The sequence below is a fragment of the Longimicrobium sp. genome (genome assembly GCA_036389795.1).
In the GTDB taxonomy this organism is placed as follows: Bacteria; Gemmatimonadota; Gemmatimonadetes; order Longimicrobiales; family Longimicrobiaceae; genus Longimicrobium.
Window position 1 is genome coordinate 1 of the sequence record DASVWD010000264.1, and the last position, 57,671, is coordinate 57,671.

Sequence of the window (57,671 nt, forward strand, 5' to 3'; positions counted from 1 at the left end):
ACGGAGGATGAAACGGGGTTGTAGTTCTCCCTCCCACCGCGCAGCGGGGGGAGGGCCGGGGAGGGGGGCTACCCGCGGCGAGCACCGAAGCCCGTCACAGCGCACGAGCCAGGTAGTTTCTATTCAGGGAGCCGCTGCGCCCAACCTGTTCCAGCACCGATGTTTGGCGGACGCTCCCCCGGGACGACCCTTTCGTCTCCAGTGGAATGCACGGTCGGTTCGGAAGATGAATGACTTTGCTGGTTCTGCGATGAGAAAAGCCCTTTGCCGGACTCGACATCAGCCCTGCCTGAGCGCGACGGCCGGGTCCACCCCCGTCGCCCGCCTGGCCGGAAGGTAGCAGGCCGCCAGCGCCGTCGCGGCCAGCAGCAGCGAGACGCCCGCGAACACCGGCGGATCGCCGGGGCCCACGCCGTAGAGCAGGCCCGCCATGACCCGGGTCGCGGCCAGCGCCCCCGCCAGTCCCAGGGCGATCCCGGCGAGGGCGGGCGCCATCCCCCGCCCCACCACCAGCCGCAGCACGTCGCCCCTGCGCGCGCCGAGCGCCACGCGGATGCCGATCTCGTGCGTGCGCTGCGTGACCGTGTACGCCGTCACGCCGTAGATGCCCAGGGTGGCCAGCACCAGCGCCGTGAGCGCGAAGCTCCCCAGCAGCAGCGTGTGGAAGCGGCGCCGGGCCACCGAGCGGCCCAGCAGCGCGTCCATCGTCCTGGTCTCGTGCACGAGCGCGTCCGGAGCGACCTCCCGGACCGCGCGGCGCACGGCGGGCGCCAGCCTGGCCGGATCCGCCGCGGCGGCGCGCACCACCAGGTGGAGCTCGGGCCGGGGAGCCTGGAGGTACGGCACGTAGAACTCGGGCTGCGCTTCCTCGTCCAGCCCCCGGTGCCGCACGTCCCCCACCACGCCGACGATCTCGCGCGGCGGCTGGTCTCCGATGGCGACGCGCCTGCCCAGCGGGTCCTCGCCCGGCAGGTGGCGGCGCGCGAACGCCTGGTTCACGACCAGGACCGGCGGCGAGCCTTCCGCGTCCCCGTCGGTGAACGGCCTCCCCCGGAGCAGGGGAATGCCCATGGCGCGGAAGTAGCCGGGGCTCGCGACCTGGTAGCGGACGACGGGCTCCGCGCCGGGAGCGAAGGGCGCCCGCCCCACGACGCGGAAGACGTCGTAGCTGTCCCTGCCGCCGAGCGGCAGGAACCTCGCCGCGCCCACCGCCTCCACGCCCGGCACCGCCTCGACCCGCCGCAGCACCTGCCGGAAGACCGCCGCCTGCCGGGCGGGCTCCGGGTGGCGGGCCTCCGACAGCGAGACGCGGCTGGTGAGGACCCGCCCGGTCTCGTACCCCGGCTCGGTCTGGAGCAGGCGCGCGAAGCTCTTGGCCAGCAGCCCCGCGCCGGCCAGGAGCATCAGCGACAGCGCGGCCTCCGAGGCCACCAGCACCCCGCGCAGGCGGGTGCGGCGCACCCCGTCCGTGGCGCCCCTGCCACCTTCCTTCAGCGAGCCGCCCGGGCTCCCCCGCGACCCCTGCAGCGCCGGGGCGAGCCCGAAGACGATTCCCGTGACGACGGACAGCGCCAGCGCGAAGCCGAGCACGGGAGCGTTCAGCCCGGCGTCGGCCAGGCGCGGGACGTCGGCGGGGCCCGCCCGGGCGATGGCGCGCACCAGCCAGCCGGCGAGCAGCAGCCCCAGGGCCCCGCCCGCGAGCGAGAGCAGCAGGCTCTCGGTGAGCAGCTGCCGCACGATGCGCGCGCGGCTCGCGCCGAGCGCGCGGCGGACGGCGATCTCGTCGGCGCGCGCGGCGGCCCGGGCGAGCAGCAGGTTGGCCACGTTGGCACAGGAGATCAGGAGCACCAGGCCGACCGCGCCGAGCAGGACGAGCAGCGCCGGCCGCGCGCCGCCCACCACGTCTTCCCGCAGCGGGACGAGGCGGAAGCGCCACCCCGTGTTCGCGTCCGGGTACTGCGCTTCGAGCCGGCGGCCGATGGTCTCGATCTCCGCCCGGGCCCGCTCGAGCCCGACGCCCGGCCCGAGGCGCGCGATCACCAGCAGGTACTTGCCGCGGCGGTTCGGCAGGCGCTCGGCGGAGCCCGGGTCGCTCGCCACCGGCACCCAGTACTCGGACCTCTCCCCTTCCACGGGGAAGCGGAACCCCGGCGGCATCACCCCCACCACCGTGACGCTCCGGTCGTCCAGCGTGACCTGCCGCCCGACGACGCCCGGGTCGGAGGCGAAGCGGCGCCGCCACAGCTCGTGGCCCAGGACCACCACCGGGGGGCCGTCCGGCCGGTCTTCTTCCGGCGAGTAGGCGCGCCCCAGCTCCGGGCGCACGCCCAGCAGCGGGAACAGGTCCGCCGACGCGCGCGCGCCCCATACGCTCTCCGGCTCGCCCCCCGGCGCTCTCAGCACCGCGCTGGTCGGGGAGTAGGCGGCGACGTTCCGGAGGGTGCGGGCCTGGCTGCGGTAGTCGGCGAAGTTGGGGTACGAGACCGGGATCCGCTCGGCGGTCCCGTCCGCGAGCCCGCCCCACAGCCTCGCCAGCCGCCCGGGGTCCTCGAACGGCAGCGGCCGGAGCAGCACGGCGTCGACCACGCTGAAGATCGCCGTGTTCGCGCCGATCGCGAGGGCCGAGGTGAGCACCACGGTGAGGGCGAAGGCCGGGGCCCTGCGCAGGGTGCGGGCGCCGTAGCGCAGGTCCTGCAGCAGCGTCTCCGGCAGCCCGCCTCCGCGCACGTCGCGGGCGGCGTCCTTGATGCGGGCCAGGTTGCCGAAGCTCCGCTCCGCCGCGCGGCGCGCCTCCTCCGGCGCCATGCCGCGCCGGACGTTCTCCTCCGCGCGCATCCGGATGTGGAAGCGCATCTCCTCGTCCATCTCGCGCTCGATCCGGCCCTTGCGGAGCAGGCCGTACAGGCGCGCGCGGACCACCCTCGCCCAGGCCGTCATCCGGCCTCCTGCGCGGTTCGCATCACCTTGATGACCGCCCCGGCGAGCCGCTCCCAGTTCGCCGCCTCGACCTGGAGCTGCCTGCGGCCGGCCGGGGTCAGCCGGTAGAAGCGCGCCCGCTGGTTGTTCTCCGACGTGCCCCACTCCGACTCGATCCAGCCCTGCTGCTCGATGCGGTAGAGGGCCGGGTAGAGCGAGCCTTCCTCGACCCTGAGCACCTCGTCGGACATCTGCATGATGCGCTGCCCGACGCCGTAGCCGTGCAGCGGCCCCAGGGAGAGCGCCTTGAGCACCAGCATGTCGAGCGTCCCCTGCAGCAGCTTGGTGTTCGTCCTGGTCACCGCGCCTCCCGGGAAGCCATAGATGGTCTAGGACATAGTGCGGCGCTGGCCCTAGACTGTCAAGGGCCTCGGCCAGCGGGTGCCGGAGCGGCCTGATCCCTGCTGTCTTCACCCGCAGCCGATCCTGTTCTCCACACCGTCAGCCACGGGAGGGATGACATGGAAACCCGCCGTGGAATGCCTCCCGCCACTTTCATCTCCCGGCCGGTCCCCGTTTTCCTCGCCACCGGCGCGCTGGCCGCCGCCGCCACCGCGTGGCTGGTCTGGAGCTGGTTCCCCTACGAGCGGCTGGAACGCTACTCTCTCGAGGACAAGCTCCTGGCGTGGGAAGACATCGTCTGGCTGCTCGCGCTCGCGCTCGGGTACCTTGGAGTCGCGTGCGTTCTCCAGGTGGCGGGCCTGCGTATTCGCGAGGGGGCCGCGGAGCTGAGGCGGCGCCTGCGCAACGCGCGCACTCCCGAGGGCCGGCTGTTCGCCGTCGCGGGCGCGGTGCCGTGGTGGATGATCGGGTATGCGGTCTTCCTCGTCGTCATCGCATCGGCGGTGCGCGCGCTGGCCGCACCCTGACCCGCCCTCCTCACCGGCTTCGGGCTAGCATCGGCCGGAACAATGTCGAGCAGCGGATCGATGCCATCATGAGGTGGAGCCACTCCCACCTCTTGTCGACCCACCTCATTTCATCATCTCGGGATAACGCAGACAGGCAATAATCACCTACGATAGGGACCCTTTTCGCACCAGAAGCGTGTGAGGATCCCCGGCTGTTGTTGAAGGAGCTCCCGCGCGTGCTCGCAGTTTTCGCGGTTGTATGCCTCGGTCTCATTCGCATCGAAGGTGGCCACATGAATGCGTGCGCCGTCGTCCATCGCGCTGTTGCGATACAAAGTGTATGTCTGGTCTGTACCTGGCTGGCAGCCGCCAAGTACAAGGGCGACAGAGGTACTGATGAGCAGAACGAGAGACCAAGATATGTGTCGGGGTTTCACGAGGTGGTCCAATTTCAGCCCAGAGGATATCACCAGTTGAACACGCTCAGCAGGCTGGAGTAGTCGTCCGTCCAGGGGCGCACGTCCGCTCGCGTGGCGGGGGGCTTCCAGCGCGGGTCGCGGGCCAGCACGCCCAGGTCCGCCTCGGTGCGCGCGGCCACCAGGAAGGTGGCGTACTGCTCGTAGCGGCCGCTGCGGCGGTCGGGGCCGCTGCCCACGCGCGCGGCCAGGCCGCGCTCCTTCACCAGCGCCCCCACCACCGGCTCCAGGTCGTAGTAGCGGTTGCTCAGGTGGAAGACGATCACGCCGCCGGGGGCCAGCCGCCGCAGGTACACGTCCAGCGCCTCGCGCGTGAGCAGGTGCGTGGGAATGGCGTCGGAGCTGAACGCGTCCAGCCAGAGGAGGTGGTACCGGGGCTCCGTCTCCCGCGCCAGCGACAGCCGAGCGTCGCCCAGCACCACGCGGATCGGCGCCCGGGCATCGGCGAGGTAGGTGAAGTACGCGGGGTTGCGGGCGATCTTCTCGATGCCGGGGTCGATCTCGTAGTACGTCCACTCCTCGCCCTCGGCGGCGTACGCGGCCGTGGTCCCCGTGCCGAGCCCGACGATGGCGATGCGGCGCGTGCCGGTGACGATCGGCGTGCCGTTGAAGATCCGCCCCACCGGCCCGTGGCGCAGGTAGTAGGTGATGGGGTCGCGGCGGCGCGCGGGGTCCAGGCTCTGCGCGCCGTGCAGCGTGGAGCCGTGCGTCAGCACGTGGTAGCGGTCGCGGACGCCGATCTCGTACACGCGGTAGCTGCCGAAGAACGAGCGCGCGGCCAGGAGCGTCCCGTCGTCCTGCACCGACGTCCAGATCCGCACCAGCAGCATCCCCCCGATGCAGAGCGCCAGGTAGAGCGGCGCCCGCTGCAGCACCACGGCCACCAGGTTGATCACCAGGCCGATCACCACGATCCCCACCACCGACATCTGCTCCGCGTCGGGCTGCACGGCGGCGATCAGGACGCCCGCGAACACGAACGCGGCCAGCGCCGTCCCCGCGTGCCAGCCGACGGGCCTCTTCTCCTCCGGCCAGGGCCGCGCCAGGCACGCCAGCGCCAACACCAGCGGGTACTCCCACACGCGCGGGAAGACGACCGGCGCCACCAGCACGTTGAAGATCCCGCCCAGCACGCCGCCCACCGAGATCCACAGGTAGAACTCGGTGAGGTGCCGCACCGCGGGCCGCCGCCGCGCCAGCTCGCCGTGGCAGACCATGGCGGTGACGAAGAGCCCCAGCAGGTGCAGGGGGATGAAGAGCATCGGCTCGCTGACGTAGCGGAAGAGCAGGAGGATGGCCGTGAGCGTGAGGATCGACGGCTGCACCGCCACCATCCACCGGTGCGGGATCACCTGCCGCGGCGCGAACACCAGCGTGAAGCTGAGCAGGTACAGCGCGAGCGGCACCACCCACAGCAGCGCCATCGCCGACAGGTCGGTGGAGATGTACGACGTCACCCCCAGCAGCAGGGAGGAGGGGACGAAGGCCAGCATCACCCAGACGGCGCGCTGCCATCCGCCTACGGCGGAGTGCGCGAGTGCGGGAGTGCGGGAGTGCGGGAGTGCGTCGGCCGCGGTCGGATCGTCGGCGGCGGGCCGGGCCGGCGGCGCCTGGGCGCGCCAGACGGCCGCCGCGCACCCGGCGACCAGGAGCGCGAGCAGCGCGTAGCCGAGGGTCCACACGCCGCTCTGCTCCGCCAGGCGCAGGCGCGGCTCCAGGAGGAACGGGTAGCCGAGCAGCCCCAGCATGCTCCCCAGGTTGCTGCCGGCGTAGAGCCAGTACGGGTTCGCGGCGCCGGGGTGGCCGGACGCGGCGAACCAGCGCTGCAGCATCGGCCCGGTGCCGGAGAGCACGAAGAAGGGCAGCCCCACCGTGGTCGTCATCAGCAGCAGGAGCCACGGGATCGGCGCGCGGCCGCCCTCCGGCGCCGCGCCCGCCACCCCGATCGGCAGCGCCAGCGCGGCGGCGAGGAGGAGGGCGAGATGGAGCGCCGCCTGCCCGCGCACCCCCAGCCGCTCGCTGGAGAGGTGGGCGTAGAGGTAGCCGCCCAGCAGCGCCGCCTGGAAGAAGAGCATGCAGGTGTTCCACACCGCCGGCGAGCCGCCCAGCAGCGGGAGCACCATCTTCCCGAACATCGGCTGCACCAGGAAGAGCAGGAAGGCGCTGGTGAAGACGGCGGTGGCGAAGACGACCAGGACCGCGGCCGGGGCGCGGGTCCGGGCGGCCGCGGCGGGTCGGGATTCGACAGGCGCGTCGGTGGTGACGGCGGGGTCGGCGATGAGAGGGACTTCCGAGCTCAAGCGCAGCTCTTCAGAGGGTGACGGGGTGCGGGGCGGGAGTTGAACCCGGCGCGCGGCGGCGCGTTCCCGACGAAAGGGGACGCGCCGGCAAACAACAGGCTAGGCGATGGGACACCGCCGGCGCAACCGGCGGGGGGCCCTCTCCCTGGCGCCTGAGGCGCCTGTCCCTCCCCCACAAACAGCGTGGGGGAGGGACCTCCTCGCTGCGCTCGTAACGGGCAGGACCAGCATCGGCGCGGGAAGGCAAGGCGGTTCGCCGGCTGTACCCTGTCCCCTGCCGTTCCGCGTGAGGGATGCGCGCCCGACAGGGCCGGGACCGTGGCGGCCGGGCAGTTTCGGCCGACGCGGACCCGGCGCCGTTGGGCACAGCCGTACCGTGCCCTACGGCGCGCGCAGCCCGGCCCGGAGCGCAGCGGAGGGACACGCCCACGTCCGCGGCCGGTTTTCCGGGGCGCCCGGCCGCTTCGCACCGATTGTCGTTAATCGATGCGGCGCAAAGGGGTTGCGTGGCCTGCCGCGCCGACGCATTCTTCAGGACCGCTTCGAGCCCGTTCCCAGCCGGCCCTCGCGTGCGCGCGCGGGCCCCGGCAGGCTTTCCCACGGAGGCCGTTTGATCCGTCTGCTCGGCGACCTCGCCGTCGCCGCCGCCCTGGCGCTGGCGCTCGGGGGCGTGCTGTCCGCCTTCCGGCGCGGCCCCGCCGGCCCGCGCGCCGCGCTGGCCGAGGTGAAGACCTTCGCCGGCCTGGTCTTCGCCTGCCTCACCGTGGCCGCCCTGGCGATGGTCGTGGCGCTGGTGACGCACGACTTCAGCGTGGGGTACGTGGCCCAGGTGGGGAGCCGCTCCACCCCGCTCTTCTACACGGTGATCTCCCTGTGGGGGGCGCTGGAGGGCTCGATCCTCTTCTGGGGATGGGTGCTGGCGCTGTACACCGCCGTGGTCGCCTTCCGCGCGTCCGACTCGCTGGGCGAGCTCAAGCGCTACGCGCTGGGGACGCTGCTGGCGATCGGGTGCTTCTTCTTCCTCCTCCTGGCGGGCCCGGCCTCGCCGTTCACCCTGGTGAGCCCGGCGCCGCCCGACGGCCCCGGGCCCAACCCGCTGCTGCAGAACCACGTGCTGATGGGGGTGCACCCGCCGCTCCTGTACCTGGGCTACGTGGGGATGAGCGTGCCCTTCGCCTTCGCGGTGGGCTCGCTCCTGGCGCGGCGCGACGACCTGGCGTGGATCCGCGTCACCCGCCGCTGGACGCTCACGGCGTGGCTCTTCCTGTCGCTGGCGATCGTGGCCGGGATGTGGTGGAGCTACGAGGTGCTGGGGTGGGGCGGCTACTGGGCGTGGGACCCGGTCGAGAACGCCTCCTTCATGCCCTGGCTCACGGCGACGGCGTTCCTGCACTCGGTGCTGGTGCAGGAGCGGCGGGGGATGCTGAAGCTGTGGAACGTGTCGCTGATCGTCTCCACCTTCCTGCTGACGATCCTGGGGACGTTCCTCACCCGGAGCGGCGTGCTCTCCTCGGTGCACGCCTTCGCCAACGGGCCGATCGGCTACTACTTCCTGGGCTTCATCGCGCTCACGCTCGTCCTCTCCCTGGCGCTGGTCGCCGGGCGGAGCGACGCGCTGAAAAGCGAGGGGCACCTGGACAGCGCGGCGTCGCGGGAGACGGTGTTCCTCTTCAACAACCTGCTGCTGACGGCCTTCACCTTCACGGTGCTGCTGGGGACGCTCTTCCCGCTGGTGGCCGAGGCGGTGCGGGGGGTGAAGCTCAGCGTGGGCGGCCCCTTCTTCAACCGGATGACGCTGCCGCTCTGCGTGGCGCTCCTCTTCCTGGCCGGCGTGGGCCCCGCGCTCCCCTGGCGGGCGGCGCGCCGCGAGGTGCTGCGCGAGAAGCTGCTCTGGCCCACGGCGGCGTTCGCGCTCGTGGTCGTCCTTTCCCTCGTCTTCCGCGTCCCGAACGCCTACGCGGTGCTGGCGTTCGGCTTCGGCGCGTTCTGCCTGACGAGCAACGCGCAGGAGTTCGCGCGGGGAACGGCCAGCCGGGTGCGCGCGAACGGCGAGAACCCGCTGGCCGCGCTGGGTCGCCTGGTGGCGGCCAACCGGCACCGCTACGGGGGGTACGTGGCGCACCTGGGGGTGGTGACGCTGGCGGTGGGCGTGGCCGCCTCGTCCACCTACCGCGCGGAGTACGAGCGGACGCTCCGGATGGGCGAGACGATGCGCGCCGGCGGCTACGAGCTGCAGCTGGTGCGGCTGTGGGCGGCGGACGAGCCGCAGCGCTTCGTCGTCGGCGCCGACGTGAAGGTGTCGCGGGAGGGGCGCGAGCTGGGCGTGCTGGACCCGCGCACCAACTTCTACCGCACCCGCGCCGAGCCCGTCCCCACGCCGGCGGTGCGCAGCCGGCTGACGGACCTGTACCTGAACCTGATGGCGTTCGAGCGCGACGGCTCCTCGGCCACGATCTCGGCGGTGGTCGAGCCGCTGGTGGCGGCGATCTGGATCGGCGGGGCGATCGTGGCGCTGGGCGCGCTGATCGCGCTCTGGCCGGAGCGCAGGAGGCCCGCGCCGCGCCGCGTCCCCGCGCCGCCCGGGCCGGCGCGGGAGGCGCTCCCGGAGCGCGAGGCCGTGGGCGCCGGAGACTGACCGATGAACTGGAAGCGCGTGGCGATCGTGCTGGCGGCGCTGGTGCCGCTGATCGGGCTGCTGGCCTTCGGGCTCACCCGCGACCCGCGGGAGCTGGACTCGCCGCTCCCCGGGCGGGCGGCGCCGCGGTTCGCGCTCCCGGTCTTCACCGACCCCACCGGCCAGCCGCTGGGGCGCACGGTGAGCCTGGACCAGCACCGGGGGCAGGTGGTGGTGCTGAACTTCTGGGCGAGCTGGTGCCTGGCCTGCCGCGACGAGCACCGCACCCTCTCCGCGGTGGCCGAGCGCTACCGGGGGAGGGGGGTGCAGTTCTACGGCGTGCTCTACAACGACTCGCCCGAGAACGGCGAGCGCTGGATCGAGGAGATGGGCGGGCAGGTGTACCCCGGCCTGCGGGACGCCGGCGCGCGCACGGCCATCGACTACGGCCTCTACGGCGTGCCGGAGACGTTCTTCATCGCCCCCGACGGCCGCGTCGCCTACAAGCACGTGGGCCCGGTGACCGAGGCCGTGCTGGTGCAGTGGATCGAAAAGCTGCGCGCCCCCGGGCAGGACGGCGCGTCGTGAGGATCCGCCTCCCGCTCTTCCCCCTCGTGGTTTTCGTCGTACTCGGGACGACGGCCGCCGGCGCGCAGGAGCCGGCCGCGTCCGCTCCCTCGGCCGGCGCGCAGGCGGTGGACCCCGACGCCCCGCACGCGGCGCCGCCGGAGCAGACGGCGCCCGCGCCGGACGCCGCGCGGGCCGCGGCCGCGACTCAGGCGTACCCGCCGGAAGTCGAGGAACAGACCCGCCGGCTCGCCGCGGAGCTGCGCTGCCCCGTGTGCCAGGGGCTCTCGATCGAGGACTCCCCCACGGAGCTCTCGCACCAGATGAAGGACGTGATCCGCCGGCAGCTGGCGGCGGGGAAGACGCCCGAGGAGGTGAAGGCGTACTTCGTCGCCCGCTACGGCGAGTGGATCCTGCTGAAGCCGAAGGCCGCGGGGTTCAACCTGCTGATCTACCTCCTCCCCCTGCTGGCCGTGCTCGCCGGCGCCGCGGTGATCGCGCTCGCCGTCCGCCGCTGGACCCGCGCGCCCTCCCCCGCCCCGGCGGGAGACGCCGCCGCCGCGGAGGCGGCCGCCGAGGACGCGGAGGCCGACGACCCCGTGCTGTCCGCGTGACGCCGGCCAGGGCATGCCTTCCCCCTCCCTGATGGCCGAGGCCGCGCCCGCCGCCGCGCCGCCCGCGGCCGGTCCCGCCGCGACGCCCGCGCTGCAGCTGGAGCGCGTCGCCCAGCGCTTCGGGAAGAGCTGGGTGCTGCGCGGCTGCTCGCTCGCGGTGGCCCCGGGCGAGGCGGTGGCGCTGCTGGGGAGCAACGGCGCGGGGAAGACCACGCTGCTGCGCATCGCCGCCACGCTGCTCTCCCCCACGCGCGGCGGGGGGCGCGTGCTGGGGCGCGACCTGCGGCGCGAGGCGGCCGCCGTCCGCGAGGAGGTGGGCCTGCTGGGCTCGTCCGCCGCGCTCTACGAGGACCTGACCGCCGCCGAGAACCTGCGCTTCGCCTGCCGGATGCGCGGCGCGCCCGCCGACGAGGCCCGGATCGCCCACGTGCTGGAGGAGGTCGGGCTCGCGGGCCGGGCCGACGTGCGGGTACGCGAGTTCTCGTCCGGCATGCGGCGCCGCGTGGGGCTGGCGCGCCTCCTCCTCCACCCCCCGCGCCTCCTGCTGCTGGACGAGCCGTACGCCAGCTTCGATGCCGACGGGATCGAGCGGGTGAACGCGCTGGTGGCGCGGGTGAAGGAGGCGGGCGGCGCGGTGCTGATCGCCACGCACGACCTGCCGCGCGCCGTCCCGGTGGTCGAGCGGGTGCTGCGGCTGGAGGACGGGGTGCTGCTGGACGTGCCGCACGAGCCGGCGCCGGCGTCCCGCCAGACCGCCGCGGCGTTCCCTCCCCTTTCCTCTGTCGGGAGGCCGGAGGGCGCGCGGCGGCCGAGCGAGCTGCGGCGTGCGGCGGCGGTGGCGTGGAAGGACCTGACGGCGGAGCGGAGGACGCGCGCCAACCTGAACGCGGTGCTCTTCTTCGCGGGGCTGATGCTGCTCCTCTTCGGCTTCGCGCTGGGGCCCGACGCGGCGGCGCTGCGGGCGGCGGGGGCGGGGATCGTGTGGCTGACGGTGCTCTACAGCGGGGTGCTGGTGTTCCAGCGCTCGTACCAGCTGGAGCTGGAGGGCGGCGGCCTGGAGGTGCTGCTCCTCTCGCCGGGGGACCGCAGGTCGATCTTCCTGGGCAAGCTGGCGGCGAACCTGGCGCTGGTGCTGCTGGTGGAGGCGGTGGTGCTCCCGCTCTCCGCGGCGCTCTTCCACCTGCCGCTCGGCGAGAGCTTCCTCGGCATCGTTGGGATCCTGCTGCTGGGGACGCTCGGCTTCGTGACGCTGGGCACCTTCTACGCGGCGCTGGCCAGCCGGGTGCGCGCGCGCGAGGTGCTGCTCCCGCTGCTCCTCTTCCCGATGCTGGTGCCGCTGCTGGTGGGCGCGGTGGAGGCCACCGACGCGCTGCTCTCGCGCAACGCCATGGGCGACGCGGGGTCGTGGGCGCGGCTGCTGGCGGCGTTCGACCTGATCTTCCTGGTGGCGTCGACCCTGGCCTTCGAGTACGTGATCGAGGATTGAGGCTGGGCGGGATCGGCGGCGGGATCGCGCCGTGTCGAATCGCATCGGCGCGAGGGGCCTCACCCGCCGCCTTGGAGCGGCAACCCTCTCCCAACTTCGGGAGAGGGTGGACTTTACGAGGCGGCGCGGGGACGGAAGGGGGTGCTGGCTATCCCTGTAACCTGTTCCCTGTCCCCTGCGGTTCACTCGCTCTCCGGAGCGGGGACGGCGCTCGCGGACTCGGGAGGGACGGTGCCGCCGGGGTGGTGGACGTCGCCGCCCATGCCGGGCGACAGCTCGCGCAGGCGCGCCCGGGCCGAGTCGCCGAGCGCCCGGTCGCCGGTCTTCTCGGCCGCCATCGCCACGCCGAACCAGGGGGCCGCCTGGTCGGGGCCGCGGCGGGCGGCCTCGCGGTAGTGGCCGAGCGCCGCCCGGTAGTCGCCCGCGCGGTACGCCGCGTTGCCGCTGTCGAGCTGCGCCTGCACGGCGGGCGGCAGCCTCGGGGCGGACCCGGCGCCGGAAGCGGCTTCGCCCAGGGGGACGCGCTCGGCGGGCTCCCCTCCCCCGCAGGCGGAGGACGCGGCGGCCAGCAGGAGGAGCGGGACCAGGCGGGCGGGACGCATCGTCGTGGGCCGTGGGAGGAGGAGCGGGCGGCCGACCCGGCGGCGGCCTCGGCGGACAAGATACACCCCGCGGCCGAGCCTCCGGAAGGGCGGACCTCCTCACGTCGCGCGGAGATTCGGGGTGGGGTGCCGTTGCGGGACCGGTCTGGCGGGGCCCGCGCAACAACACACTGTTTCGGACGATTGTTTCGCATTATGATGGCAGATACGCAGACAGCCCGGAGCCCTCGGGCCGGCGCGCGCCGGCTTCGCCTTCCACCCGGAGGCCGTCGATGAGCACGGTCGTGGAGCAGCCACGCGGTTCCGATCCCCACGCCGGTGCGGCGCCGCCGCCGCGGGCGGTGGCCTCCCCCCGCTGGATCTCCATGCTGGGGTGGCTGGCGCTGCTGGCGTTCGTGGGGGCGCAGGCGTTCGGCTTCACGCACGCGCCCGACCGCGACATGGGGCACCTGCAGAAGATCATGTACGTGCACGTGCCCGTGGCGTGGAACTTCCTGATCGCCTTCCTGATGGTGTTCGTGGCGAGCATCCTGTACCTGTGGAAGCGGCGCGAGAGCTACGACCTGTTCGCGGCCTCGGCGGCGGAGGTGGGCGTGGTGTTCACGGCGCTCACGCTCTGCCTGGGCTCCCTCTGGGGGCGGCCCACCTGGGGCGTGTGGTGGACGTGGGACCCGCGGCTCACCTCCACGGCCATCACGCTCCTCCTCTACGCCGGCTACCTGGCCCTGCGCGCCTTCACCGACGACGCCGAGCGGCGGGCGCGCTGGAGCGCGGCGGTGGGGATCCTGGCGTTCCTGAACGTGCCGATCGTGTACATGTCGGTGCGCTGGTGGCGGACGCTCCACCAGCCGCAGTCGAGCCCCGCCACCGTCGACACGGCGTACGCGTGGGGGCTGCGCTTGAACGCCATCGCGGTTTTGATGATCTTGATCTACTTCGTGAACCGGCGGTACCAGGCGGCGCGCATGGAGCGGGCGGCCGAGGCCAGGCGGGAGGAGATCGCCCTGACCGAAAGGGGAGCGCATGTCTGAGTGGTACTTCATCGGGGCGGCGTACGGGCTGACCTGGCTCACGCTGGGCGGCTATGCCCTCTACCTGCGCGCCCGCACGCGGCGCGCGCGCGCGGAGCTGGCGGCCGCGGAGGTGCTCCGGTGAGCGCGCACCCGAAGCGGCGCCTGGGGCTCGTCGCCGCGAGCGTCGTGGTGGTCGGCGCGTTCGGCTACCTGGCCTGGGGCGGGATCGGGGACAACCTGGTCTACTTCCTCACCCCCAGCGAGCTGCTGGCGCGCGGGACGAGCGGCTACGGCGAGGCGGTGCGCCTGGGCGGCGAGGTGAAGCCCGGGAGCGTGCGCTGGGACGCGGCCGCGCTGGACCTGCGCTTCCGGCTGACCGACGGCACCCGCGAGGTGGAGGTGCACTCGAAGGGCGCGCCCCCGCAGATGTTCCGCGACGGGATGGGGGTGGTGGTGGAGGGGACGTACGACCGCGGCGGCGTCTTCCGCTCCACCAACCTGATGGTGAAGCACTCCAACGAGTACCGCGCCCCGCCCCACGGCCAGAAGCCGCAGCAGATCTACCAGGAGCTGCCCAGGAAGGCGGCCGCGGGCGGCTGAGGCCCGCCCCGCGTCGGCCGGGCGACCGCGGAGCCGGCGCCGGAGACCATCTCCGGCGCCGGCTTCCGTTTTTTTCTCCATCTCGCCGCGCCCCGCCTCCGGCGGAATCCGCACCCGGGCGTCCGTCTAATCTCCAGAGGAAAACACCGCCCCGTGCAGGCCGGACCTCTCCGCGAGGACGAACGTGAGCGACCTCTCTCTCCCCCCTCCGGCCGGCGGACCTCCCGCGGGCTCACTCCGCAGCTGGACGCCGCACCTCGCGGGCCTCCCGGCTTTTTTCGTGGCCCTGCTCCCCAAGTGTCCCGCCTGCCTGATGGTCGTGTTCGGCGCCCTGGGGCTGGGCCACGGCGTGCACGAGCTCGCGTTCGGGCTCCTCCAGATCGTGATTCTGACCCTGCTGGTGGGGATGCTCGCGCTCCGCCGCCGGGGCGGCGGGCCCGGGCCGCTCCTGCTGGGAACGGCCGGAGGAGCGGGAGTCGTCGCGGGACAGCTCGCGGGCCTTTCGCCGGCCGTCTGGCCGGGGGCGCTGCTGCTGGGGGCGGCGTGGCTCTGGAACGAGCGCCGGCGACCGGGCGCGCCGGCGTGCGGATGCCGCGTGGGGCGGGCCGGGTAACGGCAATTCTCCGATTCACCGGACTCCCACGGACCGGGATCCGGAGTGTCCCACGCAGAGCTCGAGAGCAATTTCGCCTGTCGAATGATCAGTCGATCAGCGATCTTCCGAACGATGTCGGCAAGATGTGTGAACCGGCGCCGGAGGCGACCTCCGGCGCCGATCGTTCTTTCCAGGCGGTTACCTGCGGGTGAGCCGCTGCCCATCCCCGCCCCCTACAACGCTCGCACGCGCGTGCGCAGGCGGAGACGCGGATCCCATCGGTCGTTCACTGGCCGAGTCTTCGTATTTCCGAAATTTCGCAGGGCAAGTGTTGGGAAGATCAGGTGGGTTTGCGGAAGCGACACAGGAGGGGGATGCGCTGTTCGGCGGTCCACGATCTGGGCCGGTGACAGGAAGATATAGCGCGTAGCACATGACCACTCCAGGTCGTGCGCTGCTACCCTTTTTCCGAATTCGTCCGGAGGCGCGAGAACGGAAAGGACGCCTGCAAGTCACTTGTGTTTGCGCCCCGGGCGCCGCACCTTGTCGGAAGTGAGCCTTTGCGCCACCGACCGCACGGATATGCTCCTGCGGTGGCGGACCTGGTGCGATCTCCCGTGGGGAATCGCTGCAGGTGTGCCGGACGCGGCGCGAAGGCTCGTGGATTATACGAGGTATGCATGAAGTCCTCCCGCCTATCGCCTCCAGCCTGCCGTCCCAATGCAGATTCGCACCAGGAGGGCGGCAGTTCCACCGCACGCCGGCCGCGTCGCACCATTCCCTGATGCCGACCTCCTCCGCCGGACGCGATACCGCCTCGCGCTGATCCTGCTCCTCTGCCAGGCGTGCAGCGACCACTCCCCCGGCCGTTCCACCGACGCGGAACAGCTGCTTCGGGAACTGGGGCGGCCGGGAGCGGCGCCGATGCTGGTCGCGCGCATTTCCATCCGCTCCGAGCACCGCCAGTGCACGTGGCCGGCGGACGCCACCACGCCCCCCGTCTGTCCCGGCGCGACCTCGGCGCGCCCCGCCTCACCCTCGAAGGGCACGGTCGAGGCCGCTCGGGGCCGCGCCGACCCGCAGGCGCTCCACGCGGTCGCTCTCCACGAACTGCTCTGGTCGAGAGGCGTGGGAATTCGACTTCAGAAGGCCATCTCATACCTCCAGACCGCCGCGCGACTGGCAGGCCGGCCGGCGCCGGTGCTGGCGGACCTGAGCGCCGCGTACATGACGCGGGCGGGATGGACCGGGAATGCCCGCGACCTGCTGGAGGCGGTCGAGTTCGCCGAGCAGGCGCTCGAGCTCGAGCCGCAGAACGAGACTGCGCTCTTCAACCTGGCGCTGGCGCTGGACCGGCTCGGAATGGACGGGGAAGCGGCGGAAGCGTGGAGGCGGTACCTCATGGTCGACTCGACATCCGGCTGGGCCGCGGAAGCAAGGGGCCGGACGCGCGCGCTGCGGTGGGCGCCCACTCCGCGGAGGCCGCTTCCGGCGGGCGCGAGCGAAGCCGACATCGCGGCCTTCGTGAACCGCGACCCACAGGCGGCGCGCCTCCTGGCGATGGACACCCTGCTGGCCGAGTGGGGCGCCGCGCTCCTCCGTGGAGACTCCGCGCTCGCGGCGGACCGGCTCCGCCGCGCGGACGCCATCGGCCGGGCGCGCGAGAAGCGCGGAGGAGACGCCTCCACGGCGGACGCCGTGCGGGCGATCCGGGCCGCCGCGAACGATTCCTCCGCGCTGCGGACGCTCGCGCGGGCGCACCAGGCGTACGCGGCGGGCCGCTCGGCGTTCGACGCGACGAACTTCCATGGGGCGGACAGCGCCTTCGCGAGGGTCCTGGCGATGCGCCCCCCCTCGCCCGCGCTGGAGCTGTGGACCAGGTACTACCGCGAGGCGGTGCGAGTCAACCTGGGATCGCACGAGGAGCCCGCGCGGGTGCTGCGGCGGCTCGCGGCGCGGACGGACACGGTCCGGGACCCGACGCTGGCGTCCCACATCCAGTCCTCCCTCGGTGCGGCGCTCTACCGCAGCGGCCACTACCAGCCGGCGCTGGACGCGTTCGACGTGGCGGCCCGCCTGGCGGGGCGGTCGCACGAGGGCGAGCGGGCGGGAGGAGCCCGGTACTTCGTGATGGACGCGGAGTTCGCCCTGGGGGCGGCGCCCCAGGCGTACGCATCGATGCTGCAGGCCCTCCTCGCCCTGCGGCCGTACCGCGACTCGGAGTACCTGCACACCCTTCTCTCCGTCGCGGCCGAGGAAGCGGCGGGCGACGGGCTCCTTCGCGCCGCGCTGCGGCTGCAGGACGAGGGCGTCGCCGTCGCGCGGCGGACCGGCCCCCTGTACCTGGCCGAGGCGCTCCTGTGGCGCGCCCGGCTCCGGGTGGCCGCGGGCGATTCGCGGGGGGCGCTGGCGGACATCGCGGCCGGGGAGGGCCTCGTCGGGAAGCTCGAGTTCGAGGACCGGGAGTGGCTCGTGACGGACCTGCGGGCGGCGCGCGCCAGCGCCCTGCTCCGCGGCGACCCGCGGCGGGCGGCCGCCGCGCTCGATTCCATCATCACCGATTCCGCGGGAGCCGGAAGCACCCTCCGCCTGCTGCAGGCGCTGGTGGAGCGCGCCGAAGCCAGGCTCGCGCTGAACGACCGGCCGGGCGCGCTCGCGGACCTGGACCGCGCGACCGCCCTCCTGGCCACGCAGCGCGACGCCGTGACCAGCGCGCCGCTACGCGCATCGCTGCTCGACGCGATGCGCGCCGTCTTCGACCGCGGCGTCATGCTGCAGGTGGCCGAGGAGAACGCGGCCGCGGCGCTGACCTACCTGGAGCGGGGACGCGCCTCGTTCGCGCCGACGGGGCCGAACGACGCCGGGGAGCAGTCCGGGTCCGGGAGGTGGAGGGTCCCACGGGGGAGCGTCGCCGTGGAGTACGCCCTGATCGGCGACACCCTCCTGATCTGGACCGTCTCCGACACGGCCGTCGCCCTCACCCGGCGCCGGGTGGACCGGGCCGCGCTGGTGGAGAGCATCCAGCGGGTGCGCTCGGCGCTCGAGACCCGCGCCGCCGAGCGCGCCGGCTCGGCAGAGGAGCTCCGCGCGGGCCAGGCGGCGGTGCGGGCCCAGCTGGCGGCGCTGTACGGATTGCTGGTGGAGCCGGTGCGGGAGCGGCTCGGCCCGAAGGAGACCGGGCTCGTCCTGATCGCGGACGGAGCGCTCGCCGAGGTCCCCTTCGCCGCGCTCCACGACACCGCCTCGCACCGCTACCTGATCCAGGACCATCCGCTGCGCTTCGCGGGGAGCCTGCGCGACGCGGCCCCCGCGGCGCGCCCGCTCGGGGAGCCCCGCGGCCTGGCGCTGTTCGTGGCCGACCCCGCGTTCGACGTGCGCGCGCACCCCGGCCTCCCCCCGCTTCCCCGCATCGCGGAGGGGGCTCGGCGAATCGCGGAGCGGTATCCGCGGCGAAGGGTGGTCAGCGGGCCCCAGGCCGGCCGCGACTCGGTGCTGGCGGCGCTCTCCGCCGCGAGCCTCTTCTACTTCGCCGGCCACGCCGTCTACGACGAGCAGCGCCCGGAGCGCTCGTTCCTCCTCCTGGCCGCGGGCGCCGGGCGGAGCGACCCCGGCCGGATGACGGCGGCGGAGCTCGGCGCGCGGGACCTCTCCCACGTGCGCCTGGTGGTGCTCGCGGCGTGCGAGACGCTCCGCGCGCGGGACGGGAGCTCCGCGGGGTTCGCCGGGTTCGCCGGCGCGCTGCTCGCCGCGGGCGCGGGAGGCGTGGTCGGGAGCCTGTGGCGCGTCGACGAGGAGCGGACGAACGCGCTGATGGAGGAGTTCCACGCCGCGTACCGCCGATCCTGGGACGGAGACGGCGCCCTGCGCCAGGCGCAGCTCGCGCTGCTGGGGTCGGACGACCCCGCGCTCAGCTCGCCGTCCGCGTGGGCCGGGTTCCGGTTCGCGGGCAACTGACCAACCTCAACCATTGTAGAGGAGCCATGCCCTTCAACTTACACATCGAGATCGCGGGGATCTGCCTGTTCGTGCGCAGGTCCCGGGATGGGAAGCTGCACGTGCTGTTGCCCCCCGTCGCGGGGATGGAACCGCACGTAAAGGTCATTGGCTGGCCAGCCAAATACAACCCGAAAGCCCCGACGGGGAAGACTCACCAGGAGCTTTCGCTGGAAGCCGGGACGCTCGACCTGAGCCAACTCGTCGAAGGCGGCGACTCCTTGGTGGTGGACCTGCCGGGTGTGGTGGACATATCGGACATCGTCAACATGCCGGCCGACCAGACCAAGGCGCTGGCGCACGTGGTGATCGGTCACGGCACCCTCTGCCCGAGCCCCCCCTGCCAGCATCGGAAAGGGGCGCGGTGGAGGATCAACAGCCGGCCACCCACACATATGGCGACCTCAATCCAATGGCGGATCACGGGCGTCACGAACGAAGTGGAGGACGACAACGGAGTCAGGCGTCCGGGCCTCAAGATCAAAACCTCGAACGGCGGCACGCTCGCCACACTGCGTCCGGACTCGGATGGGCAGATCAGGATCTACGTGTACAACGCCCCGCACGACGAGCTCCCCTCCCAGCCGGAACCGACGAACCCGGTGCTGAACCCAGGCGACGAGGCGCACCACTTCCGCGGGTACTATGCCCTGTTCGGCGACAAGGCCGGACCGCTCCCGCAATTCGAGGACGAGGGAAGAGACGCTTCCGACCCGAACTCCTCCTTCCGGGCTGCGAACAGCCTTCCGCCTGCGTTCACCGCCCCAAGCCTCTCCAGCGGACGGCGCTTCACCTGCATGCTAGCGGTCAACGAGGAGTGATGCCGGTGCAAGGGGCCGGCCGGAGGCGAGATCGCGCGCCATCCGGCTCCGGCCCCACCCACCCCAGACGGATCCCACGGACCGGCACTCCAACCAGGCTCTCATCGATGTACACTCTTGCGAATGCCACCGTTTTCTTTGACGTCAGCTCGCTCGCGTCGGTGCGGATCTCCCCGAAAGGAGATCGCATCGTGGAGTTGTCGGCCTTTCCGGAAGCCCTCGCCGTGCTCGGCGCGCTACGCGCAGAAGGGGCGCGACTCGGCATCCTCTCCCGACTCATGGCCATCCCCAACAAGAGGGTTTACAGGTCGCTCCAGCGGAAGGGCCTGCTCCGGTACTTCGAGCCCGACCTCGTCCTGCGCGGGTGCACCGACTCGCCCCTGTTCCTCGAGCAGGCAGCAGCCCGCGCGCGGCGGGTGCACGGCACCGGGCGGGGCACGCCACCCCCGCTTTTCGTGAGCACCAACCCGGTTGAGCGGGTCGTAGCGCGGGCCGCCGACTTCCTGACCGCGCCGCACCCGCTCCTGACGCGTCCCGTGCTGCTGGGGCACGGCCCGCTACGCTACCTGCGCATCCGCGTCCCCCCTGCGGCGCCCGTCCTCGACTGGCGCGCCCGCCTGCAAGACTACCCCTTGGTGCCGCTCCACCTGACGCGCGAGCCCGCGCAGGCGGACTCCACCTCCGTGCTCTACGCGATCGGCGACGACCGGACCGCGACGAAGCTCGACGCGCTCGGACTCTGGGTCGACCGGCTGGGGAAGGCGGATGAGCCGCAGACGACCGAACTCTTCCTCCTGCACTCAGACCTGCACACGGAGGCAGAGCCGGCCGCACCGGCCTGGGAGGAACGCGACGATGCTCCCACCGCCGGTGCGGCACGACGCATCCTCGCCTCCACGTGCGAGGGCCTCGTCGTCGCCATCCCGGCGGGGCGCTCCCTGACCAGTTACGCCTTTCCCGGCGTGCGGCACGGGCACAACCGACAACTCCTCGCTCCTCTGGAGTGGCTGGAGGAGCGCGGGGCCGCAAGCGATGCGCGTCCGCAAAGCGCAGTCGACGCGGCGCCTGCTCCCCGGCTGTCGAAGCGGGAACGCAAGATCCTCCGGCAGCAGGTCGTGGCGAAAGACATGCTCTCCGACATTGAGCGCTACGCGAGCTTCGCAAGCCGCCACACTTGGCATGACGACAACAAGAAGGCGGTGGCCGCCCTAGTTAAGGATCTCGAAGGTCTCGGCGGGAGCCGCCTGGCCGTGAGGCTCCACCCGTTCACCTATCAGGGTCTGGACCTCTGTAACGTCGAGGCGAAGCTACCCGCGACGGTGCCTGGGCGCGAAATCATAATCGTGAGCGCACACCTGGACTCCACCTCGGAGCGGAACACCAGTTCGCAGCCGGCCTTCGACAGGGCGCCGGGCGCCGACGACGACGCCAGCGGGATTGCGGGCGTCCTCGCCGCCGCCCGCGCCGTGCTTCAGCTGGCCGCGCCCGGCGTGGAGCACGGCGAGATCCGCTTCGTGCTGTTCAACGCAGAAGAGACCGAACTGGCCGGCAGCAAGGCATACGCGGGCGAGGAATCCAAGAGCTGCACACGGATCACGGCCGTCTTCCAGATGGACATGATCGGCTTCGACAAGAAGAAGGGGCGGACCTTCGAACTGCACGTCGGCCACCGGAAGGACCCGAACGTACAGGAGCGCTCGCTGGAGCTGGCCGAGCTGATCCGGGACCTCGTCGTCAACGACCAGGTCTCCGCTAACTTGGTCCCACAGGTGGTCCCTGACGCGGAAAATCCGAAGGACGAAGCAGATGGCCTGAGCGACCACAGCTCGTTCCACTCCCGGAAGATCGCCGCCTGCTTGATCTCGGAAGACCGCTACCCCGGCCCCGGCAGCGCACCTGAAGACGGGAACCCCCAGTACCACCTGGAGGGAGACACGGTGGACCTTATTACTCCGGAGTACGCCGCGGACATCGCCCGGGTGGTCGCTGCAGCGGCTTGGTACAAAGCTACCCGCTGACGCGGCGGGTGGAAATGAGGAGATAGGAGGCGTCTAGGTGGAGGGCTGCGGAACAGCATCAGGTTCCTACAGCCAGCAGTAACCGATCCAGCTCTGTCTGGACCTCTTCCCAGCGCAGCGTGCCGCCTCCACGAATGGCACGCCGAATCCGCTCGATGCTATCCTGAGCCGAGCCCGGTACGGGCAGCTCCGCGGCATGATCTAACGCCGCGCGCGTCTCGCGCGTCCGGAAGTACGCCTCGTCGCGACGAGCGGCGGCGAGGCGGGCGGCCTCGGCCCACGCACCGAGCCCCAGAAGGTCACGGTCCACCACGTCCGCCATTCCCGCGCGCCCCGCCGCGAGCAGGTACTGGAGCCTCTCCGGCGCCTCTGCTGCGCTCTCGCCGACCTGTCGATAGACATCCGCCACCTGCCCCGCGCCGTCGACGTCCTCCAGCAGCACCTGGACCTGGCTGGCCAGCAGCGAGGCCGTCGCGGCGTCCCGCTGCCGGACCGCCAGCTCGAGGTCCACCAGCAGGGCGCCGAGGCGGACGGCCCTCGCCTCGTCGGTCAGCGGGTCTCCCGCCCCGAGCGTCGAGCGCCAGGGGCGGCTCCGGACCCACTCGGGCGAGAGCGACGCCCCCCCTTCCGCGACGACCGTGGCCAGGCGGGCCGGGTCAACCGGGTCCGGAGCGTTCCGGCGCAGCCACAGGACGGAGCCGAGCGCCACCGCCGCGAGCACCGCGGCCAGCGCGAGCCGGCGCGCGCCCGGCCGATGCCACCCCCGCGCGCGGCGGGGCCGGAGCGGGATGACTCCCGGCTCGCTCGGCCGCTCGGACTCACCCGGATCCCCGGGCGCAGCCACTTCGGGAGCCCGGGGTTGACCCACCCCTGCCGCCTCGAGCTCCCGCAGCACGCCCGCGGTGTCGGCGAGCACCTCGTAGTCGTCGTCCGACTGCGCGAGGCGCGCCAGCAGCTCCGCGCGCTCGCGCTCGTCCAGCCGCCCGTCGAGCAGTGCCGCGAGGCGGTTGTCGTCGATGCCGGGATCTTTCACCGGGTGTCTCCTCGCATAGGCGGACCTATCCTGGTTGGATGGCCCCGCGTCGCAAAAGTCGCCACGTTCTGCCTCATGGCTCCTCCTCTCCCTCCTCTTCCTCCAAGAGCTCGCGCACGTCCTCGGCGGATACGCCCGCCTCTTCGAGGTACCTGCGCAGCAACGTGCGCAGGCGCTCGATCGGCCGGTACAGCGCCTTCGGCTCCAGCCCCAGCGCGCGCTCCACGTCCGCTACTTTTCGGCCGTCCGCGAAGTGCATCCGCACGATGATCCGCTCTTCCGGCTCCAGGCGGTCGAGCGCCCCGTCGAGCGCCGCCAGCAGGGTGCGGCGCCGCGACCTGGCCTCGCCCGCGATCACCCCGCTGTCGGCGGAACCTTCCGCGGGCGTGCGGTCGAGCACGTCGGGGTCGGCCGGCTCTGGACGCAGGGACGAGCGTGCCTTCAGCTGCGCGAAGAGTCGGGCCAGCTCGGCGTCGGAGGCCGTGGTGCGGCCGGCGGTGCGCAGCTTCTCCGCCGCCTCCTCCAGCCGGAAGCCATCGCGGTAGACCAGTGTCTCCAGCTCCTTCGCGAGCTGTCCGTGACGCTCCGCGGCCTTCGAGCACCGCCACCGCCCCCAGCGCTCGCGTGCGTGCTCGTGGAAGTACCGGTCGATCACCACGGCCAGGTACGTGGTGAGCTTGCACTCGCCGCGGAACTCGCGCAGCGCCTCGTAGTCGTTCTCGATCAGCTTCATCTTCGCCGTGGAGGCGAAGTCTTCGGCGTCGTCGCCCCAGACGCTGTTCCTGTGGCAGACCGTGGCGGCGACCTTCTCGATCCACTCGAGGTGGGCGAGGAAGAGGGACTCGGGGTTCAGCCGGTCGAACATCGGTCCGGACACCGGGGGGCGGGGGTCGCACGGGAGGAGAATGAACGCAGCAAAACTATTCCGCCACCGTGCGCACATCAACACCGGCGGCGGGAAAACGGCCGCCCGTGTCCATCTGAGAGGTGGCCGGAGCTCGACGTATCTGGCAGGCAGGACCGCTGACGAGCTTTGATGCGGAGGACCTCCCATGTTCGCACGACCGCTCCAATCTCGCCCACTCGCCATGCGCGTCCCTGGGTTGCGGCCCGTGCACCTGCGGCTCCTGACCGTTGTGCTCGCGACCGCCGGAGTCCTCGCGAAGCGCGGCCCCGCCGCGGCGGCCGCACTGCCGCCCGACTCGACAGCCTCCAGCGCGTGGACGGTGCAGGGGCCCACCGGGGGCCGCTGGGTGCTCCGCTGGGGAAACGAGCTGGAGATCACCGTCGCTGCCGGGGACCAGCCGCTGCGAAACGTCCGGCTGGCCGGCTCCACGCTGCAGAGCGTTGAGACCGGCGCGCCACTGCGCGTCGGCAGGCTGCAGCTCTGCCGGGTGGATCCGCCTCAAACTCCGCCGCGGCGCGCGGCCGTCTGCACGCCGCCGCCGGAGATCGCTGCGGGGAACCAGGCCGTTTTCGCGCTGCGGCTGGAGCCCAAATCGGTGCCGGCGGGCATCTACACCGGCGCCGTGCTCCTCGCGGCCGACGGCGGCACGGGGGTGAAGACGGTCGAGCTGCGCGTGGAGAAGACCACGGTCGGGGAGTGGGGGCTCGGTGGAATCGCGATCGCGGCGGGGGTGCTGCTCGGGTGGCTGCTCACCGTCTTCCTCCGGCAGCTGAACGCGCGCGCCACGGCAAAGCTTCCCGCGTCCCTGATCCTGGACGGCGTCGAGGAGCTGCGCACGCAGGTGAAGGCGGCCTCGCAGCTCACCGAGGTCCCGTTCCCCACGCTCGCCACCCAGTTCAAAGCGCGCGAGGAGGCCCTGAAGCTGTCGGTGCTGGAGGGGAAGGGCTTCATCCCCCCGGCCGTGCCCAACCCCTTCGCGGCCTCGCCGGACAACACCGCCGCCTATCAGCAGTACCTGACGGAGCAGGGCACCCGCGTGCGCGCCCTGGAGGTCATCGTACGGCTCGGGATCGGCTATGCGGTGGCGAGGTGGCCGGATGCCCCCAACCGTCAGCCGATCAAGAAGGCCCTGGCGCGCCTGGACGCAGCCGCGTCGACCCACACCGAGCCCGCCGCCGCCGAGGCGGCAGTCCGGCAGATCCTGGCCGACATGCGCAACGAGCTCGGTGATCCTCCCGGAATGTTGAAACAGGAGGAGGCCGGCGGCGCCGCCATGCCGCCCGTGCGCGAGGTGCAACTCCAAATCCAGCGCGTGAGCCTTCTCGGCTGGGGCTTGACCACCCTGGTGACGATCCTGGCCGGCCTCGTGGTGCTCGTTGTCACCAACTACGGCTTCGGGACCTTGCTGGACTACATCAAGTGCGTTTTCTGGGGACTGGGCCTGCCCATCGCCGGCCAGCAGCTCCAGCAGCTCACCCCCTCGAGCATCTACACCATCTTCCGCGTCCCCACCGTGCGGTGAGCGGCCGAGAAGCACGGATCTCTGGACGACGACGGGCGCCGAGGACGATCCCCGGCGCCCGTCACGCGTCATGGCTGATCTACCGTCACAACCGGGAGCGGAGCTGGGCCGCCCGAACCCCGCCGCCCTCGCGTGGTATTTGCACGCCGCCGTGGCCGGGATCGTCCCGGCACCAGATCCGAGCACACGACGAGAGGACGGACGCGAGACATGCATCCTCGAACCCTGACCCTGCTCGCCTGCCTGGGCGCGCTCGCCGCGTGCGCCCCCGCCGCGGCGCCGCCGCAGCAGCCGGCTCCCGCTCCCGCCCCGGCCCCGGCTCCGTCCGCCGCGGCCGAGGCGCGCGCGCCGCTGGACACGCTGGTACGCGACATCCACTCCTTCGCGCGGCCGAACGAGGCGCGGGTCACGCACGTGGAGCTGGACCTCGCCACCGACTTCGCCGAGAAGCGGATCACCGGGACCGCCGCGCTCGACGTGGAGGCCGCCCCCGGCGCGCGCGAGATCGTCCTGGACACGAAAGACCTGGCGGTCCGCGAGGTCACCGATGCGGAAGGCCGCGCGCTCCGGTGGGCGCTCGGCCCGGCCGACTCGATCCTGGGCCGCCCGCTCACCGTGCAGCTCCCCGCCGGCACGCGCCGGATCGTGGTCCGCTACGGGACCAGTCCGGACGCGGCGGCGCTGCAGTGGCTCACCCCCGAGCAGACGGCGGGGAAGCGCCACCCGTACCTGTTCTCGCAGGGGCAGGCGATCCTCACCCGCACCTGGATCCCCACGCAGGACTCGCCGGGGATCCGGCAGACGTACGCGGCCCGCATCACCGTCCCCGAGGGGCTCAAGGCGGTGATGAGCGCCGAGATGCTCACCCCCGGGGGCGAGCCGGCCGAGGGCGGCCGCCGCGCCTTCCGCTTCCGCCTGGACCGGCCCGTGCCGCCGTACCTGATCGCGCTGGCGGTGGGCGACCTGGCCTTCCGCGCGCTGGGGCCGCGCACGGGGGTGTGGACCGAGCCGGCGGTGCTGGAGCGCGCGGCGAACGAGCTGGCCGAGCTGGAGCGCTTCGTCGACGCGGCCGAGGCGCTGTACGGCCCCTACCGCTGGGGGCGCTACGACGTGCTGGTGCTGCCGCCCTCCTTCCCCTTCGGCGGGATGGAGAACCCGCGGCTGACCTTCGCCACCCCCACCATCCTGGCGGGCGACCGCTCGCTGGTGTCGCTGGTGGCGCACGAGCTGGCGCACTCGTGGAGCGGCAACCTGGTGACCAACGCCACCTGGAGCGACTTCTGGCTGAACGAGGGCTTCACCACCTACTTCGAGAACCGGATCATGGAGGCGCTCTACGGGCGCGAGCGCGCCGCCATGCTGGCCAACCTGGGGTGGCAGGAGCTGCAGGGCGAGATCGAGGGGGTGGGCGGCAAGGACTCGCCCGACACGCGGCTGCACATCGACCTGGCCGGGCGCGACCCCGATGCGGGGATGACGGAGATCGCCTACGAGAAGGGCGCCACCTTCCTGCGCACCCTGGAGGAGGCGGTGGGGCGCGAGCGGTGGGACGCCTACCTGCGCTCGTACTTCGACCGCCACGCCTTCCAGCCGATGACCACGGCGGGCTTCCTGGCCGACCTGCGCGCGAACCTGATCCGGGGCGACGCCACGCTGGAGCAGCGGCTCCGGCTGGACGAGTGGGTCTACGGCACCGGGGTCCCGCAGAACGCGGTGGTGCGGCAGTCCGACGCCTTCGCGCGGGTGGAGGAGCAGGCGCGGCGCTTCGTGGCCGGCACGCCCGCCGGTCAGCTGCAGACGCGGGGGTGGAGCACGCAGGAGTGGCAGCATTTCCTGGGCGCGCTCCCGCAGAAGCTCACGGCGGCGCAGCTGGCGGACCTGGACCGCGCCTTCAATCTGTCGCGGCAGGGCAACAGCGAGATCCTCTTCGCCTGGCTGGTGATGGCGGTGCGCAACCGCTACGAGCCGGCGGTCCCCGCGCTGGAGGCGTTCCTCACCGGCCAGGGGCGGCGCAAGTTCGTCCGGCCGCTCTTCGCCGGCCTGATGGAGCAGGGCGACTGGGGCCAGGCGCTCGCCCGGCGCATCTACGCCAGGGCGCGCCCCGGGTACCACCCGGTCACCTCCGGCTCGGTGGACGCGATCGTGAAGTAGGGGAAGTACGAAAGTACGGGAGTACGGGAGTACAGAGAGGAGCCCGGCTTGGGGATGATCCCTGGGCCGGGCTCCTCGCTTCGCGTTGCACCCGCACCGTCGACTCTTGACGCAGGACGCAGTTCTACTTCGCCGCGAGCGCCGGGACCGCCGGCTCGGCGGCGAGCTCCGCGGGCGCGGGGAGCGGCTCAGCCTGACGCAGGTTGCGGGCGATCAGGGCGAAGGCGGCGGCCGCGGCGAGCAGGTAGGCCAGCGCCTCGCCGTATCTGCCGAAGATCAGGCTGCCGACGCCGAACAGCGTCGCGTACACGCTCACCACGCCCGCCCCCCAGTTGACCCAGGAGAGCGCGCCGCCCGCCATCGGCTCCGGCGCGAAACCGGCCGCGCGGGCCACGCGCGCCCACCCCGCGCCGCCGGGACGGACGCGGCGATAGAAGGCCACCAGCGTCTCCTCGGGCACGGGGCGGGTGAGAAAGGTGACCGCCACCCACGCCACGGTGGTGAGCGCGGTGGTGGCCAGCATCAGGTAGGCGCCCTCCAGCGGATCCACGGGGTCGAACACGCCGAAGCCGGTGAGCACCGTGAAGGCGGCCAGCGCGGCGGCCATGGCGCTGATCTCGCTCCAGGCGTTGATTCGCCACCAGTACCAGCGGAGGATGTACACCAGCCCCGTTCCCGCCCCCAGCGCGATGATGATCCGCCACGCCCCCTCGATGGACCCCACCGCGTAGAGCACCCAGGTGACCGCCGACGAGAGCGCGAAGATCACCGCGGTCGCCGCGCGCGAGAGCCGCACCAGCTTCCGCTCCTCGGCGTTCTGGTCGACGAAGCGCAGGTACAGGTCGTTCACCAGGTACGAGGCGCCCCAGTTGAGCTGCGTGGCGATGGTGCTCATGTAGGCGGCCGCGAAGCCGGCGATCATCAGCCCCTTGAAGCCGGTGGGGAGGAGGTCCACCACGGCGCGCACGTAGCCGGTGGCCGGGTCCTCGAGCCCCGGGTAGAGAACGACGACCGCCAGCGCGGTGAGGATCCACGGCCAGGGGCGCACGGCGTAGTGGGCGATGTTGAACCAGAGCGTCGCCAGCACGCCGTCCCTCTCGGTGCGGGCGCTGAAGATGCGCTGCGCGATGTAGCCGCCGCCGCCCGGCTCGGCGCCGGGATAGCTGGTGGCCCACCACTGCACGGCCAGGTACGCCAGGAACGCCGTCACCGGCATCCACGCCGCGCCCTCCGCCGGGAAGAAGGAAAGCGCGGCCTCGGCCGAGCCGTAGTGCTGCGGCAGCTTCTCCACCAGCCCGTCGATCCCGCCCACCGCGCGTACTGCGAAGACGGCCAGCACGATGGAGCCGCCCATGGCGATGGCGAACTGCACGAAGTCGGTCACCAGCACGCCCCAGAGGCCGGAGAGGGTGGAGTACAGCATGGTGACCACGAACATCGCCACCAGCGCCTGCACGGGGGCGATCCCCAGCGTGACGTCCAGGATCTTGAGCATGGCCAGGTTCACCCACCCGATCACGATCAGGTTGATCGGGAGCGCCATGTACAGCGCGCGGAAGCCCCGGAGCAGCGCCGCCGGCCGGCCGCTGTAGCGGATCTCGGTGAACTCGGCGTCGGTGAGCACCTCGGCGCGGCGCCAGAGGCGGGCGTAGAAGAACACGGTGAGCATCCCGCTCATCACCATGTTCCACCACAGCCAGTTCCCCGCGATCCCGTTGCTGGCCACCATCCCGGTGACGGCCAGCGGCGTGTCGGCCGCGAAGGTGGTGGCCACCATCGAGGTCCCCGCCAGCCACCAGGGCACCGAACGGCCGGAGACGAAGAACTCCGACACGTTCTTCCCCGCGCGGCGCGTGTAGGCCAGCCCGATGGCCGCGGAGAGCACGAAGTAGCCGGCGATGATCAGCCAGTCGGCCAGGGCGAGCTGCATCGGGGTCGCTCCGGTTGCGGGGACGGTCGGTCGGGGATCACTGCCGGGCGAGGCTCGCCGCGGCGGGCCGCTGGATGCCTTCGCCGCGCGCGTGGTACGGGGGGAGCGAGACCGGGAGGCGGCCGGTGATCGGCGCCTCGCCCAGCAGGGCGCGCGCGGCGGCCTCCTGGCTGGCATCCGCCCCGCCCCACGCCAGCAGGTAGGCGGGGACGTCGGGGAAGGAGCTCAGCAGGTACGGGGTGCCGAACGAGACGGCGACCACCGGCGTCCCCGCCTTCGCCAGCGCCTGGACGAACTCCGACAGCCCGCCGCGCGCGCCGATGAAGCCGGCGCGGTCCAGCCAGGCGGCGAAGACGGAGACCACCACCACGTCGGCCGAGTCGGCGCGGGCGCGCAGGGCGGCGAACTCGGCGGCGGTGGTGCGCGGGTCCACCCGCGCGGCGTCGACCGCCCTCCCCCGCCCCGCCAGCGCGCGCGCGAAGACGCGTCCCGCCACGGGGTCGTACTCCTCGGCGTAGGTGACGACGAGGAGGCGGCGCGCGGCGGGGGCGAGCGGCACCAGCCCCCGCGCGTCGCGGGCGAGCGTGAGCGAGCGCTCGGCGACCAGGCGCGCCAGGTCGGTGTGGGCGCGGACGCCGACGACGCGGTCCACCGAGTCGAGCGGGACCAGGCGCGCGCGGGCCAGTCCGGCGCGCGCCTTCTCCCTGAGGATGCGGCGGACGGAGGCGTCGATGCGCGCTTCGGGAAGGCGGCCGGAGCGCACCGCGGCGGCGACGGCGTCGATGGCGCCGCGGACGTCGCGGGGCATGAGGAGCACGTCCGCGCCCGCCTCCACCGAGAGGACGGCCGCCTCGGCGTCGCCGTAGCGGCTCACCACGCCGCCCATGTCGAGCGCGTCGGTGAAGAGCACGCCCCGGAAGCCCAGCTCGCGGCGGAGCAGCTCCGTCATGAAGTAGGGCGAGAGCGTGGCCGGCGGCGCGTCGCTCCCCAGGATGCCGACCGCGGCGATGTGGGCCGTCATGATCCCGTCGATCCCCTCCAGCACGGCGGCGCGGTAGGGGAGCAGCTCCACGGCGTCCAGCCGGGCGCGGTCGGCGCGGATGGTGGGGAGCCCCAGATGCGAGTCGGTCTCGGTGTCGCCGTGCCCGGGGAAGTGCTTCGCCGTCGTGAGCAGCCCGCCCTCGCGCGCGCCGCGGACGTAGGCGCGGCCGAGACGTGCGACGGCCTCCGGGTCTTCGCCGAAGGAGCGGGTGTTGATGATCGGGTTGGCGGGGTTGGAGTTGACGTCCAGCACGGGGCCGAAGGTGACGTGGACGCCCACCGCCCGCGCCTCGCGCGCCGTCACCCGCCCCAGCGCGTACGCCAGCGAGTCGGAGCCGGCCGCGCCCAGCGCCATCAGCGGCGGGAAGTCGGTGCCGCCGCCCTGCGGGAGGAGGTGGGGGAAGGAGTAGATCCCCGCCATGCGCATCCCCGGCCCGTTCTCCATGTCCGAGGCCACCAGGAGCGGGACGCGGGCGATGGACTGCAGGGCGTTGAGCTTGGCCGCGTAGCTGTGCGGGAGCCCGACCGACATCACCACCCCGCCGATCCCCTCGCCCTCCACCCACTCGCGCAGGGCGTCGAACTGCCGCGAGTCGACCGCCGTGTAGTCCGCGCCGACCCACGGCATCACCATCTGCCCCACCTTCTCGCGCAGCGACAGCCCCGCCAGCGTCCGCTCCACCCACTCGTCGTCCGCGGCGGAGGCGTCCGCGGCCGGCGCGGGCGGGGGAACGGACGTCCGCGTCCGCGCCGCGGGCGCGCAGGCGGCGAGGATGGCGAGCGGGGGAAGCAGACGGAGCAGGCGGCGCGTGTAGGTCATGTGTCCGTTCTTCGCTGGCGGAACGATGTCGTCGTGAGGCCGCCGGGGATGCCCCCTCCCCCGCGCAACCCTCGGCTGCTCGTTCCTCGCAGCCAGAGGGTGCGCTCCCCTCCCCCGCTGCGCGGGAGAGGGACCGACCTGCCATGGGAGCGTGGACCCCCACGCACGCGCCGGAGCCTGCCCCCGCAGCCTCGCACGGTTTGCGAGGCTTCCTGCAGTTGTTGCCGCGGCTTCAGCCGCCCGCGACCGCCCGCCCTCGCGCCGGACCAGCCTGCGAAGGCAGGCTTCTCGCCGTCGTTGCCGCGCCTCCAGGCGCCCGGGAACGGCGCCGATACCCGGGGATCTACACGTTCGGGTTCGTGCTGCTCTCGCTCTGCCCGATCGGCCAGCACTCGGTGCTCCCGTACTGGTACGGCGCCGACGCCGGGTAGCCGCCGAGCCTCCCCCTGGGCCACAGGTCGATCCCGTAGAACTGCTTGTAGCGGATCAGGTCGGGCATGCGGTAGCCGGCGAAGTAGAAGTCCATCCGCCGCTGCTCGCGCAGCTCGCCCTTGAGGTCGCTCCCCGCGTACGGCCCGTGCCCGCCCACCGCGCGCCGCTGGTCGACGAAGGCGCGCACCTGGCTCTCCGTCCACCCGCCCGCGCCCCCGTACAGGCTGGCCTCGGCGATGATGTACTGCGCCTCGAGCCCCGAGGCGAAGCGGATGTCGGCGCCGCCCGGGATCATCTTCCGGTTCCCCGGCGTCCACCCCTCGAACGAGTAGGGGACGAAGGGGACGTGCCCCGAGCGCGCGAACGGCACGCTGGTGAACATCCGCCGGGTGCTGTCGTCCTCGAACGGCACCCGCAGGTCGCGCTTGACCGCCCACTCGGCCGGGTCGAGCGCCAGCGAGAACTCGGAGGGGCTGATGAATCCCGAGGTGCGGTGGTACAGGTTGTACTTCTCCACCCAGTCGCCGAAGTTGTCGCTGTCCACGAAGCGCACCCACGCCTGGAAGCCGGGGTCCACCTTCTTCGCGTACTCGATGGCCTTCGACAGGTCGTTCTTGTTCAGGTACGAGCGCGCGACGCCGACGTTGGCCAGGTCGGAGAGGAAGCGGTCGCTCCCCGCGGCCGCGGCCGCCTCCTGGAAGAGCGCGATCGCCGAGTCGTAGACCACCGCGCGCTCCAGCGCCGGCCCGCCGTTCAGCGGCGCCCTGCACAGGTAGTCGGCCAGCAGCACGGTGCTGTAGCCGGCGTAGGCGAGCGCCCGCGCCAGGGCGGACGAGGGCGCGCCGATCTCCTTCAGCTGCCGCGCGCTCCTCACGCCGGTCACCCGCGCCCGCTGCATCCAGCCGTAGCCGATCCCGTCGTGCGCGGGCGAGCCGGCCACCACGTCGCGCTCGTCGAAGTCGTCCCACGGGCTCCAGCCGTGCGAGAAGATCGCCTCGTCGGTGGCCGCTGCGCCGCTGTTGCCCACCCAGTTGAAGGCCACGTGGTACTCGCCCTCGGCGGCCGCCACCAGGGCGTTCGCCAGCTGCGGGCCGGTGACCTGCCCCTCGGTGATCAGCCCGGGGCGCTCCACGTCCAGCAGCCCGTCGCACGCGCCCGCCCCCGCCGCCAGGACGAGCGCCACGAGCGCCCGCCCCCTGCCGAGGTGCGTCTGGTTCCGCTTCATGACCATCCTCCGGTTCGGGGTGAGGGCCTTCAGAAGCTCAGGTCGATCGCCGCGGTGATGCGGCGCGTCATCGGCACCGTCCAGTAGTCCATCCGCGTCCAGCCGAACGCCTGCCCGTCGTCGCCCGGCTGGTTGATCCCGTTGAAGGTCACCTCGGGGTCGAGCCCGCGGTAATCGGGCTTCCACAGGTAGCCCAGGTTGTGGCCGGCGAGCGTCAGCGCCACGCGCTCCGCCCCGAAGCGGCGGCTGAACCGGGGCGAAAGCGTGTAGGTGAGCGAGACGTCGCGGATCTTCACGTGGTCCGCCCGCTGGGTGTAGAGGGCGTCGTTGGAGCCCAGGTCGGCCGTGAGCTGCGCCTTGCGCTCGGCGGAGACGCTCGCGTCGTTGACCTCCTCGCAGAGCTCCGCCCGGCAGCGCCGCCAGTCGGTCATGTTCAGCAGGTAGTAGCCGCCCTTGTAGTCCAGCAGCGTGAAGAGGCGCAGGTTCCCGAAGAGGGTGAAGGTGTTGGTGAGCGAGGCCTCGCGGGTGGGCATCGAGGGCCCCAGGTAGCGCGCCTCGCCCGGGACGTACTTGTTCTGCTCCGCGTCCCAGACGGGGTCGTGCACCCAGTAGCCGGCCAGCGGGTAGCCTTCCACGTGGCGCTGGTTGAGGGTGGTGACGCCGATCAGGATGGGATCGGTGTCGAAGCCGAAGTCCTCCAGCCGGTTGCGGTTGGTGGAGAAGCCCAGCCGCGCGTCCCAGGTGAGCGGCCGGGTCTGCAGCGGCGTGCCGCTCACGGCCACCTCCAGGCCGCGGTTGCTGATCTCGCCCAGGTTGCGGAACTGGCTCCCGCCCGCGATCCCCGACTCCGACGGCGCCAGCGGCACCCGCACCAGTGCGTCGCGGGTCCGCTTGTCGTAGAAGGTGAGCTCCACCCCCATGCGGCCGCGCAGGAGCGAGGCGTCGAAGCCGGCCTCCAGCTCGCTGCCGCGCTCGGGCTTCACGTCCGGGTTCCCCAGCGTCACCAGGCGCACGCCCGAGGTCACCTCGCCGGTGATGGGGTCCACCGACTGCCAGACGCCGTAGCTGGTGACCTCGGCGAAGGGGTCGGGGGCGTTGCCCGCCTGCCCCCACGCCGCGCGCAGCTTCAGGTTGTCGAGCCAGGAGAGGCGCGCGAGGAAGGGCTCCTCGGAGATCACGTACGAGGCGGAGAGCTTGGGGTAGTAGAGCTGGTCGATCTCGTCGCCGAAGATGGAGCTGTTGTCCACCCGCACGGCGCCGGTCAGGAAGAGCCGGTCGCGCCAGGCCACCTGCTCCTGCACGAAGAAGCCGAGCGACTTGACGGCCAGGTACTCGTCCCACGAGTGCCGGTTGGTGGCCGAGCCGATGTTGCGCACCAGGTCGGTGCTGAACCCGGTCCCCTGGGCGATGGTGTTGCGGTACTCGCTGTTGGTGTACTGCACGCCGAAGGAGAGCGCCGAGGTCAGGCTGGTGAACGGCAGCGGCGTCTCGACGGTCCCCGCGTAGTCGAAGGTGTAGACGCTGTTGCGCGGCGCCCCCTGCGTCATCTGCCCGCTGGTGGGGGCGAAGAGCCCGCCCGGCGGCACGAAGCGGTTGGCCTGGCGCGAGTTGATGTCGCCGCCCACCGTCAGCCGGTTCCTGAACCAGGGGAAGGGGCGGAAGTTGAGCGTGGTGCCGAGCGTCACCCGGTCGCCGCGCAGGGTGTTCTCGTACGCCTCGTACTGCTCGGGCGTCCCCCCGGCGAAGCCGTAGGTCTGCCCCCGCTGCGGGGCGCGCCCCGGCTGGTAGGTCCAGGCGGCCTCCAGCACGTTCGGCCCGTTGTCGGTCATCGGGAAGGCGGTCTCGCTCTTCGTGTAGCGGACGCTCACGGTGAAGTCGACGCGGTCCGACGGGTAGAAGGCGAAGTTGGCGCGCCCGCCCGTCCGCTCGGTCTGGCTGTTGGCGAAGATCCCCTCCTCCTGGTCGTTGTCGACCGCGGCGAAGAAGGAGTAGCCCTGCCCGCCGCCGCGCACCGAGAGCTCCAGGTTGCGCAGCGCCCCGCTCCGGAGCGCCCCGTCCAGGAACGACTCGCGCAGGACGGTCCCCGGCGCCACGCCCTGGCACCCCGGCCACTCGGCGGGGTCGGCGACGCGCACGGCGTCGCAGGTGGTGAAGGAGGCGCGGCGGTCGAGCCCCCAGTCGGTGGTCCCGAACTGCACGCGGGCGTTCCACTGCAGCTCCTGGCTCCCGGGGCGGCCCTTCTTGGTGATGATCTGGATGACGCCGTTGGCCGCGTCGGCGCCGTAGAGGGTGGCGGCGGCCGGGCCCTTGATCACCTCGATCGACTCGATGTCCTCGGGGTTCACCGCGTCGAGCGCGGAGGCCGTCTGCCCGCCGCCCGCGAGCTGCCCCTCGGTGGGCGACTGCCAGTTGTTGCGGAAGGAGCCGCCCGCGCCGGAGTGGATGCGCACGCCGTCGACGTAGATCACCGGCTCGGACGAGCCGGAGAGCGAGCCCAGGCCGCGGATGCGGATGTTGCCGGCGGCGCCGGGGGTGCCGGTGCTCTGCAGCACGGTGACGCCGGTGGCCTTGGCCTGCAGCAGCTCGGCTACGGTGGTGTTCACCACGTTCTGCGTCACCTGGTCGGCGTCGATGGTGGTGACGGCGTTGCCCACCGAGCGCCGCGAGGTGGCGCCGGGGGTGCCGGTGACCACCAGCGCGTCGAGCTCCACGGCGGCCTGCGTGAGGGCGAAGCCCACCTCGACGGTCTGCCGGCCGGCGACCTCCACTCTCTGCTCGGCGCTGCGGTAGCCGACGCGGACGGCGCGCAGGGTGTGGGCCCCGGCGGGGACGCCGACGAGGACGTACTCGCCCGCGGCGCCGGTGACGGCCGCGCGGCTGGTGCCGACCACCACCACCTGGGCGCCGTTCACCGGGCGCGCCGAGCCGGCCTCCACCACGCTGCCGCGGATGGTGCCGCCCTCCTGCGCGTCGAGCCAGGCGGGGACGCTCAAGGCTCCGCCGGCGATCACCGTGCGCGCGGCGCGCGCCTCCAGCGGCGGTGCGGCGGCGGGCGGGGCGCGGTGCACGATGGCCACCCGGTTGCGCGCGGAGGGGACGGCCTCGAGCCCGGTGCCCTCCAGCACCACGGCGAACGCCTGCTCGGCGGAGACGGAGGTCAGGTGCGCCGAGACGCGCCGGGCGGGGTCGAGCGACTCGCGGCTGTAGGTGAGGCGCAGCTGGGCCTGGCGCGCGATCTCGTGGAGCGCCGCCTCCAGCGGCGCGGCGTCGAGCCGCAGCGTGACGGTGCGCTCGCCGGAGCGCGCCTGTGCGGCGGGGGCCTGCTCGGCCGGCGCGCGCACGTATCCCGCGACCCGGGCCTGGGTCCCCTGCGCCAGCGAGAGCGTGGCCGCGCCCAGGAGAGCGGCGAGCGCGTGGGCGAAGCTCCGAACCACTCTGGTGGTCTTCATGGTCGGTCCTCCGGTGGGCGGGACTAGAGGGACTCGCCGCGCGCGCCGCGGGCGGGGGCGGTGCCACGGGCCGCGGGCGCGGGGGTGAGGACGAGGACGCGTCCCCGGCGCTCCACGCGGGCGCCCAGGACGGCCGAGATCTCCTGCAGCAGCGTCTCCAGCGGCTCGTGCTCGAAGGCGATGGTGAGGTGCCGGGCGGCCAGCACCGGGTCCTGCACCTGGATCTGCACGTCGTACCAGCGGCCCAGCTCGGCCAGCACCTCGGGGACGGGGGCGTTGTTGAAGGCGATCTGCCCGCGCGTCCAGGCCAGGTCCTGCCTGGGCTCGGCGCGCTCGACCACGGGCCGGGCGCCGCCGGGGGCCAACTCGGCCGCCTGCCCGCCGACCAGGACGGCGGCGGGGGCGCGCTCGCGGGCCGGGCGGACGGCGACCCTGCCCTCGGTGACGGCCACGCGGGCGGGCTCGCCGCCGGGGTAGTCGCGCACGGTGAAGCGGGTGCCGAGCACGCGGGTGACGGCGTCGGCGGTGTACACGCTGAAGGGGCGCTCCGGGTCGCGCGCCACCTCGAAGTAGGCGGCGCCCCGGAGGCGCACCTCGCGCGCGCCGCCGCGGAAGCGGCGCGGGTAGGTGAGCCGGCTGTCCACCCCCAGCAGCACGCGCGAGCCGTCGCTCAGCACCAGCTGCACGCGCTCGCCCTTGCCGGTGGAGACGGTGCGGGTCCCGGCGCGCGCGGCCTGCGCCCACACCAGCGCGCCGCCCAGCGCCAGCACCAGCACGGCGGCGATCCGCAGCAGGGGCGCGCGCCAGGCGGCGCGGCGGGGCGGCGCGGCGGCGCGCCGCAGGCGGGCGTCGATCGGGTGCACTCCCGGCGGGGTGGCGTCGAGCAGGCCGGTGCGCGCGGCCACCCGCTGCCACGCGGCGTCTTCGTCGCCGCTGCCGGGGAGCGCGCCGGAGGCGTCCCACAGGGCACGGAGCCGGTCCACCTCTTCCGCGCGCGCCGGGTCCTCCCCGACCCACCGCCGCAGCTCGTCCCGCTCGGCCGCGGAGGCCTCGCCGGAGAAGAGGCGCACCAGCGACCGCCAATGGCGTTCGTCCACGGAAACCGGCTCCTGTCAGGGGGTGGGGATCGCGACGACGACGCGTGCGTCACCCAGTGAGATGATCGAGCGGGGCGCTACCCGTACAAGCGGCGCTCGCGGTCTCGCGCGCTCGGCGGACTGCGGCGTGGCGGCGGGGGCCCTCACCCGCCGCCTTAGAGCGGCAACCCTCTCCCAACTTCGGGAGAGGGTGGACTTTACGAGCGGCAGACGAACGGTTCGCAGGGGCGAGGCCTGCCTCGACCGGCGGGTCCTGACCCGTGCGCGACAGGCGGCCACTCGCGCGGAGGCGGCCTGTGCTCGGACTCGTGGGCTCGTCCCTACGGAACTTCTTCCCGCGGCGAAGCCCCGCGTGAGGGATGCGCGCCCGGAGGGCCGGGACGCCGCGGCCACGGGGGGTATCGTGGCCGCGGTGGCCCGGCGCGGTTGGGCACGGTCGTATCGTGCCCTACCGCGCGCGCAGCCCGGCCCGGAGCGCAGCGGAGGGACACGCCCAAAACCGAAGTGCGAAGTGCGCGGAACGGAGCTACAGGAGGGCGCTGAAGAGAGTGAGGAGGAGGACGAGGAAGCCGCCGAGCTGGGTGCGGAGCGCCTGGAACGCCCGGCGGATGAGCACCTCGACGGTGCGGGGGGAGATGCCCATCGTCTGGGCGACTTCGGCGTAGCTGAGGCCGTGCCGGCGGTGCAGCACGAACGCCTCGCGGGTGCGCTCGGGGAGGCGCGCGGTGGCCCGCTCGACGGCGTCGGCCAGCTCGTGCGCCTGCACCTGGGCGTCGGCCGCGGCGGGGGGGCCGCCCATCCCGGGACGGCGCTCGTCGCGGACCAGGTCGGCGTGGGCGCGCTCCACCATCTTCCGGCGCCTGAGCCACGCCAGCGCCTCGTTGCGCACCGCGGCGTACAGGTAGCTCTTCGGGCCGCCGCGCAGGCTCCACTCGGCGCGCCGTTCCCAGATGCGCACGAACACGTCCACCGTGAGGTCTTCGGCGACTTCGGAGGAGCCCACGTACGTCTCGGCGAAGGCGTGCAGCCGCCGGTAGTACCGCCGGAAGAGCGCCTCGAAGGCCGCCCCGTCGCCCGAGCGGACGCGCGCCGCCAGCTCGCTCTCGGCGAGGTCGGGCTCCGGCGGGCCGGCCTGGCCGACCGCCGTCGCCGGTACCGCAGTCTCCGCGGGGCTGGACGTGTCCACGCATCACCTTCGCGGTGAGGCCAGGGAGGTGCCTGGAGCGGGCCGCCGTGCGCGCGGCGGCCGCGGGGAGGTTCCGGCGCGGAAGAGCTCCGCTTCGCGGGGGTGCCAGGAACGATAGTCGGCGCAATGCCGCGCATCAAGCGAAAACTTCTTCCCGCGCGCCCGCCTGTGACGCGTCTTCCCGCGCCACACCGGCCGGTGGGATCGTCACGTGCGGCGATGGGCTCGAAGGCGGCTCCCCTTGTGGATCGCCGCGCCGCGCCTAAGTTCGCCGCCTCATGAGCGACTACGAGATCCTGCCAGGGCCACGGGGTGGCGCACCGGCCGTGGGGCGCCCGGACGTCTCCGCCGCTCCCCGGCCGAGGGGAGGGGCGGCGTGAGGCTGCTGGTGACGGGGGGCGCCGGGTACATCGGCAGCGTCGTGGTGGCGCAGCTGGCCGACGCGGGGCACCGGGTGGTGGTCTTCGACGACCTGCGGCAGGGCCACCGTGCGGCCGTGGACCCGCGCGCCGAGCTGGTGCCGGGCGACCTGGCGGACGCGCCCGCGGTGGAGCGGGCGATGGCCGAGCACCGGCCGGAGGGGATCCTGCACTTCGCCTCGCACACGCTGGTGGGCGAGTCGATGGAGCGGCCGTTCCTGTACCTGGGCGCCAACCTCCGCAACGGGCTGAACCTGCTGGAGGCCGCCGTCCGCCACGGGGTGCGGCGCTTCATCCTCTCCTCCACCGCCAACCTGTTCGGCCTGCCGGACCGGGTGCCGATCGGCGAGGACGCGCCCGTGCGCCCCGGGAGCCCGTACGGCGAGTCGAAGCACATCCTGGAGCGCGTGCTGCACTGGATGGACAACCGCTTCGGGATGCGCTACGCGGCGCTGCGCTACTTCAACGCGGCCGGCGCCGCCTCGCCCGACCACGGCGAGGACCACGACCCCGAGACGCACCTGATCCCCCTGGTGCTGCAGGTGGCGCTGGGCCAGCGCGGGCACGTCACGATCTACGGCGACGACTACGACACGCCCGACGGCACCTGCGTGCGCGACTACGTCCACGTGGCGGACCTGGCGGACGCGCACGTGCGCGCCCTGCACGCGCTGGACTCGGGGAGCCGCACCTACAACCTGGGGAGCGGCCGCGGCTTCAGCGTGCGCGAGGTGGTGGAGACGGCGCGCGCGGTCACCGGCCACCCGATCCCCGCCGTGGTGGGCCCGCGGCGCCCGGGCGACCCGGCGGTGCTGGTGGCCAGCAGCGAGCGCATCCGCCGCGAGCTGGGGTGGGAGCCGCGCTTCCCCGACCTGCGCTCGATCGTCGAGAGCGCCTGGGCCTGGCACCGCGCGCACCCCGACGGCTACGGGGACCGGGGGGCGCCTCCGGTTGATGCCGGCCCCGCGCCTGGCGAGTGATGCTCTTCGTGATTGCGATCAGGTGATTCGTAGGGGCGAGGCCTGCCTCGACCGGCGGATGCCGGGTCCGTGCGCGGTGGCCGCCTCCTGCGCCGATGCTGCCCATGCCCGGACTCGCAGGCTCGCCCCTACGAAACACGTCGCGTTGAGGAGCGGATCCGATTGCCGGATCAGATCCGCAAGAGCATAAACCGCGGCTGCAACCACAGGAAGTCGCCATCGCGGACCGGCGGCTCGCGGGATCGGCCGTCGAAATCCCTTGTCGGCGGGACGTGCCGGACGCATCCTGCGCGCGTGCCGATGCATCCCCCGCCGCGCCCACCTCCAACGCCGCGCACCCATGCGAATCTTCCCCACTCCCCTCGCCGTGCTGGCACTCGCCGCCTGCACCTCCTCGCCGCCGCCGGCGCCGCCCCCGCAGCCATCGAGCGCCGCGGGGCCCGTGATGTCGGGCGCGGCGCCGGGAGACACGTGCAACCACGTCACCTACGCGGCCGACGTGGAGGCGGCGCGTGCCGCGTACGTCGCCGCGTGGCAGGGCGGCGATCCGCAGGCGGTCGCGCGCTTCTTCACGGACGACGCGCGCGTGCAGACCACCGACGAGACGTTCACCGGCCGCGACGCGATCCTGCGGGGATGGATCAGCAAGGACATCGGCAAGGTCGGCGCGCTGCGGCTGCTGGCGCACGTGGCCAACTACCCGCCGGGCGAGGTGATCGACGCCGGCACGGCGATGCTCCGCTTCCGCCAGGCCGACGGGACGTTCACCGAAGAGCGCGCCACCTACCGCAACCGGTGGGTGCGGCAGCCCGACGGCTCCTGGCGCCTCCGCGAGGTCGTCCTCCACGCCGCCGCTCCCGGCCTCGTCTGCTGACCCGGCTTCGCACTGGTCTCCGACGGCGCTTCTCGCGCGACGGTAGGCAGAACGGGCTCCTCGCCGTAGCTTGGAGCCCGCAGCCGCGAGGTGCGAAGTGCGGAACTTCGAGTAGCCGCACTTCGCACTTCGCACTTCGCACCGGGGTTTCACAGCCGCGCACGTCGTTCCACCGAAACGCATGCGAACGGACCCATGACCCACGACGCGGACGTGATCGTCGTCGGCGCCGGCCTGGCGGGGCTGGTGGCCGCCGCGGAGCTCGCCGAGGCGGGGCGGCGGGTGATCGTGCTGGAGCAGGAGCCCGAGGCGTCGCTGGGGGGCCAGGCGTTCTGGTCGTTCGGCGGGCTGGTCCTGGTCGACTCGCCCGAGCAGCGCCGGATGGGGATCCGCGACTCGCGCGAGCTGGCGCTGCAGGACTGGCTGGGCTCGGCGGGGTTCGACCGCGAGGAGGACCGCTGGCCCCGCCGCTGGGCCGAGGCCTACGTCGACTTCGCCGCGGGCGAGAAGCGCGCCTGGCTGCACGCGCGGGGGGTCCGCTTCTTCCCCGTGGTGGGGTGGGCCGAGCGCGGCGGCTACCTGGCCACGGGGCACGGCAACTCGGTCCCGCGCTTCCACGTCACCTGGGGCACCGGCCCGGCCGTGCTGGAGCCGTTCGTCCGCCGCGTCCGCGAGGCCGAGGCGCGCGGCCGGGTCTCGCTGCGCTTCCGCCACCGGGTCGGCGAGCTGACGGTGACGAACGGCGCGGTCGACGGGGTGCGCGGCGAGGTGCTGGAGCCCTGCGCCACCGGGCGCGGCTGCTCCAGCCCGCGCGCCGTCGTGGGCGAGTTCGCGCTCCGCGCGCAGGCGGTGGTCGTCACCTCGGGCGGGATCGGCGGCAACCACGAGCTGGTGCGCCGCAACTGGCCCGCGCGCCTGGGCCCGCCGCCGAAGCGCATGATCTCCGGCGTCCCCGAGCACGTGGACGGCCGCATGCTCGAGGTCACTCGGGCGGCGGGGGGGAACGTGATCAACCCCGACCGCATGTGGCACTACACGGAGGGGATCCACAACTGGAGCCCGATCTGGCCCCTGCACGGCATCCGCATCCTCCCCGGCCCCTCCTCGCTCTGGCTCGACGCGCTGGGGAGGCGCCTGCCGCCGCCGCTCTTCCCCGGCTTCGACACGCTCGGCACGCTGGAGCACATCGCGAAGACGGGCTACGACTACACCTGGTTCGTCCTCACCCAGAAGATCATCGAGAAGGAGTTCGCGCTCTCGGGCTCGGAGCAGAACCCCGACCTCACGGGGAAGAGCATCCGCCAGGTGCTCGGCCGCGTCCGCGCCGGCGCGCCCCCGCCCGTGGAGGCGTTCAAGCAGAAGGGGGTGGACTTCATCGTCGAGCCCGCGCTCCCCGAGCTGGTGCGGAGGATGAACGCGCTCGCCGGGGAGCCGCTCCTGGACCCGGCCGCGGTGGAGCGCGAGATCCGGGCGCGCGACCGCGAGCTCGACAACACCTTCTGCAAGGACGCGCAGATCACCGCCATCCGCGGCGCGCGGGCCTACCTGGGCGACCGGCTGATCCGCGTGGCGAAGCCGCACCGGCTGCTGGACCCCAAGGCCGGGCCGCTGATCGCCGTGCGGCTCTCCATCCTCACCCGCAAGACGCTGGGCGGGCTGGAGACCGACCTCTCGGCCCGCGTGCTGCGCACGGACGGCGAACCGCTCCCCGGGCTCTACGCCGCGGGCGAGGTGGCGGGCTTCGGGGGCGGGGGGATGCACGGCTACCGGGCGCTGGAGGGGACGTTCCTGGGCGGATGCATCTTCTCCGGACGCGCGGCGGGACGCGCGGCGGCGGAAGCCGTGGGGTGATCCTTGTCGAGATCCCGGACTGTGGCTGGGGTTTATCAATGTTGCCGGTTCACAATTCCACCACGGTGCAGGAGGGCGTCATGACAACCGCGACAATTTCTCCGACGGCTTCCCTAGCTCATCCCAGCTCGCTCGAGAAGCTCGCAGCGGAGTGCGAGGAGCTCGCGCACACGGATTCCGACGACACGCACGCGATCGCTTCACTCCTGCAGCGGATGATGCTCGAATACTATGCCGATGTTCGCAAACAGGCGCGGCACAGCTTTCACTCCGCGCTCGGCGCTGCCGTCATCGGAACCGGGTTCTTCATCTACGCGGTGTGGGTTGCCATGAAGGCCGGGCAGAATTCCGAGGCATTGATCGGGGTGATTGCCGGCGCCCTGGTGCAGGTCATATCAGCCATCAACTTCATCCTCTACGCCCGCGCCGCACGCCAGTTCGCGGCTTTCCATATCTGCCTGGAGCGAACCAATCGCTTCATTCTCGCCAACTCGCTCTGCGAAAAATTGCAGTCGCCGCATCGGGAGGAGATGCGGAAGGAACTCATCCAGGTTGTTGCTCATGCGCCAATGCTGACGATGGACGTGGTGACGGGTGAGCGCTCGTCCGAGGCTGCATAGAGCGCGAGCAGCGCCCGGTGAAGCGCGCGTCCTTTCCAATCCAACGCGAATGCCGATGCGCATCCTGTCCTGCCTCGCCGCCGTCGTGGCGCTCGGCGCGTGCGCGCGGACTCCCGCGCCAGCGCCCGAGCCGCCGGTCCCGCCGCCGGCACCGCCCCCGCCAGCAACACCAGCCCCGGCGCCGCGCGCGGCCGAGAGCCAGCCCATCTCCATCTGCGTGCTGCGCGACGGTGGGCTCGCGCGGATCGACGTCACATACCGCCCGGAGACCGGCGACACGCTGGTGAACGGCAGGCCGTTCTCCGAGGCGTACCCGGTGACCGCGCCGCCTTATGCCGCCGGCGCGGACTGGTTCGTGCGCCACGAGCCGGTCGCCATCAACGGCCGGCTCCTCGCGAAGTACGGCCTCGCCCGGGTCCTCTATCCCGAAGAAGTGAAGCGGGTGGGCGAGTACCGGGGCATTGCCGTCTTCGCGGAAACCGGGGCGACGGGGCCGGGCTACGACGTGGTCTACCTCATGGTCCGCCCAGGCTGCGAGTTCCAGCCTTACACGAACCCCTCCACCGTCGGTGAAGTCCGCGGCGGATAGGCGCGGATCGACCCGTTCCACTTCCGCCAGGCGACCCAAAGACCGGGGCACGTGAACACGCATGCTCCGGTCTTTCTTTCATGCGCGCCGTGGCGGTCCGTCAGCCGGGCGGACGCAGCCGGACTCCGCCGCGCGCCCGGGACCTCGCGGAAGCCGCCCTCGTATCTGCCCTCGGTCGGCGAGTTCAGGGAATTCCGGTGACCGGACAGTTGTGAGACAGTCGCGAGAAGTGCTGATACAACAAGGGGTAGCACTTCCTCTGGATGGAAACATTTGGTACATTTCTTTGCAACAAAGTTTTATCAGGGCGGGACGCTCCCCTCGAGGCCGGGGCACGCACGCGTCGCCGCGAAACCTCAACCAGAGCCGCCGATGCGAATCCCCCACTTTTTCGCCGCCGTCATGGTGCTCGGTGCCTGCGCGCGCACTCCCGATCCCGCCGCCGAGCCGCTGCCCGACCCGGGGCAGGCGCCGGCGCCTGCCCCTGCGCCGGCCGCCGCGACCGCCGAGCGGCCTCTCTCGGTGTGCGTGCTCCAGGACGAACGGGTCCTGGCGGTCCCCGCCGTCTACCGGTCCGAGACCCGCGATACCCTGGTGAGGGGGCGCCCCTGGCAGGAGGTGTATCCCGCGGGCTCGCCGCCCTACGCCGCCGGGGCGGACTGGTTTTTCAACGACGAGACGATGACGGCCGACAGCCGGCGCGCGAAGTACGGGACCGCCCGCATCATCGAGCCGCAGGAGCTGCAGCGGTACGGCGAGTACAGGGGGGTGCCGCTGTTCGTCGAGGCGGGGTTCCCCGGCGGGGTGGCGGACGTGGTCTACGTGCCCGTGCGCCCCGGCTGCGAATTCCAGCCGTACCGGCAGGTCCACAGCATCGGCGCCGTGCGCGGGCGGTGAGGCCGGCCCTCCCGCGCCGCCTCCTCCGCGCGGGATCTCAGTCGAGCGGGACGTAATCCGAGTCCGCCGCCCGCGCCAGGGCCTCGCGGAAGCCCCTCTCGCCTTCCGGGTCGGCCGCGTGCTCGCAGCGCGCGGTGTAGGCGATCATGTACGTGGCCGCGGCGGAGACGCGGCGCAGCTCGCGCGGTGAAAAGGGGCTCTCCCGCGCCCGCTCGTACGCGCGGACGAACGCCAGCGACTCCTCCGGCGCGGGCGTGAGCCGCACGTCCAGGTCCCACGTGGCCGGGAAGGTCGCTGCGGCGAAACCCAGCAGCACGCACTCGTCCTCCCGGCGCAGGCTGTCCCAGTCGTAGATCACGCACACCCGCCCGCCCTCGAAGCGGAAGTGCTTGGCGGACCAGTCGGCGTGCCCGACCACCTCGCGGCGCGGCCCGGCGGCGAGCGTCGCCCGGGCCCGGCGCGCGATGCCGTCGATCCAGGCCGCCCCGGACTCGTCGCGCGAGAAGTCGAAGAGCGCGTTGTGCGGCCGGGGCCAGAGCGCGGCGGCGTCCGGCTCGCCCCGGGGGATGCCGCCGGGGGACCGCATGCGCCCGGTCCGCGCGATCAGCTCCGCGAGGGCCTCGGCCATGGCGTCGCGGACCGCCGGCTCGTGCGCGTCGCGCTGGCGACCGCAGTCGGCGAAGGCCTCCACCGTCGCCGCGCCGCGCCCGAGCCGAGACGGCGGGTGCAGGACCGCGGGGCACGGGAAGCCGCCGCGGGCGAGCCCGGCCTGCACCGCGGACATCGCCGACAGCGCGTCGAGCGAGACGTCGGGGTGGTGCGCCTTGAGGAACACGGCCCGCCCGTCCGCCAGCACGAGCCCGAACCCGGCGCCGACGCTCATCTCGAAGAGCCGGCACCCCGCCACGGCCGCCCCGAGCTCGCGCCGGCAGAACGCGTCGACCTCGTCGCGGATGCGCGCGGGGTCCGCGGTCCCCAGGATCGACTCCGCCAGGATGCGGTCGTACGGGTCCCGGAGCACGGACTCGAGCGCGGACAGCAGGTCTTGCATGTGAGCGTGCGGATCTCCCGGCTGCTCCATACCCTCGCGACGACGAAGGGCGGGGCTCAGCTGCGCGCCGCCGAATCGGGCGGGCACCGCGGCGGGGGCGGCGACGCGGCCGACTCGTTTTCCACCCGGATGCGGAAGCGGCCGTCGTGGCGCACCAGGAGCGCGGTGTACGCGTACGGCGGCAGCTGGCGCTCGGCGCTCACCCCCCAGACGAACTGGCCGGTGACCACCACTGCGTCCGGACCCACCGGCTCGTACGACAGGTTGCGCCACTCGAAGCTGGCCGGCGGCCGCCAGCGGCCGTGGTAGATCGCCCGGATCGAGTCCGGCGGGAGGAAGGCCTTCTCGCCGTCGCCCACCATGTAGGCGCCCCGCGGATCGTAGCGCCCCACCAGCAGGTCCCGCTCGCCGGCCAGGAGGTCGCGCGCGTAGCTCTCCATGAACGCCTGCGCCTCGCCCACCAGCGCAGCCGAATTTCCAGGCGCCGACGCCGGATCGCCCGGCCGCGGACCCGCGCTGCAGCCGGCCGCGAGCAGGAGCGAGAGACAGGCGATGACGCGACGGTTGGCGAAGGCGGGCATCGGGTTCTCCACAGGACGCGAAGGGACGTCGGCCAAATGTCGGAAGGGGTCCTGCCCGCAACTGCGACCGGAGGCGGTCCTCGTCGACGAGTCTGATCCCACTTTGCAAGGATCGTTCTGGTATCAGACTCCGAAAAATTCTCACACGGAGGAACAGAGGAAAGCATCCGTTCCTCTGTTCCTCTGTTTCTCTGTGTGAGTTCATTCTGTGCAGAGCCGGAACGATGGCACTCGGCAGCATGGTACGAGGTCTACTCCACCCCGGCGCGCGGGAGGGTGAGGGTGAAGGTGGAGCCGCGGCCCTCCTCGCTGCGCACGCGCAGGTCGCCGCCCATCCCGCGCGCCAGGTCGCGGCTGATCGCCAGGCCCAGCCCCGTCCCCTCGGAGCGGCGCGTGCGGCTCATGTCCACCTGCACGAACGGCTCGAACACCGACGCCTGCAGCTCGGGCGGGATGCCGATGCCGGTGTCGGCCACGCGCAGGTAGACCACGTCCGGACGCTCGGGGCGCGAGGCCGCGTTCACCGACACGCGGCCGCCCTGCGGGGTGAACTTGATGGCGTTGCTGAGCAGGTTGATCACGACCTGCTGCACCTTCTCGCGGTCGGCCCACGCCACCACGCCGGGCTCCACTCCCACCTCGAGCGCCAGCCCCCGCGCGGCGAGCTGCGGCTCCACCATCGGCGCCACCGTGGCCAGGAGCTCCGCCAGGTCCACGTCCTCGAGCACGTACTCCACGCGCCCGGACTCGATGCGGGCCAGGTTCAGCACGTCGTTGATCAGCCGCAGCAGGTGCTGCTGGCTGCGCCCGATGCGGCCCAGCGCCAGGAGCTGCGCCTCGGTGACGGGGCCGTGGATCCCCATCTCCAGCAGCTGCACGTAGCCGGCGATGGCGTTCAGCGGGGTGCGCAGCTCGTGGCTCATCACCGCCAGGAAGCTGCTCTTGGCCCGGTTGGCCTCCTCGGCGGCGGCCCTCTGGCGCTCCAGCTCCCGGCCGTGCTCCACCAGCGCGCCGTTGGCGGCCTCCAGCTCCGTCGCCTGCTCCTGGAGGCGCTCCTGCTGGAGCTCCAGCTCCACCGCCTGCTCCTCGAGCAGCGCGTTGGCCCGGCGCAGCTCCGCCTCGCTGGCCTCGGCCGCGGCGCGCGCCCGTTCGGCCTCCTTCCGCGCCCGCAACAGCTCGTCCTCGAACTTCCGCCGCTCGACCACGCGCATGAGCACGCAGTCGTTGGCGAAGGCGCCGCCGCGCTCGCGCCGCGCCGCGTTGGCCAGCACGCCGACGTCGCCGCCGTCCTTCGCCCGGAGGAGGAGGAACACCTCCTCGGCGCGGCCGTGCAGGCGGACGAGGGGGAAGAAGTGCGTCTGGTAGAAGATGCGGCTGCCCGTGGTGAGGATGGCGTCGATCGGCCGGCCCTCCAGCTCGCCGCGGGCGTAGCCGAGCATCTCCGCCAGCGTGGCGTTGGCGGCGGTGATGGTGCCGTCGTCGGCGAACGAGACGAAGCCGCACGGGGCATGGTCCAGAAGCTCGCCCAGCGCGGCGCCGTCCGCGGCCGGGGTGGCGCGGGCCATCAGCCCGCGCGCGCCGGGTGGAGGTACTCCTGCATCAGCCGGATCGTCTCCTCCGGGTGGCTCATGTGCGGGCAGTGCCCGGTGGCGCTCATCACCTTCAGCGTGCTGCCGCGCAGCTCGCGGTGCAGGTAGTCGCCCACCTCCAGCGGCGCCACCATGTCGTCGGTGCACTGCAGGATGAGCGAGGGCACCGTCACGTGCGCCAGGTCGGCGCGGTTGTCGGCCAGAAAGGTGGCCTCCGCGAAGCGGCGGGCGACCACGGGGTCGGTGGAGCAGAAGCTCTCCGTGAGCTCTTCCCCCAGCTCCGGGCGGTCGGGGTTCTTCATGATGGCGGGCGCCAGGAAGCCGGCCCAGCCGATGAAGTTGCGGTCCATCATCTCCAGCAGCCCCTCGATGTCGGCGGGCTCGAAGCCGCCCACGTACGGCGGGTCGTTCACGTAGCGCGGCGAGGGCCCGATCAGCACCAGCCGGTCGAAGCGCTCCGGCTCGCGGTTGGCCGCCAGCACCGCCACCATGCTGCTCACCGAGTGGCCGACCAGGACCACGTCGCGCAGGTCGAGGGCGTGCACCACGTCCAGCACGTCCTGCGCGTAGCCGCCCAAGGTGGAGTAGCGCCCGGCGTCCCACGCGCCCACGTCGCTCTTCCCCGCGCCCACGTAGTCGAAGAGCACCACCCGGTAGTCGTCCTCGAACGCCGGCGCCACGAAGCGCCACATGTTCTGGTCGCACCCGAAGCCGTGCGCGAAGAGCATCGGCTGCGTGCCGCGCCCGGAGACCTTCACGTTGTTGCGCCGCAGGATGTCGGTCACGTTTCCGTCTTTGTCGAAGGGGATGGAGAAAGCCAAGCACCTCCGGCACCGCAAGCATCGTGCAGTACGGATGCGGTGCGGGCGCCTGCGCACAGCGCCCGGCGAGTGCTCATACTGTCGCAAAAGGAAACCTCGGACTATAATGCGTTCAATTTGTTCACCTTTCTCGGCGGGTCATGAGCGCGCGTCCTCACCGGTCCCACGAACTCCAACCGCACGATCAGGAGCGTACGAGCCGATCCAGGGTGGCGGCCGCGCCCCGCATGCCGGCGTGGCGGGAGCCCTGGCGCATGGCCGACGAGCGGCTCCCGCGGGAAACCCGGTTCGTCGTCTGGCGCGTGCTCGCCGACTTCGAGCTCTGGACGGCGGAGCGGTCTCCGGACCTGTTCTGGCCGCGCGGCATCGGCTTCGTCCGAAGCCTGTACCCGGACGAGTTGAAGGGCGCGCTGAAGGCGCTGGAAGCGATCTGGATCAGCCCGCACCTGGTGGACGAGGGCAGGATGGCCGGCGCCTGCGAGGCGATCTGGCTGTGGGCGGAGGCGAGGGAGCACCTGGAGATCGCCCTGCAGTTCGCCGAGCTCGCCGCCAGGCTGGAGCCGGACCGGGCGGACCGGGCTTCCACGGCGGGGAGGCTGGCGAGGCGCCGCGGCGAGTTCGCGCGCGGGACCGTCTGGTTCGCGCGCGCGCTGAGGCAGGCGACCCGCGACAAGGACCTGATCAACAAGGCGATCGCCCAGCTGGGCTGGAGTGCGCTCGAACTGGAGCTGGGAAACCTGGGCCAAGCCATCCACCATGCCACGAAGGCGTTCCGGGCTGCGATGCGGGCTGGCAGGAGAAGCCTTGCAGCATCAGCTTCGCACGATCTAATGGCCTGCTACATCCACCGGGAGCGCTACGAGGAAGCTCTGATGCACTCGCGCAGCGCGGTGGCGATGTACAAGCTGGACCATCCGCGCTTCCCGGGCCTCGCGCACGACGTCGCGGTCCTCTGGAGCCGGCTGGGATACCATTCGAGTGCTCTCGTTGTCTTCCAGATGATCCTGGCGGACATGCAGCGAGTGGAGGATCACACGACGGCCCTGGCCAACATCGCCAGGTCTGCCGCGGCGTGCAGGGACCGCGTGAGTTACCAGCGGGCGATGGAAGAGGCCCTGGCGGCAGTGAAGGCCAAAGCCCCGGTTCGGACCTCGACCTACTTCCATCTCGCATGGGCAGCCCGCACCTACGAAGACTGGACTCTGGCCGAGAAGCTCGCGAAGGCGTATCTCGCCCGCTGCCCCGACACGCACAAGCCGCGCGCACGGAAGCTCCTCGAGGAGATCTGCGAGCGAAAGCCCGGGGAGGCGGACATCATCCCTGATCCGGGATCGGAACTCGAGCAGTCTCGTACGACGCTGCTTCGGAAGCTGCGGAGGCGTGCCGCCTCAGGGCCTGACGCGGCGACGCCCCCACCTGAGCGCTACCCCCTCGGCTAATAGCCGCTGCCCACCGTGCCGCCGATCTTGGGCGTGGTGTCCGGTGGGGTAGTGTTGTAGCCACTCCCGACCATCCCCGTCTCCATTCTCGCCTCACCACCCGACAACTCTGCCGGCGCGGTGGAGTTGCCGCACGCACCGACACCGAGCAGCGCCAGGCAGGCCACGACCGTCGCGATCCTCCTCATTCCTTCCTCCATCTTTGGGGTTCACATCGACTTGCACGCGCAGGACGCCGGGCGTGCGAGTTGGGACAGCAATGGTAGTATACAGGTTGGACACGCTCAGGGGGACAGGATGTGTGGTATCCTGGCGAGCGGGCGTACCGCACTCCCTGGCGGCGTCGGCACGATCGGCGGCAAAGCTTTGATGTGCTGGAATGCGGGTCGGTATCCTGGCGCCAGGAAAGCGGTCCACCACGCGCCAGGAGGCGGAAAATGGGGAGGAGGAAGATCGATGCCGACGAGGAGGAGGTGCTCGCGGTACTGAGCGAGGCGGCGGCGGAGGGCAGGGGCTGGAAGCGGGGCCGGGTGCGAGGCTGGCTGCTGGGAAGCGAGATCAACGGCGCCACGGGAAGCCCGGTCGCGTCCGACTCGTGCCAGCGCCTGCGCAAGGCGGGGCTCGTGCGCGGAGAGGCCGTGTGGGATCCCGGCCGGCTCGACCGCCCCATGGTCCTGTGGCGCATCACCCGGCGCGGCGAGGAGGAGATCGCCGGGAAGCACGGGCGGACGCCCGCGCAGCTCCCGGTCCCCCGCGTGGGAGCGCGGGACGACCGCGTGATCTACGTCTCGCGCGAGGTGTGGCGGTGCCTGGCGGCGCTGCAGGAGAACGACGGATGGGTGCGTTGGGTCGAGCTGCAGGAGCAGGTGGAGCGGCGATACCGTGAGTGGGCGCACCTGGACGATGTCCGCCTGCTGGTCCGGCGCGGGCTGGCGGAGCGAGAGGCGAGGCCCGGGGAGCGCAGGTCGGTCCTGTGGCTTCGCGCAACGGACCGTGGGCGCGGGGTGAGTCTGCTGGACGGAAGGACGAGCCCGGCCCTCGTCCAGATCCGCCTTCCGCCCGAGGGGGACGAGCGCGGGAGGGAGGGATGACCGCCCCTCCCGCGGGTCACCCGCTCGTCTCGCTGCTGCTCCAGAGCCGGGCCACGCCAGAGTTTTTCCGCCGTTACCTGGCGGATGCCGTCGCCAGCAGGCGCATCAGCAGGAAGGGGCTCGGGGAGCAGATCGGGATCAGCAGGCAGGCCGTCGCGGATTTCCTTACGGGGCGCGAGCCGACGGCGGAGACGCTCCGGAAGATGCGCGGGTGGCTCGTGTCCGACGCCTTGGAGCGGGAAGACGACGGGCCGCCCGAAGCCTACCTGGTGGCCGCCGGCATCCTCCTGCGTGACTGCCGTGGGGAGGATGCCGCGCAGGCGCTGTCCGAGGTGCTGGAGGTGGTCGAGAGGGCGGCGGAACGCGCGGGAGAGCCCGTACCGGAATGGATCGCGGAGGTGCGGCGCGAGGCGGGAATCGGGGGCGAAGGCCCCCCGTTGCGCCGCCGGGCGAGAGGGAGAGGCCCGGCGGCATGAACTTTCGCGACCGGCACGCGGCCGGAGACCATCACGTTGTCACGTTTCCGTTTCGTCGCGGGGGGGAGGAGAGGGAGCAAGGGTCTTCGACTCCGCAGGGACAGCAGTGGCTGCTCCGGCGCGGGGGACGGACGGGGCGTGCGCGGGGGCGCCCCGCATCCTATCTTGGCCCGCCCGAAGCGGCCCCGGCGCGAGCGCCGCATCCCCGCGAACCCTGGAGACGAATCCGCCATGCACCGGCCCAGCATCGCCCTTCCCGTGTTCCTGGCGCTCCTGGCTGCGGCGGCGCCCGCGCGCGCCGCCGCGCAGCAGGCGGCGGACAGCGCCGCGCTGGTGACGGTGCTGGGGGCGGACACGCTCGCCCTGGAGCGCTGGGTGCGCGCCGGAGACCGGGTGACGGCCGACGTGGTGGTGCGCTCGCCGCGGACCACGCTCAGGCGCTACCTGCTGGAGCTGGGACCGGACGGGGCCATGCGGCGCTTCGAGGAGCGCACCTTCGACCCCGCCGCTCCCGAGCGCGGGCCGCTGCGCACGGAGCGGCTGGAGCGCCAGGGCGACGGGTGGGCGCGCACGGTGGTGGAGGGCGACAGCACGGCCTCCGGCACCGTGGCAGGGCCGGCGGAGGCGCTCCCCTTCGTGGACCTGGTGCACTGGCCGTTCGAGCTGGTGCTGGCGCGCCCCCGGGGCGCGGCGGCGGACGCGGAGGAAGAGGCGCCGCTCCTTGCCGGCGGGCGCGTCCTCCCCTTCCGCGTCCGCCGCTTCGGCGCGGACTCGGTGGCGCTCACCCACCCGCTGCGGGGGACGACGACGGCGCGGGTGGACGCCCGCGGCCGCCTGCTGAGCCTGGACGCGGGGCGGACCACGCGCAAGGTGCGGGTCACCCGCACCCCGTGGCCGGCGCTGGAAGAGCGCGCCCGCGCCTGGGCGGCGGCCGACGCGGCGGGGCGCGGGATCGGGGAGCTGTCGGGGCGCGGACGCGCGGAAGCGGTGGTGGCGGGGGCGCGCATCGCGGTGGACTACGGGACGCCGATGAAGCGGGGGCGCGAGATCTTCGGCGCGGTGGTGCCGTGGGGGCAGGTGTGGAGGACGGGCGCCAACCGCGCCACGCACTTCTCCACCGACCGCGCGCTCGTCCTGGGCGACCCGGCCACGGGCACGCTGGCGGTGCCGCCGGGCGAGTACACGCTCTTCTCCATCCCCGCCCCCGACGGCGGGCTGCTGATCGTCAACCGCCAGACGGGCCAGAACGGCACCGCCTACGACGTCGCGCAGGACCTGGGGCGCGTGCGGATGCGCATCGGCAAGCTCCCCGACGTGGTGGAGCGCTTCACCGTCGAGGTCGAGGAAGAGGCCCGCGGCGGCGGCGCGCTGCACCTGCGGTGGGACCGGACGCAGTTCACCGTGCCGTTCGCGGTGCAGTGAAGACGGGGCCGGATGCGCCTGGCGCCGTCTCAAGCACATGAAAAGACCCGGCGAGGAACAGATCCTCGCCGGGTCTTCGTATGCCTCTTTGGGTGATCGTCCTCAGTCGCCCATGGCCGGCACGGGCGGGACCTCGCCGCCGCTGGCCCACGGGTCCTCGCGCAGCCAGGTGCGGTCGCGCGGGGAGAAGAGGAAGACGAGGCCGCCGCCGCCGAGCTTCGGGAGGAGCTCCCGCGCCCGCTCCGGCTCCATGGCCGGGCAGCCCTCGCTCCTGCCGGCCTTGTCGGGTGTGACGTACGGGGCGCCGTGGGCCACCACCCGCCGCTCGCGCGCGGCGCTGTTGAAGCGCCCGGACAGGCCGCGCATCCGCATCCCGATGGAGCGGTAGACCTGGCCGCCGGCGTGGCCGGTGAACTCGTAGACCTCCTGCGCCAGGAAGAGGCCCAGCGACGACGTGGCGCTCCCCGAGCGGTTGGAGAACAGCGTCGGCACGCCCTCGCCCTCGGGCGCGGACCCGCGGCCGTGGGCCACGGTGAAGGGCCCGTCCACCACCTTCAGGGCGTCCATGTCGAACACCCACCCGCGCGGCGTGCGGCTGTCGAGCCCGTAGTCCACGAAGTACAGGTACGGCTTGCGGACCTCTTCGGGGTGCGCCGCCCGGTAGTTGAAGTAGGCGCGGAACGCCATCCGCAGCGCGTCGGGGTCGCTCTTCCTCCCCACCCGGGCCGACAGGCGGCTGAGCGCGGTCTGCACCTCGGCCGCCCGCGCGCCGCTCTCGATCCCCGCGCTGGCCAGCACGGCGCGCGCGGCCACGAGCGCCGGGCTCGCGGGCCGCGGGGCCGGAGCCTCCACGGCGGCCGCGGAGTCGGCGCGGCCGAGGAGCCGCTCCAGATCGGCCCCCATCTCCTCGCCCGTCGTGTCGCGGCGGGCTTCCACGGCGCCCGCGGACGCGGGCGGATGCACGGCTTCTCCCAGGCCGGCGCCGATCCCTATGGAGACGGCGGCGGCGATCATCAACAGATTCGAACGCATTTCCTGCTATCACTGACGGGGCGCGCCACACGGGCACGGTCCCGAAGGTTTCCGGGTCGAGTCAACGAAAGCGCCCCCGTACTTGGCGGTACGGGAGCGCGGTCCCCCTGGCGTTGTTTCTCAGGACAAGAAAACTAGCGTATTTGTAAACATTTGTCAACCAACGAGATGTGGGATTTTTCCCGATTCCGTGCCGGGAAAATCAGAGGGATCGAGGGATTACGGCAGCAAGCCAGGGCGGCTCCCGGTCAGCCCCGGCGGGCGGGCTGGAGCCGCCGCGGTACGGGGGGTGCAAACCGACGCGGCGCCGCCGCCCGGAAGCGCGGGGCGGCGGCCGTTCATCACCCGGATCCGGACCGTCAGGTGAAGGAAGTCACCACCCACCGCTCGCTGGTGCTCGCCGCGCTCCTGCTGGCGATGTTCATGGCGGCCATCGAGGGGACCATCGTGGCCACGGCCATGCCCAGCATCGCCGCCGAGCTGGGCGGGTTCTCGCTCTACAGCTGGGTGTTCTCGTCGTTCCTGCTGATGCAGGCCGTCACCATCCCGATCTTCGGCAAGCTCTCGGATCTGCTGGGGCGCAAGCCCGTGTTCATCGCCGGGATCGTGGTGTTCCTGGCCGGCTCGGTGTTGTGCGGGCTGGCGCGCTCGATGGGCGTGCTGGTGGCGTTCCGCTTCCTGCAGGGCCTGGGCGCGGGCGCGGTGCAGCCGATCACGGTGACGCTGGCCGGCGACCTGTACTCGCTGGAGGAGCGCGGCCGCATCCAGGGGTGGATCTCCAGCGTCTGGGGGATCTCGTCGATCGTGGGGCCGTTGGCGGGCGGGCTGGTCGTGCACAGCGTGGGGTGGCCGTGGATCTTCTGGATCAACCTGCCGTTCGGCGTGGCGGCCATCGTGCTGGTGACGCTGTACCTGCACGAGGGGGTGGAGCGCGAGGAGAAGAGCATCGACTACGCGGGCGCCGCGCTGCTCCTGGCCGGCGTGGGCGCGCTGATGCTGGCGCTCACGCAGGCGGGCACCTGGGGCGCCGGCGCGCTCGTTCCGCTGCTGGCGGCGTTCGCCGTGGCGCTCGCGCTCTTCGTGCGGCAGGAGCGCCGCGCCCCGGACCCGCTGATGCACCTGGAGCTGTGGCGGAGCCGGCTGATCCGCTACGCCAACCTGGCCGCGCTGGCGTCGGGGGTGCTGATGATCGGCCTCATCACCTTCCTGCCCACGTACGTGCAGGGGGTGCTGGGCGGCTCGGCGCTGCTGGCGGGCTTCACCCTCTCGGCCATGACGCTGGGGTGGCCGCTGGCCGCCTTCGCCGCGGGGCCGCGGATCGCGCGCCGGGGGGTGCGCCGCTTCGTGCGCGTGGGGGGGTGCGCGCTGGTGCTGGGCACGCTGCTGATCGCGGCGCTCTCCGGGCGGGGCGCGCTCCCGGCGGGGGCCGGGTCGTTCCTGGTGGGCGTGGGGATGGGGCTGGTGAACAGCGTCACGCTGGTGGCCATCCAGGCCAGCGTGCCGTGGAGCCAGCGCGGCGTGGCCACCGCGTCGAACATGCTGATGCGCATCCTGGGCAACGCGCTGGGCGCGGCGCTCTTCGGCGGGCTGCTGAACCTGCTGATGGGCCGCTGGGTGGGGCGCGGGCCGCTCCGGGGCCGGGTGTCGCTGGACAGCATCCAGGACCTGCTGGGCGAGCCCTCGCGCGCCGCCGGCCTCACCGAGGGCATGCTGGCGCTGCTGCGCCGGGGGCTGTCGGAGAGCCTGCACTGGGTGTTCTGGGGGATCGTGCTGTTCGCCGTGATCACCCTTCTGGCCGCCTGGCGCATCCCCGAGCTGGAGCGCGGCGAGTGACACGCGTCCGACGACTGAAAGACGACTGCTTTTCTCACGCAGAGGAAGCAGAGCTGGCAGAGGGTTAGCAGAGGGGTTCTCTGCTACCTCTGCTTCCTCTGCGTGAGGCCTGATGTTTTTCCGGCCCGGGATGAGTGGCTCCCACGTGCGTCTCCGGATCGCCGGACCGGTACACAACGTGCGCGGCTCGCGGGTCATGGCCACCCCCGCGACGCAGACGCCCTCCGAGCCGGCCTCCCTGGCCGGCGTCCCGCGGAGGAGCACGCCGCTCGCGCTCCTCCCCTTCGCCTTCGTGATCGCCGCCCTGCTGGCGCTGGCGGTCTCTCCCATCCTCATGGTGCGCCGCCTGGACGAGCTCCGCGACGAGACCGAGTCCACCATCGGGCCGTCCAGCTCCCTGGTGCCCCAGCTCAGCCTCGTGTTCACCCAGGAGGCCACGGAGCACGACCACTGGAGGCTGACCCGCGACACCGCCGCCCTGGCGCGCTACCGCGGCTTCCGTGGCAGGGAGGACACCATCTTCGCGCGCCTCGACACGCTTGCGCCCCGCATCGACACGGCCGTGGTCGCGCGCGTGGCGGAGCTGCGGCGGCTCGCCGGGCGCTGGCACGGCGCGCTCGACGCCCGCGTCGGCGGGCGCATCGCCGACACGGAGTTCGAGTCGCCCCCGGTGGTGGCGCTCGCGGATTCGCTGCGCGCGGCCACCGACTCGCTCGAGGGGGCGCTCCACGGCGCCATGGAGGCGGACATCGCGGAGGGGGAGGGCGTGGTGCGCGGCCAGCGGCGGATCTCCGTCGCGCTCGGCCTGCTCGCCCTGCTGGCCGTGCTGATGGTCGCCCGGTCGGCGCGGCGCGAGCGCGAGCTGACCCGGCGGCTGGCGCGGGCGGTGGAGGAGGAGGCGCGGCTCCGGGCGGTGGCCGAGCAGCGGCGCGAGGACGTGGAGCGCATCGGCGAGAGCAAGGCCCGGCTGATGCGCGGCTTCGGGCACGACGTGAAGAACCCCCTGGGGGCCGCCGACGGCTACCTCCAGCTCCTGGAGGAGGGGATGATGGACCCCGTCACCCCGCGCCAGAAGGAGGGCCTGGAGAAGGCCCGCCGCTCGGTCGCCGCGGCGCTCAACCTGATCGAGGACCTGCTGGAGATCGCGCGGGCGGAGACGGGGAACATCGCGGTGGCGCGCGTGCCCACCGACGTGTGCCGGGTGGTACGCGAGGCGGCCGAGGAGTACCGGGCCCAGGCCGAGGCGAAGGGGCTGGCGCTGGAGGTGGAGCTCCCGGACGGGCTCCCCCTGGTGGAGAGCGACCCCGTGCGCGTGCGGCAGGTGCTCGGCAACCTGATTTCCAACGCGGTCAAGTACACGCCGCGGGGCCGCGTGTCGGTGCGCGCGGGCGTGCGGCCGTACGGGCGGGGGCCCGGCGCCCGGCCCCGCCTGGCCGTGGAGGTCTCCGACACCGGCCTGGGGATCCCGCGGGAGAAGCAGCGCCTCCTCTTCCAGGAGTTCGTCCGCTTCGAGCCCGGCGCCGCGCAGGGGACGGGGCTGGGGCTGGCGATCAGCAGCCGGATCGTGCAGGCGCTCGGGGGCGACATCACGCTGGAGAGCGACGCCGGCCGGGGGAGCACCTTCGTCCTCTGGCTCCCCCTGGAAGGCGCGCCCTCCGCGGCTGAGCGCGGGGCGGGCGTCCTGGCGCACCCCGCCGGGTGAGCCTCCTTCCGCCGCGCCCCAACGCTCCCGCGCCCCGAGAGGTACGCCACGCCGCGCCGGCCCCGGCCGGGACCGGCGGGAAACC

Annotated in this window: 44 protein-coding genes; 26 read left to right on the forward strand and 18 right to left on the reverse strand. The window is 72.8% G+C overall.

Annotated features, from left to right (window positions below; all coding sequences use genetic code 11):
- Positions 1-279: 279 nt before the first annotated feature.
- Positions 280-2,937: an ABC transporter permease gene (locus VF746_30225; protein HEX8696734.1), complete on the reverse strand. Its 2,658-nt coding sequence runs from the start codon at positions 2,935-2,937 to the stop codon at positions 280-282.
- Positions 2,934-3,278, reverse strand: a complete 345-nt coding sequence (locus tag VF746_30230; GenBank protein HEX8696735.1) for a PadR family transcriptional regulator — start codon at positions 3,276-3,278, stop codon at positions 2,934-2,936. Before VF746_30230 ends, VF746_30225 begins: the two co-directional genes overlap by 4 nt.
- A 159-nt stretch (positions 3,279-3,437) precedes the next feature.
- Here VF746_30230 and VF746_30235 point away from each other — a divergent pair, with 159 nt between their 5' ends.
- Entirely contained in the window at positions 3,438-3,845 is a 408-nt protein-coding gene (locus VF746_30235; GenBank protein ID HEX8696736.1) for a hypothetical protein, read from the forward strand.
- A gap of 448 nt (positions 3,846-4,293) precedes the next feature.
- Here the strand turns inward: VF746_30235 and VF746_30240 are convergent, their stop codons facing one another.
- Complete coding sequence (locus VF746_30240) at positions 4,294-6,603, reverse strand: fused MFS/spermidine synthase (GenBank protein HEX8696737.1); 2,310 nt, start codon at positions 6,601-6,603, stop codon at positions 4,294-4,296.
- A gap of 610 nt (positions 6,604-7,213) precedes the next feature.
- Here VF746_30240 and VF746_30245 point away from each other — a divergent pair.
- The 4 genes from VF746_30245 to ccmA are packed head-to-tail and all read left to right on the forward strand — an operon-like array spanning position 7,214 to position 11,884.
- Positions 7,214-9,238, forward strand: coding sequence for a heme lyase CcmF/NrfE family subunit (locus VF746_30245; protein ID HEX8696738.1), 2,025 nt, complete (start codon positions 7,214-7,216; stop codon positions 9,236-9,238).
- Positions 9,239-9,241: 3 nt separating this feature from the next.
- Complete coding sequence (locus tag VF746_30250) at positions 9,242-9,805, forward strand: redoxin domain-containing protein (protein ID HEX8696739.1); 564 nt, start codon at positions 9,242-9,244, stop codon at positions 9,803-9,805.
- Positions 9,802-10,398, forward strand: a complete 597-nt coding sequence (locus tag VF746_30255) for a cytochrome c-type biogenesis protein CcmH (protein ID HEX8696740.1) — start codon at positions 9,802-9,804, stop codon at positions 10,396-10,398. The genes VF746_30250 and VF746_30255 overlap by 4 nt, the downstream gene beginning before the upstream one ends.
- A 13-nt stretch (positions 10,399-10,411) precedes the next feature.
- Positions 10,412-11,884 (forward strand): heme ABC exporter ATP-binding protein CcmA, encoded by a 1,473-nt coding sequence (gene ccmA / locus VF746_30260; protein HEX8696741.1) that lies wholly within the window; start codon positions 10,412-10,414, stop codon positions 11,882-11,884.
- 182 nt (positions 11,885-12,066) lie between these two features.
- Here the strand turns inward: ccmA and VF746_30265 are convergent, their stop codons facing one another.
- Positions 12,067-12,486, reverse strand: coding sequence for a hypothetical protein (locus VF746_30265; GenBank protein HEX8696742.1), 420 nt, complete (start codon positions 12,484-12,486; stop codon positions 12,067-12,069).
- Between the two features lie 272 nt (positions 12,487-12,758).
- Between VF746_30265 and ccsA the strand changes: the two genes are divergently transcribed.
- The 7 genes from ccsA (at position 12,759) to VF746_30300 (ending at position 21,526) form a co-directional block, all read left to right on the forward strand.
- Positions 12,759-13,517 (forward strand): cytochrome c biogenesis protein CcsA, encoded by a 759-nt coding sequence (gene ccsA / locus VF746_30270; GenBank protein HEX8696743.1) that lies wholly within the window; start codon positions 12,759-12,761, stop codon positions 13,515-13,517.
- A complete protein-coding gene (locus VF746_30275) occupies positions 13,510-13,641 on the forward strand; it encodes a hypothetical protein (protein ID HEX8696744.1) in 132 nt (43 codons plus the stop codon). Before ccsA ends, VF746_30275 begins: the two co-directional genes overlap by 8 nt.
- The gene (locus VF746_30280) at positions 13,638-14,099 is read left to right on the forward strand and encodes a cytochrome c maturation protein CcmE (GenBank protein HEX8696745.1); all 462 of its coding nucleotides are present in this window, start codon (positions 13,638-13,640) and stop codon (positions 14,097-14,099) included. The genes VF746_30275 and VF746_30280 overlap by 4 nt, the downstream gene beginning before the upstream one ends.
- A gap of 280 nt (positions 14,100-14,379) precedes the next feature.
- Positions 14,380-14,712, forward strand: coding sequence for a hypothetical protein (locus tag VF746_30285; GenBank protein HEX8696746.1), 333 nt, complete (start codon positions 14,380-14,382; stop codon positions 14,710-14,712).
- Between the two features lie 906 nt (positions 14,713-15,618).
- Positions 15,619-18,648: a CHAT domain-containing protein gene (locus VF746_30290; protein HEX8696747.1), complete on the forward strand. Its 3,030-nt coding sequence runs from the start codon at positions 15,619-15,621 to the stop codon at positions 18,646-18,648.
- Between the two features lie 26 nt (positions 18,649-18,674).
- Positions 18,675-19,508 (forward strand): hypothetical protein, encoded by an 834-nt coding sequence (locus tag VF746_30295; GenBank protein HEX8696748.1) that lies wholly within the window; start codon positions 18,675-18,677, stop codon positions 19,506-19,508.
- 107 nt (positions 19,509-19,615) lie between these two features.
- Positions 19,616-21,526, forward strand: coding sequence for a M20/M25/M40 family metallo-hydrolase (locus VF746_30300; GenBank protein HEX8696749.1), 1,911 nt, complete (start codon positions 19,616-19,618; stop codon positions 21,524-21,526).
- A 58-nt stretch (positions 21,527-21,584) separates the two neighbouring features.
- Here the strand turns inward: VF746_30300 and VF746_30305 are convergent, their stop codons facing one another.
- Positions 21,585-22,559 carry a hypothetical protein gene (locus VF746_30305; GenBank protein HEX8696750.1) on the reverse strand — a complete coding sequence of 325 codons (975 nt, stop codon included), beginning with the start codon at positions 22,557-22,559 and terminating at the stop codon, positions 21,585-21,587.
- Positions 22,560-22,632: 73 nt separating this feature from the next.
- The gene (locus tag VF746_30310; GenBank protein ID HEX8696751.1) at positions 22,633-23,424 is read right to left on the reverse strand and encodes a sigma-70 family RNA polymerase sigma factor; all 792 of its coding nucleotides are present in this window, start codon (positions 23,422-23,424) and stop codon (positions 22,633-22,635) included.
- 271 nt (positions 23,425-23,695) lie between these two features.
- On the opposite strand from VF746_30310, the gene VF746_30315 reads away from it, so the two are divergent.
- Together VF746_30315 and VF746_30320 are read left to right on the forward strand one after the other, a co-directional pair.
- Positions 23,696-24,988 carry a hypothetical protein gene (locus VF746_30315; GenBank protein HEX8696752.1) on the forward strand — a complete coding sequence of 431 codons (1,293 nt, stop codon included), beginning with the start codon at positions 23,696-23,698 and terminating at the stop codon, positions 24,986-24,988.
- Between the two features lie 210 nt (positions 24,989-25,198).
- Complete coding sequence (locus VF746_30320) at positions 25,199-27,139, forward strand: M1 family metallopeptidase (GenBank protein HEX8696753.1); 1,941 nt, start codon at positions 25,199-25,201, stop codon at positions 27,137-27,139.
- A gap of 124 nt (positions 27,140-27,263) precedes the next feature.
- Here the strand turns inward: VF746_30320 and VF746_30325 are convergent, their stop codons facing one another.
- From VF746_30325 to VF746_30350, 6 genes are all read right to left on the reverse strand, one after another.
- A complete protein-coding gene (locus VF746_30325; protein ID HEX8696754.1) occupies positions 27,264-29,069 on the reverse strand; it encodes a sodium:solute symporter family protein in 1,806 nt (601 codons plus the stop codon).
- 37 nt (positions 29,070-29,106) lie between these two features.
- Positions 29,107-30,930, reverse strand: coding sequence for a glycoside hydrolase family 3 N-terminal domain-containing protein (locus tag VF746_30330; GenBank protein HEX8696755.1), 1,824 nt, complete (start codon positions 30,928-30,930; stop codon positions 29,107-29,109).
- Between the two features lie 343 nt (positions 30,931-31,273).
- The gene (locus VF746_30335; GenBank protein ID HEX8696756.1) at positions 31,274-32,587 is read right to left on the reverse strand and encodes a hypothetical protein; all 1,314 of its coding nucleotides are present in this window, start codon (positions 32,585-32,587) and stop codon (positions 31,274-31,276) included.
- Between the two features lie 29 nt (positions 32,588-32,616).
- Positions 32,617-36,036: a SusC/RagA family TonB-linked outer membrane protein gene (locus tag VF746_30340; protein HEX8696757.1), complete on the reverse strand. Its 3,420-nt coding sequence runs from the start codon at positions 36,034-36,036 to the stop codon at positions 32,617-32,619.
- Positions 36,037-36,059: 23 nt separating this feature from the next.
- Positions 36,060-37,133: a FecR domain-containing protein gene (locus VF746_30345; protein ID HEX8696758.1), complete on the reverse strand. Its 1,074-nt coding sequence runs from the start codon at positions 37,131-37,133 to the stop codon at positions 36,060-36,062.
- 526 nt (positions 37,134-37,659) lie between these two features.
- A complete protein-coding gene (locus VF746_30350; GenBank protein HEX8696759.1) occupies positions 37,660-38,319 on the reverse strand; it encodes an RNA polymerase sigma-70 factor in 660 nt (219 codons plus the stop codon).
- A gap of 376 nt (positions 38,320-38,695) precedes the next feature.
- Here VF746_30350 and galE point away from each other — a divergent pair, with 376 nt between their 5' ends.
- The 6 genes from galE (at position 38,696) to VF746_30380 (ending at position 44,549) form a co-directional block, all read left to right on the forward strand.
- Positions 38,696-39,718, forward strand: a complete 1,023-nt coding sequence (gene galE / locus VF746_30355; GenBank protein HEX8696760.1) for a UDP-glucose 4-epimerase GalE — start codon at positions 38,696-38,698, stop codon at positions 39,716-39,718.
- 340 nt (positions 39,719-40,058) lie between these two features.
- Positions 40,059-40,592, forward strand: coding sequence for a nuclear transport factor 2 family protein (locus VF746_30360; GenBank protein HEX8696761.1), 534 nt, complete (start codon positions 40,059-40,061; stop codon positions 40,590-40,592).
- 195 nt (positions 40,593-40,787) lie between these two features.
- On the forward strand, positions 40,788-42,443 hold the full coding sequence (locus VF746_30365; GenBank protein HEX8696762.1) for an FAD-binding dehydrogenase: 1,656 nt from the start codon (positions 40,788-40,790) through the stop codon (positions 42,441-42,443).
- Positions 42,440-43,063, forward strand: a complete 624-nt coding sequence (locus VF746_30370; GenBank protein HEX8696763.1) for a hypothetical protein — start codon at positions 42,440-42,442, stop codon at positions 43,061-43,063. Before VF746_30365 ends, VF746_30370 begins: the two co-directional genes overlap by 4 nt.
- Positions 43,064-43,118: 55 nt before the next feature.
- Entirely contained in the window at positions 43,119-43,652 is a 534-nt protein-coding gene (locus VF746_30375) for a hypothetical protein (protein ID HEX8696764.1), read from the forward strand.
- 372 nt (positions 43,653-44,024) lie between these two features.
- On the forward strand, positions 44,025-44,549 hold the full coding sequence (locus VF746_30380; GenBank protein ID HEX8696765.1) for a hypothetical protein: 525 nt from the start codon (positions 44,025-44,027) through the stop codon (positions 44,547-44,549).
- 37 nt (positions 44,550-44,586) lie between these two features.
- Here VF746_30380 and VF746_30385 read toward each other — a convergent pair whose 3' ends face one another.
- The 4 genes from VF746_30385 to VF746_30400 all read right to left on the reverse strand — a co-directional run bounded on the left by VF746_30385 (position 44,587) and on the right by VF746_30400 (position 48,591).
- A complete protein-coding gene (locus tag VF746_30385; GenBank protein ID HEX8696766.1) occupies positions 44,587-45,600 on the reverse strand; it encodes a hypothetical protein in 1,014 nt (337 codons plus the stop codon).
- A 56-nt stretch (positions 45,601-45,656) separates the two neighbouring features.
- Entirely contained in the window at positions 45,657-46,181 is a 525-nt protein-coding gene (locus VF746_30390) for a hypothetical protein (GenBank protein HEX8696767.1), read from the reverse strand.
- A gap of 251 nt (positions 46,182-46,432) precedes the next feature.
- Positions 46,433-47,746 carry a PAS domain-containing sensor histidine kinase gene (locus tag VF746_30395; protein HEX8696768.1) on the reverse strand — a complete coding sequence of 438 codons (1,314 nt, stop codon included), beginning with the start codon at positions 47,744-47,746 and terminating at the stop codon, positions 46,433-46,435.
- Positions 47,746-48,591 (reverse strand): alpha/beta hydrolase, encoded by an 846-nt coding sequence (locus VF746_30400; GenBank protein HEX8696769.1) that lies wholly within the window; start codon positions 48,589-48,591, stop codon positions 47,746-47,748. The genes VF746_30395 and VF746_30400 overlap by 1 nt, the downstream gene beginning before the upstream one ends.
- Positions 48,592-48,845: 254 nt before the next feature.
- Between VF746_30400 and VF746_30405 the strand changes: the two genes are divergently transcribed.
- Entirely contained in the window at positions 48,846-50,030 is a 1,185-nt protein-coding gene (locus tag VF746_30405; GenBank protein ID HEX8696770.1) for a hypothetical protein, read from the forward strand.
- On the opposite strand, the gene VF746_30410 is transcribed toward VF746_30405, so the two are convergent.
- On the reverse strand, positions 50,027-50,218 hold the full coding sequence (locus VF746_30410) for a hypothetical protein (protein ID HEX8696771.1): 192 nt from the start codon (positions 50,216-50,218) through the stop codon (positions 50,027-50,029). The two genes, VF746_30405 and VF746_30410, sit on opposite strands and share 4 nt — an antisense overlap.
- Positions 50,219-50,467: 249 nt before the next feature.
- On the opposite strand from VF746_30410, the gene VF746_30415 reads away from it, so the two are divergent.
- From VF746_30415 to VF746_30425, 3 genes are all read left to right on the forward strand, one after another.
- Positions 50,468-51,121 (forward strand): hypothetical protein, encoded by a 654-nt coding sequence (locus VF746_30415; GenBank protein HEX8696772.1) that lies wholly within the window; start codon positions 50,468-50,470, stop codon positions 51,119-51,121.
- On the forward strand, positions 51,118-51,597 hold the full coding sequence (locus VF746_30420) for a helix-turn-helix transcriptional regulator (GenBank protein HEX8696773.1): 480 nt from the start codon (positions 51,118-51,120) through the stop codon (positions 51,595-51,597). The genes VF746_30415 and VF746_30420 overlap by 4 nt, the downstream gene beginning before the upstream one ends.
- Positions 51,598-51,828: 231 nt before the next feature.
- A complete protein-coding gene (locus tag VF746_30425) occupies positions 51,829-53,019 on the forward strand; it encodes a DUF2911 domain-containing protein (GenBank protein HEX8696774.1) in 1,191 nt (396 codons plus the stop codon).
- A 102-nt stretch (positions 53,020-53,121) separates the two neighbouring features.
- Here VF746_30425 and VF746_30430 read toward each other — a convergent pair whose 3' ends face one another.
- A complete protein-coding gene (locus tag VF746_30430; GenBank protein HEX8696775.1) occupies positions 53,122-54,033 on the reverse strand; it encodes a murein L,D-transpeptidase catalytic domain family protein in 912 nt (303 codons plus the stop codon).
- 381 nt (positions 54,034-54,414) lie between these two features.
- On the opposite strand from VF746_30430, the gene VF746_30435 reads away from it, so the two are divergent.
- Together VF746_30435 and VF746_30440 are read left to right on the forward strand one after the other, a co-directional pair.
- Complete coding sequence (locus VF746_30435; protein ID HEX8696776.1) at positions 54,415-55,884, forward strand: MFS transporter; 1,470 nt, start codon at positions 54,415-54,417, stop codon at positions 55,882-55,884.
- Positions 55,885-56,080: 196 nt separating this feature from the next.
- Positions 56,081-57,586 (forward strand): HAMP domain-containing sensor histidine kinase, encoded by a 1,506-nt coding sequence (locus VF746_30440; GenBank protein ID HEX8696777.1) that lies wholly within the window; start codon positions 56,081-56,083, stop codon positions 57,584-57,586.
- The last annotated feature ends 85 nt before the right edge of the window (positions 57,587-57,671 follow it).

Bases quoted from the DNA above. Each gene is read 5' to 3' on its own strand.
- VF746_30235 (HEX8696736.1), top strand. From the start codon at position 3,438: ATGGAAACCCGCCGTGGAATGCCTCCCGCCACTTTCATCTCCCGGCCG.
- VF746_30290 (HEX8696747.1), top strand. From the start codon at position 15,619: ATGCTGGTCGCGCGCATTTCCATCCGCTCCGAGCACCGCCAGTGCACG.
- VF746_30405 (HEX8696770.1), top strand. From the start codon at position 48,846: ATGGCCGACGAGCGGCTCCCGCGGGAAACCCGGTTCGTCGTCTGGCGC.
- VF746_30415 (HEX8696772.1), top strand. From the start codon at position 50,468: ATGGGGAGGAGGAAGATCGATGCCGACGAGGAGGAGGTGCTCGCGGTA.
- VF746_30430 (HEX8696775.1), bottom strand. From the start codon at position 54,033: ATGATCGCCGCCGCCGTCTCCATAGGGATCGGCGCCGGCCTGGGAGAA.
- VF746_30295 (HEX8696748.1), top strand. From the start codon at position 18,675: ATGCCCTTCAACTTACACATCGAGATCGCGGGGATCTGCCTGTTCGTG.
- VF746_30365 (HEX8696762.1), top strand. From the start codon at position 40,788: ATGACCCACGACGCGGACGTGATCGTCGTCGGCGCCGGCCTGGCGGGG.
- VF746_30375 (HEX8696764.1), top strand. From the start codon at position 43,119: ATGCGCATCCTGTCCTGCCTCGCCGCCGTCGTGGCGCTCGGCGCGTGC.
- ccmA (HEX8696741.1), top strand. From the start codon at position 10,412: ATGCCTTCCCCCTCCCTGATGGCCGAGGCCGCGCCCGCCGCCGCGCCG.
- VF746_30360 (HEX8696761.1), top strand. From the start codon at position 40,059: ATGCGAATCTTCCCCACTCCCCTCGCCGTGCTGGCACTCGCCGCCTGC.
- VF746_30300 (HEX8696749.1), top strand. From the start codon at position 19,616: ATGTACACTCTTGCGAATGCCACCGTTTTCTTTGACGTCAGCTCGCTC.
- VF746_30320 (HEX8696753.1), top strand. From the start codon at position 25,199: ATGCATCCTCGAACCCTGACCCTGCTCGCCTGCCTGGGCGCGCTCGCC.
- VF746_30250 (HEX8696739.1), top strand. From the start codon at position 9,242: ATGAACTGGAAGCGCGTGGCGATCGTGCTGGCGGCGCTGGTGCCGCTG.
- VF746_30325 (HEX8696754.1), bottom strand. From the start codon at position 29,069: ATGCAGCTCGCCCTGGCCGACTGGCTGATCATCGCCGGCTACTTCGTG.
- VF746_30395 (HEX8696768.1), bottom strand. From the start codon at position 47,746: ATGGCCCGCGCCACCCCGGCCGCGGACGGCGCCGCGCTGGGCGAGCTT.
- VF746_30340 (HEX8696757.1), bottom strand. From the start codon at position 36,036: ATGAAGACCACCAGAGTGGTTCGGAGCTTCGCCCACGCGCTCGCCGCT.
- VF746_30440 (HEX8696777.1), top strand. From the start codon at position 56,081: ATGGCCACCCCCGCGACGCAGACGCCCTCCGAGCCGGCCTCCCTGGCC.
- VF746_30380 (HEX8696765.1), top strand. From the start codon at position 44,025: ATGCGAATCCCCCACTTTTTCGCCGCCGTCATGGTGCTCGGTGCCTGC.
- VF746_30420 (HEX8696773.1), top strand. From the start codon at position 51,118: ATGACCGCCCCTCCCGCGGGTCACCCGCTCGTCTCGCTGCTGCTCCAG.
- VF746_30385 (HEX8696766.1), bottom strand. From the start codon at position 45,600: ATGCAAGACCTGCTGTCCGCGCTCGAGTCCGTGCTCCGGGACCCGTAC.
- VF746_30425 (HEX8696774.1), top strand. From the start codon at position 51,829: ATGCACCGGCCCAGCATCGCCCTTCCCGTGTTCCTGGCGCTCCTGGCT.
- VF746_30335 (HEX8696756.1), bottom strand. From the start codon at position 32,587: ATGAAGCGGAACCAGACGCACCTCGGCAGGGGGCGGGCGCTCGTGGCG.
- VF746_30390 (HEX8696767.1), bottom strand. From the start codon at position 46,181: ATGCCCGCCTTCGCCAACCGTCGCGTCATCGCCTGTCTCTCGCTCCTG.
- VF746_30310 (HEX8696751.1), bottom strand. From the start codon at position 23,424: ATGTTCGACCGGCTGAACCCCGAGTCCCTCTTCCTCGCCCACCTCGAG.
- VF746_30330 (HEX8696755.1), bottom strand. From the start codon at position 30,930: ATGACCTACACGCGCCGCCTGCTCCGTCTGCTTCCCCCGCTCGCCATC.
- VF746_30265 (HEX8696742.1), bottom strand. From the start codon at position 12,486: ATGCGTCCCGCCCGCCTGGTCCCGCTCCTCCTGCTGGCCGCCGCGTCC.
- VF746_30410 (HEX8696771.1), bottom strand. From the start codon at position 50,218: ATGAGGAGGATCGCGACGGTCGTGGCCTGCCTGGCGCTGCTCGGTGTC.
- ccsA (HEX8696743.1), top strand. From the start codon at position 12,759: ATGAGCACGGTCGTGGAGCAGCCACGCGGTTCCGATCCCCACGCCGGT.
- VF746_30225 (HEX8696734.1), bottom strand. From the start codon at position 2,937: ATGACGGCCTGGGCGAGGGTGGTCCGCGCGCGCCTGTACGGCCTGCTC.
- VF746_30275 (HEX8696744.1), top strand. From the start codon at position 13,510: ATGTCTGAGTGGTACTTCATCGGGGCGGCGTACGGGCTGACCTGGCTC.